Source organism: Acinetobacter sp. YH12045, assembly GCF_013419925.1.
In the GTDB taxonomy this organism is placed as follows: Bacteria; Pseudomonadota; Gammaproteobacteria; order Pseudomonadales; family Moraxellaceae; genus Acinetobacter; species Acinetobacter amyesii.
The window spans coordinates 57,672-115,342 of record NZ_VOZE01000007.1; the positions used below are offsets into that span (position 1 = coordinate 57,672).

At 39.5% G+C, this 57,671-nt stretch carries 49 protein-coding genes, 1 tRNA gene and 1 pseudogene (2 of these 51 cut by a window edge); 18 read left to right on the top strand and 33 right to left on the bottom strand.

Annotated features, from left to right (window positions below):
- A protein-coding gene (locus FTU02_RS11065; RefSeq protein ID WP_180157146.1) for a benzoate/H(+) symporter BenE family transporter crosses the window boundary here: on the top strand, positions 1-240 show its final stretch. 930 nt of this gene lie to the left of the window's left edge; 240 of the gene's 1,170 nt are visible here — the last part of the coding sequence; the start codon falls outside the window, past its left edge; its stop codon occupies positions 238-240.
- A gap of 29 nt (positions 241-269) precedes the next feature.
- On the opposite strand, the gene FTU02_RS11070 is transcribed toward FTU02_RS11065, so the two are convergent.
- The 3 genes from FTU02_RS11070 to FTU02_RS11080 form a co-directional block, all read right to left on the bottom strand.
- Complete coding sequence (locus tag FTU02_RS11070; protein WP_180157148.1) at positions 270-830, bottom strand: TetR/AcrR family transcriptional regulator; 561 nt, start codon at positions 828-830, stop codon at positions 270-272.
- Between the two features lies 1 nt (position 831).
- Positions 832-1,176, bottom strand: a complete 345-nt coding sequence (locus FTU02_RS11075) for an SMR family transporter (RefSeq protein WP_078188613.1) — start codon at positions 1,174-1,176, stop codon at positions 832-834.
- 81 nt (positions 1,177-1,257) lie between these two features.
- Complete coding sequence (locus FTU02_RS11080; protein WP_180157150.1) at positions 1,258-2,265, bottom strand: alpha/beta hydrolase; 1,008 nt, start codon at positions 2,263-2,265, stop codon at positions 1,258-1,260.
- 310 nt (positions 2,266-2,575) lie between these two features.
- Here FTU02_RS11080 and FTU02_RS11085 point away from each other — a divergent pair, with 310 nt between their 5' ends.
- Positions 2,576-3,019, top strand: coding sequence for a universal stress protein (locus FTU02_RS11085; protein ID WP_078191806.1), 444 nt, complete (start codon positions 2,576-2,578; stop codon positions 3,017-3,019).
- Positions 3,020-3,160: 141 nt separating this feature from the next.
- A complete protein-coding gene (locus tag FTU02_RS11090; RefSeq protein WP_078188616.1) occupies positions 3,161-3,607 on the top strand; it encodes a universal stress protein in 447 nt (148 codons plus the stop codon).
- A gap of 49 nt (positions 3,608-3,656) precedes the next feature.
- On the opposite strand, the gene FTU02_RS11095 is transcribed toward FTU02_RS11090, so the two are convergent.
- From FTU02_RS11095 to FTU02_RS11115, 5 genes are all read right to left on the bottom strand, one after another.
- On the bottom strand, positions 3,657-4,685 hold the full coding sequence (locus FTU02_RS11095; protein WP_180157152.1) for a DUF1311 domain-containing protein: 1,029 nt from the start codon (positions 4,683-4,685) through the stop codon (positions 3,657-3,659).
- 121 nt (positions 4,686-4,806) lie between these two features.
- Positions 4,807-6,282, bottom strand: coding sequence for an OmpA family protein (locus FTU02_RS11100; protein WP_180157154.1), 1,476 nt, complete (start codon positions 6,280-6,282; stop codon positions 4,807-4,809).
- 223 nt (positions 6,283-6,505) lie between these two features.
- Complete coding sequence (locus tag FTU02_RS11105) at positions 6,506-7,741, bottom strand: dihydroorotase (protein ID WP_180157155.1); 1,236 nt, start codon at positions 7,739-7,741, stop codon at positions 6,506-6,508.
- A gap of 9 nt (positions 7,742-7,750) precedes the next feature.
- Positions 7,751-8,767, bottom strand: a complete 1,017-nt coding sequence (locus FTU02_RS11110; RefSeq protein WP_180023479.1) for an aspartate carbamoyltransferase catalytic subunit — start codon at positions 8,765-8,767, stop codon at positions 7,751-7,753.
- Positions 8,768-9,135: 368 nt separating this feature from the next.
- Complete coding sequence (locus tag FTU02_RS11115; protein WP_180157157.1) at positions 9,136-9,492, bottom strand: hypothetical protein; 357 nt, start codon at positions 9,490-9,492, stop codon at positions 9,136-9,138.
- Between the two features lie 221 nt (positions 9,493-9,713).
- Between FTU02_RS11115 and rlmKL the strand changes: the two genes are divergently transcribed.
- Positions 9,714-11,918 carry a bifunctional 23S rRNA (guanine(2069)-N(7))-methyltransferase RlmK/23S rRNA (guanine(2445)-N(2))-methyltransferase RlmL gene (rlmKL, locus tag FTU02_RS11120; RefSeq protein WP_180115115.1) on the top strand — a complete coding sequence of 735 codons (2,205 nt, stop codon included), beginning with the start codon at positions 9,714-9,716 and terminating at the stop codon, positions 11,916-11,918.
- 41 nt (positions 11,919-11,959) lie between these two features.
- Here rlmKL and FTU02_RS11125 read toward each other — a convergent pair whose 3' ends face one another.
- The 8 genes and pseudogenes from FTU02_RS11125 to crp form a co-directional block, all read right to left on the bottom strand.
- On the bottom strand, positions 11,960-12,427 hold the full coding sequence (locus FTU02_RS11125; RefSeq protein ID WP_180145388.1) for a hypothetical protein: 468 nt from the start codon (positions 12,425-12,427) through the stop codon (positions 11,960-11,962).
- Between the two features lie 188 nt (positions 12,428-12,615).
- Positions 12,616-13,917, bottom strand: coding sequence for a DUF945 family protein (locus FTU02_RS11130; protein ID WP_180157159.1), 1,302 nt, complete (start codon positions 13,915-13,917; stop codon positions 12,616-12,618).
- A 128-nt stretch (positions 13,918-14,045) separates the two neighbouring features.
- Positions 14,046-15,212: a GNAT family N-acetyltransferase gene (locus tag FTU02_RS11135; RefSeq protein ID WP_180157161.1), complete on the bottom strand. Its 1,167-nt coding sequence runs from the start codon at positions 15,210-15,212 to the stop codon at positions 14,046-14,048.
- 1 nt (position 15,213) lies between these two features.
- The gene (locus FTU02_RS11140) at positions 15,214-16,764 is read right to left on the bottom strand and encodes a GH3 auxin-responsive promoter family protein (RefSeq protein WP_180157163.1); all 1,551 of its coding nucleotides are present in this window, start codon (positions 16,762-16,764) and stop codon (positions 15,214-15,216) included.
- Positions 16,764-17,600 carry a hypothetical protein gene (locus tag FTU02_RS11145; protein WP_306670237.1) on the bottom strand — a complete coding sequence of 279 codons (837 nt, stop codon included), beginning with the start codon at positions 17,598-17,600 and terminating at the stop codon, positions 16,764-16,766. The genes FTU02_RS11140 and FTU02_RS11145 overlap by 1 nt, the downstream gene beginning before the upstream one ends.
- Positions 17,601-17,825: 225 nt before the next feature.
- Positions 17,826-20,405, bottom strand: coding sequence for an ATP-dependent chaperone ClpB (clpB, locus tag FTU02_RS11150; protein ID WP_180023472.1), 2,580 nt, complete (start codon positions 20,403-20,405; stop codon positions 17,826-17,828).
- A gap of 347 nt (positions 20,406-20,752) precedes the next feature.
- Positions 20,753-21,802: pseudogene (locus tag FTU02_RS11155) on the bottom strand (NADP(H)-dependent aldo-keto reductase).
- Positions 21,803-22,005: 203 nt separating this feature from the next.
- Positions 22,006-22,716: a cAMP-activated global transcriptional regulator CRP gene (gene crp / locus FTU02_RS11160; protein WP_078188629.1), complete on the bottom strand. Its 711-nt coding sequence runs from the start codon at positions 22,714-22,716 to the stop codon at positions 22,006-22,008.
- A gap of 147 nt (positions 22,717-22,863) precedes the next feature.
- On the opposite strand from crp, the gene FTU02_RS11165 reads away from it, so the two are divergent.
- The 6 genes from FTU02_RS11165 to FTU02_RS11190 all read left to right on the top strand — a co-directional run bounded on the left by FTU02_RS11165 (position 22,864) and on the right by FTU02_RS11190 (position 29,350).
- Positions 22,864-23,292: an OsmC family protein gene (locus tag FTU02_RS11165; RefSeq protein WP_078191820.1), complete on the top strand. Its 429-nt coding sequence runs from the start codon at positions 22,864-22,866 to the stop codon at positions 23,290-23,292.
- A gap of 644 nt (positions 23,293-23,936) precedes the next feature.
- The gene (locus FTU02_RS11170) at positions 23,937-24,470 is read left to right on the top strand and encodes a fimbrial protein (RefSeq protein ID WP_180157167.1); all 534 of its coding nucleotides are present in this window, start codon (positions 23,937-23,939) and stop codon (positions 24,468-24,470) included.
- A gap of 75 nt (positions 24,471-24,545) precedes the next feature.
- Positions 24,546-25,277, top strand: coding sequence for a molecular chaperone (locus FTU02_RS11175; protein WP_078188631.1), 732 nt, complete (start codon positions 24,546-24,548; stop codon positions 25,275-25,277).
- Positions 25,278-25,342: 65 nt separating this feature from the next.
- The gene (locus FTU02_RS11180; protein ID WP_180157169.1) at positions 25,343-27,922 is read left to right on the top strand and encodes a fimbria/pilus outer membrane usher protein; all 2,580 of its coding nucleotides are present in this window, start codon (positions 25,343-25,345) and stop codon (positions 27,920-27,922) included.
- The gene (locus tag FTU02_RS11185) at positions 27,919-28,941 is read left to right on the top strand and encodes a fimbrial protein (protein ID WP_180084783.1); all 1,023 of its coding nucleotides are present in this window, start codon (positions 27,919-27,921) and stop codon (positions 28,939-28,941) included. Before FTU02_RS11180 ends, FTU02_RS11185 begins: the two co-directional genes overlap by 4 nt.
- Positions 28,942-29,056: 115 nt before the next feature.
- Positions 29,057-29,350, top strand: coding sequence for a hypothetical protein (locus FTU02_RS11190; protein WP_078191824.1), 294 nt, complete (start codon positions 29,057-29,059; stop codon positions 29,348-29,350).
- Positions 29,351-29,779: 429 nt separating this feature from the next.
- Here the strand turns inward: FTU02_RS11190 and FTU02_RS11195 are convergent, their stop codons facing one another.
- The 8 genes from FTU02_RS11195 to efp all read right to left on the bottom strand — a co-directional run bounded on the left by FTU02_RS11195 (position 29,780) and on the right by efp (position 38,374).
- Positions 29,780-30,745: a DUF3644 domain-containing protein gene (locus tag FTU02_RS11195; protein WP_078191825.1), complete on the bottom strand. Its 966-nt coding sequence runs from the start codon at positions 30,743-30,745 to the stop codon at positions 29,780-29,782.
- A gap of 217 nt (positions 30,746-30,962) precedes the next feature.
- Positions 30,963-31,039: transfer RNA gene (locus FTU02_RS11200), tRNA-Val, on the bottom strand.
- A gap of 32 nt (positions 31,040-31,071) precedes the next feature.
- Complete coding sequence (locus tag FTU02_RS11205; protein WP_180157171.1) at positions 31,072-33,084, bottom strand: DUF3488 and transglutaminase-like domain-containing protein; 2,013 nt, start codon at positions 33,082-33,084, stop codon at positions 31,072-31,074.
- Positions 33,085-33,087: 3 nt separating this feature from the next.
- Positions 33,088-33,993: a DUF58 domain-containing protein gene (locus tag FTU02_RS11210; RefSeq protein WP_180157173.1), complete on the bottom strand. Its 906-nt coding sequence runs from the start codon at positions 33,991-33,993 to the stop codon at positions 33,088-33,090.
- A 12-nt stretch (positions 33,994-34,005) separates the two neighbouring features.
- Positions 34,006-34,962: a MoxR family ATPase gene (locus FTU02_RS11215; RefSeq protein WP_180157175.1), complete on the bottom strand. Its 957-nt coding sequence runs from the start codon at positions 34,960-34,962 to the stop codon at positions 34,006-34,008.
- Positions 34,963-35,191: 229 nt separating this feature from the next.
- Entirely contained in the window at positions 35,192-35,494 is a 303-nt protein-coding gene (locus FTU02_RS11220) for a YbdD/YjiX family protein (RefSeq protein ID WP_078190160.1), read from the bottom strand.
- A 13-nt stretch (positions 35,495-35,507) separates the two neighbouring features.
- Complete coding sequence (locus tag FTU02_RS11225; protein WP_078191829.1) at positions 35,508-37,610, bottom strand: carbon starvation CstA family protein; 2,103 nt, start codon at positions 37,608-37,610, stop codon at positions 35,508-35,510.
- Positions 37,611-37,804: 194 nt separating this feature from the next.
- Positions 37,805-38,374, bottom strand: a complete 570-nt coding sequence (efp, locus tag FTU02_RS11230) for an elongation factor P (RefSeq protein ID WP_067762759.1) — start codon at positions 38,372-38,374, stop codon at positions 37,805-37,807.
- 389 nt (positions 38,375-38,763) lie between these two features.
- On the opposite strand from efp, the gene epmB reads away from it, so the two are divergent.
- From epmB to FTU02_RS11245, 3 genes are read left to right on the top strand one after another with little or no spacing between them, the layout of a single operon-like run.
- On the top strand, positions 38,764-39,780 hold the full coding sequence (gene epmB / locus FTU02_RS11235) for an EF-P beta-lysylation protein EpmB (RefSeq protein WP_180152722.1): 1,017 nt from the start codon (positions 38,764-38,766) through the stop codon (positions 39,778-39,780).
- Positions 39,781-39,794: 14 nt separating this feature from the next.
- A complete protein-coding gene (locus FTU02_RS11240) occupies positions 39,795-41,540 on the top strand; it encodes a GTPase (RefSeq protein WP_180157176.1) in 1,746 nt (581 codons plus the stop codon).
- Complete coding sequence (locus FTU02_RS11245) at positions 41,522-43,651, top strand: EAL domain-containing protein (protein ID WP_180157177.1); 2,130 nt, start codon at positions 41,522-41,524, stop codon at positions 43,649-43,651. Before FTU02_RS11240 ends, FTU02_RS11245 begins: the two co-directional genes overlap by 19 nt.
- An 84-nt stretch (positions 43,652-43,735) precedes the next feature.
- Here the strand turns inward: FTU02_RS11245 and rpmE are convergent, their stop codons facing one another.
- The 5 genes from rpmE to FTU02_RS11270 all read right to left on the bottom strand — a co-directional run bounded on the left by rpmE (position 43,736) and on the right by FTU02_RS11270 (position 48,640).
- A complete protein-coding gene (gene rpmE / locus FTU02_RS11250) occupies positions 43,736-43,960 on the bottom strand; it encodes a 50S ribosomal protein L31 (RefSeq protein ID WP_078190165.1) in 225 nt (74 codons plus the stop codon).
- A 217-nt stretch (positions 43,961-44,177) separates the two neighbouring features.
- A complete protein-coding gene (locus FTU02_RS11255) occupies positions 44,178-44,648 on the bottom strand; it encodes a hypothetical protein (protein WP_180157178.1) in 471 nt (156 codons plus the stop codon).
- Between the two features lie 51 nt (positions 44,649-44,699).
- The gene (locus FTU02_RS11260) at positions 44,700-45,674 is read right to left on the bottom strand and encodes a bile acid:sodium symporter family protein (RefSeq protein WP_180084767.1); all 975 of its coding nucleotides are present in this window, start codon (positions 45,672-45,674) and stop codon (positions 44,700-44,702) included.
- 222 nt (positions 45,675-45,896) lie between these two features.
- Entirely contained in the window at positions 45,897-46,298 is a 402-nt protein-coding gene (gene gloA / locus FTU02_RS11265; protein WP_078191833.1) for a lactoylglutathione lyase, read from the bottom strand.
- Positions 46,299-46,495: 197 nt separating this feature from the next.
- Positions 46,496-48,640 carry an MFS transporter gene (locus FTU02_RS11270; RefSeq protein ID WP_180157179.1) on the bottom strand — a complete coding sequence of 715 codons (2,145 nt, stop codon included), beginning with the start codon at positions 48,638-48,640 and terminating at the stop codon, positions 46,496-46,498.
- Positions 48,641-48,824: 184 nt separating this feature from the next.
- Here FTU02_RS11270 and FTU02_RS11275 point away from each other — a divergent pair, with 184 nt between their 5' ends.
- Positions 48,825-51,494, top strand: coding sequence for an ATP-binding protein (locus tag FTU02_RS11275; protein ID WP_180157180.1), 2,670 nt, complete (start codon positions 48,825-48,827; stop codon positions 51,492-51,494).
- Positions 51,495-51,676: 182 nt separating this feature from the next.
- Here FTU02_RS11275 and grxD read toward each other — a convergent pair whose 3' ends face one another.
- Positions 51,677-52,018: a Grx4 family monothiol glutaredoxin gene (grxD, locus tag FTU02_RS11280; protein ID WP_067762767.1), complete on the bottom strand. Its 342-nt coding sequence runs from the start codon at positions 52,016-52,018 to the stop codon at positions 51,677-51,679.
- 198 nt (positions 52,019-52,216) lie between these two features.
- Between grxD and FTU02_RS11285 the strand changes: the two genes are divergently transcribed.
- The gene (locus FTU02_RS11285; RefSeq protein WP_180050531.1) at positions 52,217-53,428 is read left to right on the top strand and encodes an aspartate aminotransferase family protein; all 1,212 of its coding nucleotides are present in this window, start codon (positions 52,217-52,219) and stop codon (positions 53,426-53,428) included.
- A 68-nt stretch (positions 53,429-53,496) separates the two neighbouring features.
- On the opposite strand, the gene FTU02_RS11290 is transcribed toward FTU02_RS11285, so the two are convergent.
- The 3 genes from FTU02_RS11290 to surE form a co-directional block, all read right to left on the bottom strand.
- Complete coding sequence (locus FTU02_RS11290; protein ID WP_180004878.1) at positions 53,497-54,426, bottom strand: LysR family transcriptional regulator; 930 nt, start codon at positions 54,424-54,426, stop codon at positions 53,497-53,499.
- Positions 54,427-54,518: 92 nt separating this feature from the next.
- A complete protein-coding gene (locus FTU02_RS11295; RefSeq protein WP_180040634.1) occupies positions 54,519-55,349 on the bottom strand; it encodes a peptidoglycan DD-metalloendopeptidase family protein in 831 nt (276 codons plus the stop codon).
- Between the two features lie 114 nt (positions 55,350-55,463).
- The gene (gene surE / locus FTU02_RS11300) at positions 55,464-56,237 is read right to left on the bottom strand and encodes a 5'/3'-nucleotidase SurE (protein ID WP_078190173.1); all 774 of its coding nucleotides are present in this window, start codon (positions 56,235-56,237) and stop codon (positions 55,464-55,466) included.
- Positions 56,238-56,353: 116 nt separating this feature from the next.
- Here surE and FTU02_RS11305 point away from each other — a divergent pair, with 116 nt between their 5' ends.
- The 3 genes from FTU02_RS11305 to dacC form a co-directional block, all read left to right on the top strand.
- The gene (locus tag FTU02_RS11305) at positions 56,354-56,728 is read left to right on the top strand and encodes an MCR_0457 family protein (protein WP_078190174.1); all 375 of its coding nucleotides are present in this window, start codon (positions 56,354-56,356) and stop codon (positions 56,726-56,728) included.
- Positions 56,729-56,956: 228 nt separating this feature from the next.
- The gene (locus FTU02_RS11310; RefSeq protein WP_111884221.1) at positions 56,957-57,343 is read left to right on the top strand and encodes an MCR_0457 family protein; all 387 of its coding nucleotides are present in this window, start codon (positions 56,957-56,959) and stop codon (positions 57,341-57,343) included.
- Positions 57,344-57,461: 118 nt separating this feature from the next.
- Positions 57,462-57,671, top strand: partial view of a D-alanyl-D-alanine carboxypeptidase PBP5/6 gene (gene dacC, locus FTU02_RS11315; RefSeq protein ID WP_078191838.1) — the 5' portion only. Its footprint extends 939 nt past the window's final position; only the first 210 of its 1,149 coding nucleotides appear in the window; the start codon lies at positions 57,462-57,464; the stop codon falls past the right edge of the window.

Consider the following 57,671-nt stretch of genomic DNA (forward strand, 5'->3'; position numbering starts at 1 on the left):
GTGAGTTTCTTAACCGCTTTCCCATTGGTATTTATTACCGCTTTAGCAGGCATTGCCCTACTAGGCACCATTGGACACAACATCGTCATTGCTTTCCAAGAAGCGAGTGAACGTGACGCTGCTCTACTCACCTTCTTGTTTAGTGCATCGGGCGTACAATTTTTTGGTATTGGTTCCGCGTTTTGGGGGTTGGTTTTTGGTTTAGTCGTACATGCTATTTTCAAATATAAAAGAAATTAAGCGCACATTTACAAACAGCGTTCTTTAGTCTATTTCGCTCGATACGTTCGGGCGATCAGTTCTTGTTTTAATAATTGGGTTTCGCTTTCGTCTTCCACTTCTGTAAAAGCGGTGAGCCAAATACCATCAGCTGCATAACGTACAATTTTCAGTTCTATATCTGAATCGGTCTGATGATGTCGCTCTAAACGTGATTTCATCCATTCGATCCAAAATTCATTAAAAGTTTTATCGGTCAGCATGGTCATCGAAATCGCTGACCATGACTGTTGCAAACCCATGATTTGTTTTTCTAAGGTAATTTCAATATAGGCTCGGGTAAAACGACCGTATGGCTCAGGGTCTTCGTCAATTAATCGGTCAACGACCTCGTCTAATTGAGCCAAAAGCATCACAATCATGGACTCTAAGAGCTTTTGCTTGTTTGAAAAATGATGAAATACACCACCTTTTGTAACCCCAACTAAATCCGCAACGGCTTGAATCGACACCCCATTAACACCTTTATCAGCAGCAAGAAGGATTGCGTGCTGCAAAATACTTTGGCGTATCAGTTGAGGCTCTTTTTTGCGCTGATGCGGATTATCCATATTAATGTCCAGCTGAAGTTGAAAACAGGTTGATCACGACCACACCTGAAACAATCAGGCCTATCCCTAACATGGCTGGGAGGTCTAAACTTTGACGAAAGATAAAGTAGCCAATTAGTGCAGTTAAAACAATACCAACGCCTGCCCAAATGGCATAAGCAATACCAAGTGGTATGACTTTAATCACCTGAGACAATAAATAAAATGCCAAACAGAATAAAACTGCGACAGCCAATGAAGGCGCAAGTTTGGTAAACCCTTCTGACTTCACCAAAAATGTCGAACCAATTACTTCTGAGATAATCGCCAATGACAGTAAGCCATAGGCCAATGTTACCGAATTCATTAATCATTCCAAAATAAACATACCAACTGGTAGGTATGTTATTAAGTTAAAGATTATTCTGCAAGCCTTTTAAGTCTGTTTTTAATTTTTGACGGTCTGTGTGTGTTGTTGCAAAAATTCTAAAGTACGATCAAAGGTCTGCTGGCTGGCCTTTTTACTCATCATAAATTGATATTCATGTACCAAAAATTCTTTCGAATCTGGATAAAATACCGCTGTCACAGGTACATTATTTGCCTTCAATTTTTCTACAAAAGGCTCAGATTGAGTTTTGGTTAAAAAATCTTTATTACCACCGCTGATAAATACTGGTGGATAATTTGCATTAATATTTGAGGCCGTTGAAATACGCGTTAAAAACTCGGCATCATCTTTTTTGTCTCCGGTATAGGCCTGAACCAAGTTATAGACGCCCCACTCGATCAGTCCAATCTCGTTGGGTGCAGTATTTACAAAGCTGTTTAAATCATAAATACCACAATGCAAAATCAGCCCTTTAAGCTGTGAAGGCTTTAATACAGGTTGAATCTTTGACGCTTGCGCAAAATCTGGATTCGTAACCAAGGCGGCATAATGACTGGCCATATTTGCACCAGCAGAATCCCCTGCCAAATACATATTTTGAGAATCAATGCCATATTGTGCCGCATGTAGATTTAAAAACGTCAGTGCTGCATCTATTTGGTTGAGCTGTGTGGGATAAATGGCTTCAGGTGCAAACTGATATTGAACAGAAACCACATTATAACCTTGGGCTGCGAGCCGTTTAAAATATCCACCTGCATGCTCTTTTGAACCTGAGACCCAACCGCCACCGTGGATCCAAACAATCGTTGGTCTTGGTGCAATCGCCATACTTGTTTCAGGTTGATAGATATCCAAGTTTAAATTTGGATTTTGTAGATATTGAATATTTGACTGCACAATAACATTGTCAGGCGCATGTAAGTTGATAAAGGTCTTTTGGACTTGTGTCGATAAGTTAAATGCGCCTGCAATCACTTTGGTACTGCTTTGCGTGTTTTGACAACCAGACAAATGCAACACTGAACACATGCTGAGTACAACCAACCCTGCTTTATATGACATATCAAACTATCCAATCGCATCAATTTTGTTATAAATCTTAGATTTAAAACTGTATATAGTTTAGGCTTATTTTCATAAAGTTCAAATTGATCTTTTAAGCTCAAAATCCGAGAAAATTGGTCGATTTTATTTTAATATTTTTGAGCAAAGTCCGAGTTTTTTGCTCAGATTTATTTGACGATTTATCGACATTAATTTATGTAATTTTATGAATTTACAATATTTTTTAGATTAATAAATTGAACCATGCGCGACAATGTGTTATCAATAATCTATAGGGTTTAAAAGCAAAATTACAGGAGATTGTTCCATGTCATATCAAAACATTTTAGTACCTGTCGATGGTTCAGAAATCTCGTTTTCTGCAGTTAAAAAAGCTGCAATTATTGCCAAGGCGTTTAACAGCCAACTCACTTTAATCAGCCTTGTTGCTGAAGACCCATTTACCGATGCAGACTTCTATTATTCTTCATCAATCATGAAAGAATATTTCGTACAAGCTTATGCAAATGCAGAATCTGCTTTGAAAGAAGCTGTGCAAATTACAACTGAAGTGGGTGTAGAAGCACAAAGTAAAATCATTAAAGGCCAAGTTTCTGCTGAAGGTGTGGTAGAAGCAGCCAATGAAGTCAAAGCCGATTTGATTGTGATGGGTTCACATGGTCGTAAAGGCTTTAAGAAAATGCTACTCGGCAGCTTCGCACAAGATGTACTCAGTAATACTGAATTACCTGTGTTGGTTGTAAAAGCTTAAGATGACCAAGCCCACATGATGTGGGCTTTTTTCTATTCAGCACACCCTTCCCCCATAGGCTTACCCTTTTGTCTAATTCATACAATATCGTGAATAGAGCAAGATTAGATTGATAACATTTAAAATATTAAGGAAGCAGATATGAGTCAATATCAACAAATTTTAGTCCCTGTGGATGAATCTCCAATTTCATATTCTGCTGTTGAACATGCGCTCAGCTTGGCTAAAAGTCAAAATGCACAAGTGACCATTGTCAGTGTTGTTGCTGTTGATCCATTCGTTGGTGTCGATTTCTATGCTGTTGCACCTGCAATCACTGAATATTTTATGCAAGCTGAAAAAAGTGCTCAGCTGCGTTTAGAAGATATCAAACAAACCTTTGTACGTGATGGTATCGAAGTTAAAACCCGTTTGATTCATGGTGTATCGCCAACCGAAGGGATTTTACAAGTGGCTGATGAAATCTCTGCAGATTTAATCATCATGGGTTCGCATGGACGCACAGGTTTAAAAAAAGCCATGCTGGGCAGCGTAGCACAAAATATTTTAACGCAGTGCCCAATTCCTGTTTTGATCATAAAGCAATAAACTAAGATTCAAAGAAAAGCCCTTCATTGAGGGCTTTTCTTCTTTTAGATCAATTAAACACGTTATTTAAATATACAATTCGTTCTGTAGTTTTCTGATTAAAACATTTGGTATATTGCAACTCTTGATTTTGCGTATTCATCGCATCATCCCAGTATTGCGAATGCTTTTGATAAGTCTCTTTTTCACTTTCATTTAATGAATAAACACTTTTTTGTGCAAGCACTTTACAGTCGATATCACGCTTTTCAAACCAGTCTGCTTGATCTTGCTGTAACTGCGCCTTTTGTTCATCACTAAAACGATCCCAAGTCTGATTGAGACGGTCCACCACTTTGGCATTATCCTGATCTAGCTCTTTCTTACGAATATCCATCGCCTTTTGTGCAAGGCTCATTTGTTGAGATTGACTCTCCATCCCTTGCTGATAGGATTCTTCGTCTCGCTTATTTTGAGCACTATATGCCGCATATAGCACCGCATGACGTGTCACTGTTACAACGCTATCAATTACGTCATTTTGACTTGGGACACTTAAACTTAAACCATCTTTGTCCGTTTTAGTGATGCTATAGCTAAAGTTCCCTTTAAGCTGATCATTGTCCATGCTTAAGCCTGACTCACCATCTTCGAGTGAATCATTCAAAGTATAATTACCACGTTCTTCACAGCCTTCGTTACATGGTCGTTCAGCAAAGGCGTTTTCAGCACGCTTTTGTAATCCTTTCGGGAAAACCACCAACAATTGACTGCTACATTCCAATGTTTTGGCTTTATTAGGGTCTTCAGTTAAAGTCGTGACATTTTGAATGTTAAATTTTAGATTTTTTACAATCAGATCCATGAGTTGCTGATCGGCTTCATAATCTGACTGACGTATTTCTTTGTTTAATTCTTTGAGATATTCTTTTTTTAAATGATCTTGCAATTGGTCAATATTGGCTTGTGCTGTACAACTCCAATCGTCCAAAGCAGGCGCTTCCGTTTTGGCTTCAGTATCTTTTTTATTTTTAAAATTATCACAGCCGGATATCAATGCCGCAGACAACATGAGGCTCGTGATGACTATTTTTTTCATTGTATAAGTACCATTATGATTTTATTCTTCGGGCGTATTTTACTCAAAATTACAGCGCTTTGACGAGAAAAATCCCCGCATGTGCAGGGATTTTTTATATATCATCTCATTTAGTACGGTTTTAATTGGTCTTTTCAGTTACGCCTTCGCTGGTGACATCTCGTACTTTACCATTCTCGGTATTTAAAACTTCAAACTCAATACGACGGTTTTTGAATTGACCTTCTTTGGTGCTGTTTTCTGCTACCGGTTTTTCTTGACCATAACCCACCGCTTGAAGCTGTGCAGGATCAACGCCTTTCGACACCAAGTAATCCACCACAGCTTGTGCACGCTCTTGCGATAAAGCTTTATTCGCTTCCTCATTACCCACAGCATCGGTATGACCTTGTACAGTCAGATGTACTTCTGTAGCGCGCTGCAGCAATGCTGCCGCCTGATCCAAAATCGATTTATTTACGTCAGGAATATCAGATGAACCTGTCGCAAAATTAATAATTTGTAAGTTCAGCGCAGTCGCAACATCTAGCGCACGAACTTGTTCAGGGTTAATGCTCGCTAATGCTTTTTGTGCATCAGTAATACTGTTATCTACTGCTGTTTGTTCGCTCACGCCTTCTTGAACCAATACCGTCATATTTTTTGCTAAAGGCTTAATTTGATTGGCAAGGTTTTGAGCATCCGCAGGATTTTGCGACAAAATCGATAACTGATTTTCTGTCCAGGTTAAAGTGGTATTTGGTACACCTTTAAGTTTTTGCAGAACCGTTGGAATGGTATCTTGATCAATAAATTGCGTATGGTAACTGGCATCAGATGAAGCACCACAACCCGTATTAAAGTTAAAGATCTGTTTGACTTGTTGCTGCAAAATTTCAAGATAATTTGAATCACCAGTTTGAATTTGACAGTTGGTTAACTGCCCATCTGTACCGGTGCTAAATTGCAAATGTGCTGGCTGAGATGCAGCAGGCTGTGCAACCGTTGTTGCAGAGGTGGTTGGTTCTTCTTTATTAGTACAAGACTTAAACCAAAATGCGATCAGACCCAATAATATAAGTAGCGCAATAATTGGCAATAACCAATTCGAGCGTTTTTCTTCAACGATAACAGGTGTTGGTTCAACAACAGGCGCTTGGTGTAATGTACGGCCAGCTGCAGTGTTTACCCCTAAACCTGCGAGTAAAGGCACTGCCCATTGTGGTAGTGCCGCCAAAATGCTATCTGCATGATTATCAAGTAAATGCGTGATTGCGACGGGATCAGATGAACCCGCTTCATTTTCAAGTGCCCCTAAAGTTGGAGCTATAGAGTGGTTTAAGGTTTGCTCTATTTCTGACGTTGGGGCCGTACCGCCACCGAGATGTTGCAAAAATTGATCTTTTAATGTGGGATTTGCCGAGAAAATATCACTAATTCGTGGATTTAACTGTTTTTGAAAGGTGTCAATAAACTCAGGTTTGGATCGAAAAATATTCAACAGGACTGGAATAAACTGGCTAATGGCTGAATTTTTTTCAGTTAAGTGTTGTGTATCACCGTCCAGCACAATCGAGGAGACGTGCTGCTTAATAAGCGCTAATAAATCTATACTCATATTTGTACTCCATGCAGTTGTCATTATTTTCATGTGTACTTCAGTTTATATGCTTATTTTTTGATCAAATGTAATAATTTGTTCGGACTTGTCAACGCTTTAATTTCTTCTTTTATTTTCAATCTATTAATTTCAATCTTCACTAAAAAAGCCAGCCGAAGCTGACTTTTTTATGTCTCATTAAAATACTAAGACTCAACATCTTTCCATGTTGGGCTTCAGCTTAAACGGCATAAAAAGCTTGAAGCACTTTACCTTTAACGGTGTGCTGAATTAATGGTGTGTTCTTACCATTTGACACAATCGTGTCTTTATTGATGGTCCATTCAAGCTCTGGGTCGACTAGTACCCAACCCGCTTCATCTGCCCAACGTTGTTGCATATTGGCTACTTTAGCAGGTGCGAGTGTGACTTTCTCAACCCATTCCAGTGGGCTTAATAGGCCTTCTTGAATCAATTGAATACCAAAAGGTACATAGGTATCAAATGCAGTAAAACCGGGCTGTGTTTCAGCAAATGGCGCCATTTTCGCAGAGCTGCTTAATGGCTCATGATGTGTACAAATTGCATCAATCACACCGTCTTTCACTGCTTGGCGGAGCAAGTCTTTATCTTGCTCAGAACGCAGCGGCGGACGCACATGCGCAAGTGAATTAAAGCCGTCGATCAAATGATCAGTTAAATGCAATTGGTGCATGGCTACATCGCAAGTCACCGGTAAGCCTTTCGCTTTAGCATGTTTAATTAATTCGACAGATGCGCCTGATGACAACAGACCAAAGTGCGCACGCACTTTAGTGGCTTCAATCATCAGTAAGTATTTTGCAATGGCTACGGTTTCCGCCAATGCAGGAATCATCGGCAAACCTTGACGAGATGCAACAAAACCTTCGTGTACACAGCCATCTTTGGCAATCTGCGGTTCTTCGGCATAGAACACAACGGTCATGTTCAGACCCGCAGCATATTCCAAAGTACGAATCACCACATCATCGTCCATAAATGGCGCATTAGCATTCGATACCGCAGTACAGCCACCTTTTTTCAAACCCGCCATATTCGCAGGCTGCTTGCCTAACAAGCCTTGAGTTTGCGCGCCAATCACCTGCAGATAAATGCCGCCATCTAGCATGGCTTTTTCCACCAGACCATGAATCAATGCACCATTGTCTTGCACAATCGGTTTAGAGTCAGGCGGGGTAAACACATGCAAAATACCATTCGCACGCGCAGCCCTACCTTCTGACTTTAAAGTGCCGTGCTGCTGCTGACCCGGCTCTCGTAAACGCGCGCAAAGGTCAACCATACTTGGCATCAGCCATTTGCCTTGTCCATCAATGGTTTCAGCGGTATTGCTTTCGGCAACCAATCGGCCATTTTCAATATAAACCGTCTGTACGCTGTCAGTTTGATTGATTGGATCTAAGACACGTACATTTTCAACTTTAACAATACTCATGACTATCCTTTAAACCGCAATCGCTTCAATTAAACCTTTTTCTTGCAACTGACCTTGCATTGCCAAAGCCAGTACCGCCATACGCACCGCAATACCATTGGTTACCTGATGTAAAATCACTGACTGAGTGCCATCGGCAATACTTGAGTCAATTTCAACACCACGGTTCATTGGTCCCGGATGCATCACGATGCAGTCAGGTTTTGCCAAAGCCAAGCGCTCTTTATTCAAACCGTACATTTTGTAGAATTCGGCTTGAGATGACAGCGCAGGAGAATCAATACGTTCATTTTGAATACGTAAAGTAATAATCACGTCGCAGTCTTGAATGCCGGCTTCCATGTTGTTGAACAGACGAATGCCTTCGCCATAATCATCAAAACCGTAAGGCAGCAAAGTATTTGGCGCAATGACACGAATATCTTTACAGCCCAATGTTTGTAATGCAGCGACATCTGAACGGGCAACACGCGAATGCTTAATATCGCCAATGATGGCAATGGAAATGTCTTCAAAATTCTTTTTGGTTTCACGGCGAATCGTCAACATATCCAACATGGCTTGCGTAGGATGCGCATGACGGCCATCGCCTGCATTGATGATTGCCACATGCGGACATACATCTTTCGCAATAAAGTGTGGCGCACCTGACGATGAATGACGAACCACAAAAATGTCGGTCGCCATCGCTTCTAAATTCCACAAGGTATCGCGCAGTGTCTCGCCTTTTGATGTACTTGAACGTGCAATATCAATGTTCAATACGTTTGCAGACAGACGTTTTGCTGCCGCTTCAAAAGTGGTACGGGTACGTGTTGAATTTTCAAAAAACAGGTTCATTACCGTACGACCTTCTAAAAGGTTATTGGTAATTAGCTGATTTTGGTCATTAAAAAAGGACTGTGCAGTGTCCAATATTTTTGTGAGAGTTTCTTTAGAAAGGCCTTCGATGGTGAGGAAATGTTTTAAGTTACCATCTTGGTTGAGTTGAATCTGGCTCGGTGTATGCAATGCCGCCAAGTGCATGAGAGATTCCTTATCGTTAAGTTAACGCATTATACAGAGAATCTTGGCAAATGGCAGTTGAAGTTTTCAACGTTCAATGCAAACGCATGATGTTATTCAAAATGAATTTTCAAATTCCTATCTATCATTTCAATTAGATAAATTAAACGTTTTAAATTAAACTTCACCTTTCCCCTTTCAAAAAGCCTTCAAACAGAACTTCAATCCACCTTTATTTTTAATTGAATTGGATACTTTCAAAAAATAAAGTTCAGCTGTAAACAGCCGCCTTCTGCGCAGTTCAACAACTCTTGAAATAAGGAAGTTGGTTTATACATCAGGCTGTGCGCAGCAAGAAAAATATACCTACTGCTCACAGCAGGATTGAATTAACGCAATGCGCCGATATAACGATGTGCAACCTGTGCTTTATAGATATCTTCCGCAGTCGGTTCGCTCATTAAAATTTCTGCTGTTTCATGCGATACTGAGTTAACCATTGATTCTTCTGGTACTGAAACTGCAACTTCATGCAAATTCAACTCACTATATAAACGTGCAACTAAACGAGATAATTCAGGATCAGCCGTTTCCAAAGCCAAGTTAGAAACAAAGCGTGCATATTCGACATTTTCAACTACATATAATGCGTCAATAACCCGACCTGACACACGACGTAAACGCGCGTAAATTAAAGTGGCGATTGAAAATGCGTTTGATTGACTATTGATTGCCAGCCCTGTCATAAATACCCCTAATGATATCAATATTATAAAGATCGAATTTTGATCAGGGTTATAGCAATTTTTGTACCATTAAGTGATATTTCTCACAATGTACGCAGAATAAATTTGGTAAAGTCATTCAAATCTACCGATATTTCTCCCGTTTCAGCGCAATATCGTCCGCCCAAATCCACGAAAATACGTTAAAATATGCGATTGCTTTTTTGCCTTTGGAAATTTACATGAATTCGAAACCGCGTCTTTCTACATATTGGGTTACCTGTGCAGATGGACTGGAAACCTTACTCCGCGAGGAAATTGAAGGTTTAGGTGTTCAAAATATTGAACAGTTCCCGGGTCGTCTTGTATTCAAAGGCACACTTGAAGATGCATACCGTATTTGCATGTGGTCACGTTTGGCTTCACGTGTACTCACCCCCATTCATACACATGAATTAGAGTTCACACATGATGCACGTGATGTAGCGGAAGAGCTCTATGAAGGTGCAATAAACTTTGACTGGTCACTTATTTTTGCACCACAAAGTACATTTGCCGTTCGTTTACACATCGAACGTGACATTAAAGTCAATTCTCAGTTCGCAACTTTACGTGTCAAAGATGGTGTGGTCGATTCCTTTATGGAAGCTGTGGGCAAACGTCCAAGCATTGACATTAAGCAACCTGAAATTACGTTGTATGTATTAGCTGGCAAAACTGAACATACTTATTGCTTAGATTTATCAGGTGATTCTCTGCATAAACGCGGCTACCGTCGCTACATGACAGATGCGCCGATTAAAGAAAACTTAGCGGCTGCCATCTTACAGAAAGCAAAACTTAAACAGCATCAACCCGATATTATTTTGGACCCAATGTGTGGTTCAGGGACATTTATCATTGAATCATTAATGATTTTGACTGACCGCGCGCCAGGCCTTGTTCGTCGTTTTGGTTTTAATGGTTGGAATGGTCATGACCATGAACTTTGGATGTCAATTAAAGGCGAAGCGGCTGAGCGTCATAAAGCTGCACTTGAAAATCCTCTCCCACAATTCTATGCATTTGATGCAGACTGGGAAGCGGTAAAAGCGACCAAACAAAATATTATTGCTGCAGGTTTCGAATCTGTACTTGATCAAATTAAAATTGAAGAACGTACACTTGCAGACTGGCCAGAATTCCAAGCAACAGGTAAGAAAAGCTTTGTTGTCACTAATCCTCCATACGGCGAGCGTTTAGGTGATAAAGCCTCTAACCGCGCACTGTATTTAGGTCTATCGGCATTATTACAAAAGAACTTCCCAAATCAGCCTGCTGCAATTATTGCAGCACAAGTTGAACAGGCCGATGTCCTTGCCTTTAATGATCCACAAATTTTGCGTTTGATGAATGGTAAGCTACCAATTTACGTCCGTTTTGGTACAGTCAAACCTGCGGCAGTTCAAAAGCCTTTCCTAGAGCATTGGGAACCGCAACAATTTGAAAAAATTGAAGGTGCAGAAGACTTTACTAACCGTCTGCAAAAAAACATGCAGAATCTTAAAAAATGGGCAGTCAAAGAAAATATTTTCTGCCTACGTTTATATGATGCCGATTTGCCTGACTTTAATGTCGCGGTAGATTTGTATGGTGATCGTTTACACGTACAAGAATATGCACCACCGAAAAAAATTGACCCTGAAAAAGCAAAAAAACGCTTTAACTTAGCACTGCAAGCGATTCGTGCAGTAACAGGCTTAGGTCGTGATGCGATTTTCATTAAAACACGTGCCCGCCAAGAAGGTAAAAATCAGTACACTAAACAAAGTACTGCGTCTAAACGTTTCATCGTTCAAGAAGGCAAAGCTAAGATTTTGGTGAACCTAACAGACTACCTCGATACAGGTCTGTTCCTTGACCATCGTCAAATGCGTCTACGTATTGCCAAGGAAGCCAAAGGTAAACACTTCCTCAACTTATATAGCTACACCTCTACAGCGAGCTTACATGCAGCGCTAGGCGGTGCAGCAAGTACGACCAGTGTCGATTTGTCAAATACATACCTAAACTGGTCTAAAGAGAACTTTGTACTGAATGGTTTGACTGTAGATCATGCAGATGAACAACATCAGTTCTTCTCTAGTGACTGTTTTGAATGGTTAAAAGAAGGTCACGAGCAATATGACCTGATCTTTATTGACCCACCAACCTTCTCAAACTCTAAAAAGTTCTATGGTACTTTTGATGTCCAACGCGACCATATGTCTTTGCTTAAACGTGCCATGAACCGTTTAACCACTGACGGTACGCTTTACTTCTCAAACAACTACCGTGGTTTTGAGATGGACGATGTGATCATGGCAATGTTTGATGTTGAAGAAATCAGCAATGAAACCATTGGTCTAGATTTTAAACGTAACAGCAAAATTCACCGTGCATGGAAAATCACTCATCCACAAATCTAAGGTTTGACTTTAGAAAGTCCTGATCTATGAAATGAAGCACGTCAGTGCTTCATTTCAACCACGACTCCATCTGGATACGTTACTCGAATATTTTCATGTCGCTCTTGCAGCACAATACGGTTAATCGGTGCGACTTCTGGAGATTGTATTAACCCGACCTGATCCGCTGCCCTTTTCTTTTGAAGCAAATAATCACTCATGGTTGAGCCTTCAAGCTGGGTTTCTTGAATGATCTTATTATTACGATTAGATTTATGATTTGAATTTTTCTGCTGCTCTTCTTTGGGTTTAGCTGCCTCACTCTCAATAATATCTAAGGTTTCTTCACTAAACTGTTTTTTACCTTGCGTTTCATTCGACAAACGTTGATCTGAAATTGACGTCCCCGCAAAAGCTATAGACTGAACAGCGATTAAAAAAATGCTACTAACAAGACTGTGTTTTACCCAAGAACATTTAGGCATGGATGAATGAACAAGTTTCCGTCTAAAAAAATAATCGTGTGACATGGTGTCTTTCCTATTGTTATTTTCATTGGCTAGTTGCCCATTGACGCTAGCAACTTTTCAACTATTCAACAATGGCTAGGCCGCTGTGTTCCGATAAAGTGAACATCATGATTCCGCAGCTCAAAATAAAAAACCGCCAATCTATGACGGTTTTATATTTTCAAACTAAACGACTAACCACTTGTTGCTTATTTCTTTTGTATAGCCTGACCAAAAAGCTTTTGACCGAACTTATATTGCATACTCATGACCATGTTATTGCCATCGCGCTTGCCTTGCCCTGATGTTTCAAAACCTGCAAACATGGCTTCGGCTTCCTGTCCTGACAAACTTTTGCCTTGTAATTGCAAAAAGTTATTCATGATTGCAGTCATCATATTTTTATCAAAACTTAAGTCTGCTTGAAAATCTAGTAAGCTCGGCACCATTTTAATAAAAGACTCCATTGAGGCATGGTGACCCGGCATGACTTTCCCCACGACATTTGCAGAGGCTTTACCTCCACCAATACTGATCGAGTTATCTTTAGATTCAAAATCAAAACCTTGGCTTGCGATTGCTAAGAATGCTTGAGTCATTTCTTCACTTGATTCACCCACTGCATCGCATGAATTTTCCACCTGATGCAAAAGTTCACTAAATGCACGAACTTTATCTAGATTAACTTTATGCAATGCCAAATTCAGTGCGAAATCTTTAGTGACCGGTGAACCAGGGAAATCCATTTCATCAGCTTTTAAGTAGCCTTCAAAGTCCACATCATGTTTATTTAGTTCGGTCTCCCAACGCAATTGCATACCACGCATACCGCCTGAGAACTTTTGATCTAAACGTTTGATAGAACCCGCTTGAATTTCAACAAAACTATTTTCAAGATTTTTCTGATTTAAACCTTGATTGGTCTTCATCGAAAAATTTTGCACCATGGTTTGCATTGGACCTTCACTCAACAGAACCACAGGTAAATGGATTGAAAGCTCAGATACCTTAGTGGCTTGCCCCGGTAGACTACTGATCCGAATTTGCAATTGGCTGGCATCAGCTTGTACCGTTGCACCTTGTGCAGTCGTTTTAAATGCAGGAATCTGTAGATCTGTTTTACTTTGACCAATCCAATTGACCAACGTTTTTGCCGTTAAGACCGTACCAAAAAGCTTGGCATATTCGGACGTACTTTGTTGTTGAACAATCTTAAAGTTCGAGTTGATGTTATAACCTTTCAACCCACGTTGAATCTGATCGGTACCCTTCAATACGATCACTTCTTTGGGTTTACACGGGTCTGTTTTCAGCGTTAATACCCAATCGACCGTTCCGCCCATCAAGCCCATTTGATAATTGCTGTACTTCACATCAACATCTTGTACAGCTGCTGACCAATTATTCTGTGTATAAAATTGGGCAAGAGATTTATCTGCATATAAATTTCCTCCCACCACAGCTGCTGAAAGCACCGCTAAACTGCCAATTCCCCACATCAATTTTGACATGTCTTTCTCATTCTGATTATTCTTTGCGCAGTATACTGAAGAACTCAGTTACATAAGTACACAATTAGAATGATATTAAATGATTGATTTGGCAGTTTTAATTGATTTTTTGATGGCTATCACTTCAACTATATACGCCCAGCTTCAAAATAACTAATACGTTTACGATCAAATGCGGCATATGGATTGCCTTTAAAACTATGAAAATAGTGCTTGGCTTTTAACACGTGAGAGGTAGTATTTTTCATCCATCCTATACGCGGGTCCTTCTCTGCCAGAGTGATGCAATAGGTTTCTTTGCCACGTCGCTTGGTCTGTTGCTTGGCATGAAAAACTAAACTTGCAAATACATCCAGATGTTCAGGATGACATAGTGGACTATGCAGCATTAAATAATCGAAAGTTCCCTGAATTTTTGGCAGTGATAATACACCACGCACACTGGCGTAGGCATTATAAAAAGGCTTCATCAACTTTAATGAACGCGAATAGTCGATTACGCGGGTTTGTTTAAAACTCTTTTGATTCCATAATCCATAGAGTCCAACCAACTGATTGTGCTGATCATAAATTAAATAAAAATCGTCCAGATTTAAGCCTGCCCAAAATGGATTTTGACCATCAACCAACGCATTAAAATCATAGCTAGGTAAAAAATTATATTGGTCTTTCATTTTTAAAATGAAATCATTCGCTTCATCTACACGTTCAGCAGTTAGGGTTTTAAATTGATATTGATTGAAAGTTTTTGGTTTCGCTGCTTGTGAAACAGTAAAGGTTCGAATTTCGTCATAAAAATATGGCAACGGAAAACCTGATCTTTCATGATGTAAAATACTAGCAGCAACAGTATTAGCGTTTAAAACTACACTTTCAAAAATCGTATCTTGCGGAATTTCATCGTGGACATAGTCCATTAATAAGCGCATGACTTTAGCACCACGATACGCTGGATTCATTCTTAAATCGGCAACATAACGCATTAGGTCAGGCTGACCATTGATATAACAATAACGCCATCCCAAATTCATCATCGCAATCACAATAGATGGATCATCCACAGGGACAACCACTTTTAAATCTGGTCGATTATACTGTGCATGGCTAGCAGCCAAATAACTCGGGTGACGTTCATAAGATAAGGTAATGCCATTACTTGGCACAGTCTCAGCACTAATTTTCATTAGTTGCTCATCATCTTCGACAGTCGCATTTCGAACCGCAAACTTAGTCTCATTCTTTGAATGATATAGCGCCGTTTCGTCGAACGGTGCATCTAACACATCAATATCCATCTCAATACTCAATTATTTTTGTTTTCATTTTCTTAAGCGGCTCAGGCTTAATATTCCCTTCAATCATGCCATTGTTCATGGCTAATGTTTTGTAGTAGTCCCATGCATCTTGTACATGAACCACTTCAGGTTCATCCAACTGCCCTAGATCTCGTGCCAATTCATAATGAAAATTATGTTTAAGCAAACGGTCTAGTGCTTGAGCGGATGGTTGTTTGTCTACATTGCCTTCACTGAGTAAAATATAGTGCGGTTTTTTAACCGAACATTGTTCGATACCCAAGATACTAATCGGCAAATAATCCGCTTGTTTAAACTCTGCAAGAACTTTAACTGCAGCATTGTGGTCGAGCTTTTCTCCGACCAAATCTACCGTCATTTTTCGACCTAAAAATTTGAAACATGGCACTTGCTGATAAAAGTCGGTGACTTCTAATTCATCATCAATCACATAACGAATTAATCCTGAACCTGTCGTGATCACAGGACTAACAATATCACCTACTTTCAGTTGCCACGATGGCACCACTTTTTGGCTGTCTTGCAAAATAAATTCATAAAAATGTGACTGATAACTTAAGGTAAAACGGTTTGCAAATGGAATCGTCACTACGCCTTCAGTTGCCCATAAACCTTTACCTTCAAATGCCACACATGCAATTCGTTGCTTGAGTTGTACTGCCCACTGCTCTGCGCTCGCAGTATCCCAACTCGAAACCAGACTGAGTTTAGGCCACAATTTTTTCCACGCCGTTGCTTGGGTCAAATCCAAGTCTTGTAAGCGATAGCATTGTTGACAAGATTTAGGAACTTGCAGAAAACTCAATCCCTCACGTTGCCATTGTCCAGTTTTCAAGACCTGCACAATTTCAGCTTGATGTTCTTGAATGATATCCAACAATTGCAAAGCAAATGTAGGACTCCATACCGAAATCATGCCTAAATGCTTATCTGCAACGAGATACACCGCGGTTGCAAACATGGCATCTTCGGCTGAATTCGCCATCGCAATTTCAGTCGGTACCGACTGGGTAATTTTACTCAACACTCGCTTCGACAGATTAAGCAGCGCACTGTCATCATTCAAATTACTATTTTCTAAAAGCTTTCGCTGGCTTTCAGGCAACCATGAAACCGACCAATAATGCGTTGAATTTTTAAGTTGTGGATGAGTTCGGTATAAATTGGTGAGCCATAACCCAATAGCTTCATCCAATTCATCTAAAAAAGCCTGAGTATAGGGAATGAATTTAATTGCTTCACTCGACCCACTGGTGGGTTGAAAACGGACAATTTTTTCAGGCCCCAAACAATTTTTGCCACTTTGTCTGGATTGTTCAATTTGGCTTTTCCAATTACTATAACGCGAAAGCGGATATTTTTTGGAAAATTGCTCATAGCTTAGATTTTGCGAAATGTGCTGCTTTAAAAAATGGCTTAATTTTTTACGTTGCACATTTTCCAGCTGATTTGCCTGCTGTGTATAGCGTTGAAATGCTTTACGGCAGGCAATATTCAAAACTTGATGTGCAGTGGTGAGAAGCAATCCCATTAGGCCACCTTCGAGTCTGAACCTGTCGCAATATGCAATGTACGAGACTTATAACGTAACTTGCTTTCATGTTTACTCACACTGGTGGTCTTGGTTAAGAATCGATTTACATAACGGTATAAATCGCTCCAACGTAATTCACCAATGCACGGTAGTTCAGTTCCATCGACCCACGTTGGGTTCTTATCTTCAAAAAAAGCAATCTTGGTATTGTTTTCGCGCATCTCATGGGTGATTGGCGCAACATCTGCTTTGAGTGGCTGGTAGTCTTCGCCAAAATTCAGAAGACCTGTTTCATGGTTATAGTATTCTGAGAAATATTCTTTACAGTACGATTCGACAAAGTCTTTGAGATGGGAATTTTTCTCACCATAATGTGGATAGTAGCTGTAGTAGTTATTGGCTAAGAGCAGATAAGTTTTAAAGCCTTTAGAGATTAAAATCCAATATACAGGGGTTCTTGGATGACGAAATTTAAAACTAATAATATAACGGAACATTGCTCGAGTTAATGCACGATTCCCCCAATACTCTTTCTCAATAATGGTATCACCACTGAAAAAAGCATGTCGGGCTTTACCATCAACAATAAAGTCACGCTCCATAACCGTCGAGAATCCGACAATTTGATTATTTTTCGGTACAATAATGAAAAAAACACCGGTTTTTTCTAAGAAGTCGCGTTCAAAAATTTCATAACGGGTATTGGCATAATATTTTTGGTAAATACCATACATGCGTTTGAGTTCTTGAACAGTGATATCATCTGTACGTTTATATAAACTATAAGGTTCTTTTTTGATCTGCCTAAGCAGTTTAAATTCCATCATAATCATAATTTCCTGTTGCCATTCATTCATAATGAACGAGCGATATTGTTTTTGTTTTACAGAACACAGTCATCTCGTTGGATGTGTGCGGACGTCATCTTAGTGGGTGAAAATGATGAAATGCAATGAACTTTACGTATTTAAACGAAAATTACGACAAGCGTAAAATTAAAAAACCCGGCCTAAACCGGGTTTCTGTTTTTACAACTGGATGTAGCAGATTTGTGCTTTTTAGTTGAGTTTTAACTTTTCAAAAGTTAGGTGATCTCCTTCCGCTTGAACGACAATCGTATCGCCCGGTTGGAAAGCACCTGATAAGATTTTCTGTGCCAATGTATTTTCAACTTGTTGTTGGATAGCACGTTTCAGAGGACGTGCGCCATACACAGGGTCAAAACCAGCATCGATAAGCAATTCAAAGGCACTATCTTCAACCGCCAAACTCATGTCTTTGTCAGCCAAACGTGAACGTAAGCGATCCAACTGAATATCCGCAATACCACGAATTTGCGCTTTTTGTAAAGAGTGGAAAACCACCAACTCATCAATACGGTTCACAAATTCAGGTCGGAAATGTTCAGATACCGCAGCCATAACCACAGCGCGAACTTCGTCTTTCGACGGGTTTTCACCTAATTCACGAACATCGGTTGAACCTAAGTTCGAGGTCATCACGATCACGGTGTTTTTGAAATCAATCACACGGCCTTGTGAGTCTGTTAATCGACCATCATCCAACACTTGAAGTAAGATGTTAAAGACATCTGGATGTGCTTTTTCAACCTCATCAAACAACACTACACTATAAGGTTTACGACGAACAGCCTCGGTTAACACACCACCTTCTTCATAACCCACATAGCCCGGAGGCGCACCTACTAAACGGCTCACCGAATGCTTTTCCATAAACTCTGACATGTCGATACGAATAATCGCATCATCACTGTCAAATAAGAAATTACCTAAAGCTTTGGTTAACTCAGTTTTACCTACACCTGTAGGCCCAAGGAATAAGAATGAACCACTTGGGCGGTTTGGATCGGATAATCCTGCACGAGAACGACGCACCGCATTCGACACTGCTACGACAGCTTCATCTTGACCAACTACACGGTTATGTAAGAACTCCTCCATGTGTAAGAGTTTTTCACGTTCACCTTGCAGCATTTTCGCAACGGGAATACCTGTAGCCGCACTTACCACTTCAGCGATTTCATTTTCAGTGACTTTGGTACGAATCAGTTTTGGCTCTTCGTTCACCTCGGCAACTTCTTCTTCATTCAAGCGTTTTTGCAACTCAGGAATAACACCATATTGCAAGCGGCTAGCTTCTGCTAAATCACCTTCACGTTGTGCTTTTTCAAAGGCAGTACGTGCTTTATCTAGCTCAATTTGAGCCTGATTCGTGCCGTCAACCAAACGTTTTTCCGCAATCCACACTTCTTCCAAATCACTATATTCTTTTTGAACTTCAGCAATTTGTTTCTCTAGGTGCTCAACTTCAGCTTTTGAGACTGAATCTGCATCTTTTTTCACCGCTTCTAACTGCATTTTCAATTGAATTAGGCGACGATCTAAACGGTCTAATGGCTCAGGTTTTGAGTCAATTTCCATTTTAATTCGTGATGCTGCTTCATCAATCAAATCAATTGCTTTGTCTGGCAACTGACGGTCTGTGATGTAACGATGCGACATTTTTGCCGCAGCAATAATCGCTGAGTCTAAAATTTGCACACCATGATGGGTTGCATATTTGTCTTTTAGACCACGTAAAATCGCAATAGTGTCTTCCACACTCGGTTCATCAACGATCACTTTTTGGAAACGACGCTCTAGAGCCGCATCTTTCTCGATATATTGGCGGTACTCATCTAAAGTGGTTGCACCTACACAGCGTAGCTCACCACGCGCTAATGCAGGTTTAAGCATATTCCCTGCATCCATTGCACCATCACCTTTACCTGCGCCAACAAGCGTATGTAATTCGTCAATGAAAAGAATAATCTCGCCATCATATTTGGCTAAATCTTTTAGAACTGCTTTAAGACGTTCTTCAAATTCACCGCGGTATTTTGCACCTGCAAGCAATGAACCTAGGTCAAGTGAAAGTACACGTTTACCTTTCAGACTTTCAGGAACTTCGCCATTGACGATACGCTGTGCTAAGCCCTCAACGATTGCTGTTTTACCCACACCAGGCTCACCAATCAATACCGGGTTGTTTTTGCTACGACGTGATAAAACCTGAATGGTACGGCGAATCTCTTCATCACGACCAATAACTGGATCTAACTTGCCTTCTAATGCACGTGCATTGAGGTCTAAGGTATATTTGTTGAGTGAATCACGTTGATCTTCGTGGTTATTACTCATGACTTGTTCACCGCCTCGTATTTGTTCAATTGCATTGCGTAATTTATCTGTCGTTACGCCTACACTATTTAATAAGGTTTTGGTTTTACCCGTTTCAGCTAAACCGAGAATCACCCAATCTGTAGAAAGAAACTCATCTCCAGCTTTTTGAGCAAAACTGTCAGCTAAATTCAGCGCCTTGACTGCTTCAGGATTTAGGTTGATGTCCCCTGTCGGCGTAGCAATGGTGGCGGTATCCTGTAGGGCTTGCTGAAGCTTGGTTTTTAACTCAGGAAGATTAGCACCTGCCTGTTGTAACAAGTTTTGGTTCGACGGCTCTTCAAGCAATGTCGAAAGAATATGGATTCCTTCAATGGCTGTATGGTCTTTCCCCATTGCTAAAGATTGGGCATCGGATAATGCTTGCTGCAAACGGTTTGTGAATTTTTCGAATCGCATTCTTGTTATTCCTCACAACAAATTCTGTACTTGAAGCATATATGGGAGTCATATTTAAAATTTCAAATACATTTTTTAAATATTTTTCAATGAGTTAATTTTAAGATATAGATAAATCTCAATTATAATATTGGTATAAATAGAATACTTTTCAAGTCATTTATTGAAGAATTTAGTACTTTATTATGTTATTTAAATACACATGTATTTATAGGCAATTTTCTTGTCAATTCAACTGACTTTCTGACAATAAAATTCAATGATTTTCCACTAGCTTATATCACGTAAATGTCAAAAAAGCCCACATTTACATGCAGGCTTTTGCTTAATCCACTAAAAAGTTCAGCTTAAGGTGCAGGATTTGGCTGTTGGCGATGAATAGCTTCAATCCCTTTTAAAATGTCTTCTGATAAATTCACCTCAAAAGCATCAATATTTTCTTTCAACTGATCTAGATTTGTCGCACCAATAATTGTACTGGTGACAAAAAATTGCTGCTTAATAAATGCTAGTGCTAACTGTGTCAACGTTAAACCATGCTGTTCAGCCAATTGTGCATATTGTTCTGTTGCCCATTCACTCTCCGCATTTGAATAGCGGCTGAAGCGTGAAAATAGTGTCACTCGAGCATTGGCAGGACGCGCACCATGGCGAAATTTACCTGTTAGATAACCAAATGCTAAAGGTGAATATGCCAATAAGCCCACGCCTTCGTAGTGTGCAATTTCAGATAAACCGATTTCATAAGTACGGTTCAATAAACTATATGGATTTTGCACACTGACAATTTTTTCTAAACCATGCTTTTCTGCAAGTTGTAGGAATTTCAACGTTCCCCATGGCGTTTCATTAGATAGTCCAATTGAGCGAATTCGACCTTTTTTCACCTCATGACTTAAAGCAACTAATGTTTCTTCTAAATTGGTAATAGTTTGCGTACTGTTTGCTTCGGCATTGCCATAACCCAATTTACCGAAAAAGTTGGTTGGACGTTGCGGCCAATGCAACTGGTATAAGTCAAGATAATCTGTTTGTAAGCGCTGAAGAGAATGATCCAGTGCAGACTCAATTTCCGAAGCAATAAATTTAGTTTGCCCGTCACGAATATGACTACCGCCTTGTGACGGTCCTGCAATTTTTGAAGCTAAGATTATTTTATCGCGGCCACCGCGAGCTGCAATCCAGTTACCTATAATAGTTTCAGTCGAACCTTGGGTTTCAGGTTTCGGCGGGACAGGATACATTTCTGCAGTATCTCAAAAGTTAAGACCACGCTCTAAAGCATAATCCAGTTGCTCGAAAGCTTCTGCTTGGGTGTTTTGTTCACCAAACGTCATGGTGCCTAAACAAATTTCTGGAACTAATATGCCTGTATGTGCCAATGGTTTAAATTGCATGCCGCAAATTCCCTCTTTATTTTAAATATCAATATATAAGTCACGAAGTAGCTTACATAAGATATCGGCTTTGTTTAAATCATAATTTTCTGTTTATTTGTCAAAAAATGTGAGAAAGGTTGCTTCCGCTATAATAGTGAGAAAAGAATAGACATAAAAAAAGCAAACCCCTGAGTTTGCTTTTTTTAGATTCGGAAGACTGATTATTCTTCGTCGTCGAAATCGTCAGAAGCCAATTGGCTTTTCTCTTCAAGCGATGCATCAAAAATTAGAATCGCTTTACCATCAGTTTCGATCATGCCTTGCTCTTCAAGTGTTTTTAGAACACGACCAACCATTTCACGGGAACAACCCACAATACGACCAATCTCTTGACGAGTAATACGAATCTGACGACCATTTGGCAAAATCATTGCCTCTGGTTGTGAAGATAAATCAATTAAGCAACGTGCAATTCGACCTGATACGTCAATAAACGCAAGGTCGGTTACTTTACGCGTCGTATTTTTAAGACGGCGTACAAGCTGAGCAAATACCGCATAACTTAAGTCTGGGTATTGTTTGCTTAATTCATGAAAGTTTTCATAGGTAATCTCAGCAATTTCACATACATCACGCGTACGCACTTCTGCAGTACGTTGTGCATTTGCTTCGAATAGACCCATTTCCCCAAAAAAGTCACCCGCATTTAAGTACGCAACCACAATTTCACGCTCATCATCTTCGCGTAAAATGATAGATACTGAACCCTTAAGAATTAAATACAAAGATTTAGATTCTGAGCCCGCATCAACGATTGTTGTACGTTTTGGGTAACGATTAATATATGCACGTTTTAATAATGCCTTCACCGACTCAGGTAACTGCCCCGGAGATAGCGCATCTGTGCTAAGTTGTGAAAAGTTTGAAGTCATGCTAACAGTTTCCGAATATGGATAATTTATAGATCGCACAAGACCTAAAGTGAACTTGTCACACGTAAGAGTTGAAATTCCTTATCAACTCAATTTATGTTAGTGTACAGGTACTGCGTAAATTTATAGCTTTTTTAGGGACTTGCAATGCAAACTAGTGTTCATTGGCTAGAGAATGTTGCTTTTGAAGCAAAAACTCAAAGTGGTCACACTGTTATGATGGATGGATCACAAGAATATGGCGGTGAAAACCGTGGTCCGCGCCCAATGGAACTGATTTTAACAGGACTTGGTGGTTGTGCATCTTTCGATATTGTGACGATTTTAAAGAAAGCACGCCAAGACATTACTGATGTTCGTTGTGAATTAAATGCAGAACGTGCCGACACTATTCCTGCTGTATTCACTAAAATTCATTTGCACTTTGTAGTCACTGGTCATGGCGTGAAGGAAAAGCAAGTTGCAAAAGCGGTTGAACTTTCTGCTGAAAAATACTGTTCTGCGAGCAAAATGCTTATGGATGGTGGTGTAGAAATTACCCATGACTTCGAAATTTTAGAAACTGAAGATGCATAATTTATTTGTTCAATTAAGAGCCGCATAGAATGCGGCTTTTTTGTTTCAAATAATCCGCTATAGCATACATTATATAAAGCACTGCTATATATAGTCATAAACGCAGAAATATGAGCCAAAGAAGTTTGGCTTAATCACTTAAACAATCAATATCCAAATTGATGTATTTGCACATAGATGCATTTACATCCAATTCCATCTCATGATGAATTTACGACTCTCCCCCTATGAGTCTATATTAGGCTAAATTACGATTGGAAACGATCGCGGTTAATACCTTTCATATAAGTAGATTTGATTCAACCATATTCTCGATAACACTTTAATTAATTAAAACTTTAATAAATCTGTCATCAATTTGTTGATTTGACCATTCACTCTGTAAATTTACAAAAATATTTAAATTACTTTTCACTTAATTAAACTCTTAATTTTTATTAAAAGGCTTCATAAGCATTTATTTTAAATAATAATAATTTATAAATTAACTAACTATACAACTGTAGTTTAATTCAACAATAAAAACACATAATTTAAATTTAATGTGACGTGGTTTACATTTTTAAAATCAGCGGTTAATCTTCTGTTACCAAAGCGGTACACCACCAATGACAAACAAAGCCTATTTTTTCGGGAAAAGTAAAATGAAAAAGATCGTTCTAATTGCTGCTACAACAATTCTAGGTATCAGCGCTGCAAATGCTGCTGATGGCACTATCACTATCAATGGTTTAGTTACAGATAAAACTTGTGACATCGTTACCCCTCAAGGTAAAGATTTCACTGTAACTTTACCTACTGTGTCTAAGCAAACTCTTGCTAAAGCAGGTGATGTTGCTGGCCGTACTCCGTTCACAATCAACTTAGCAAACTGTTCAGAAGGTAAAGTTGCTACTTATTTTGAACCAGGTGCAACTGTTGATTTTGCTTCAGGCCGCTTAAACAACCAAGATGCTGCTGGCGCGAAAAACGTTCAAGTACAACTTTTAGGTTCAAACAATCTATTCGTTCCAGTTCTTTCAGCTGGTGCTAATGGCGCGCAAACAAACTCACAATGGGTTGACGTTGCTGACCAAGGTTCTGCTGACTTGAACTACTATGCAGAATACTACGCAACTGACGCTTCTACTGCTGGTAAAGTAACAACTTCTGTTCAATACACCATTATTTACCAATAATCGCTATTGCAATTGAGAGCCGATGCAGTTCGCTGCATCGGCTCACTCATTAAATACCCTTTGTGAGAATAAGTTATGCGCTTTAAGCCTTCCCTTTTCAAAACTGCACTTTTAGCTGGGCTGTTCCCCTTTACTGCTGCAAATGCCGAAATTATTATTCACGGCACACGTGTCATTTACCCTTCAGATGCGCGTGAAATTACTTTGCAAGTGAGTAATAATGGCAACAAACCCTCGCTAGTACAGGCTTGGATTGATGAAGGAAATGCTTCAAGTACCCCTGACCAATCACAAGCTCCTTTTATGATTACTCCACCTATTTCACGGGTAGATAGTCAAAAAGGGCAAACTTTACGTATTTCTGCCTTACCTAAAGCAAGCAGCTTAAGTAAAACCCAAGAAACTTTATATTGGTTGAATATTTTAGATATTCCACCAAAACCGACTGCAAAAAATGTAAATGATGTACCAGAAAACTTTTTACAACTGGCAATCCGTTCACGTATCAAGTTCTTTTACCGTCCGAGTGAGCTGAAAGATGATGTAAGCACTGCGCCATCTAAGCTTCAATGGTCTGTACAAGGTAATCAGCTAAATGTGAAAAATCCGACACCATTTCATATTACGCTGACCTCAATTAATCAAGACAATGCAGGTAAACGTATTGACTTAATTAATGAAGGCTTGATGCTTAAACCTTTTTCTGAAGACCATGTAGCACTAAAAACAGCGAATACTTCAAAAATGGTTTTCACCAGTATTAATGACTACGGTGGACGTGTGGAATTACCAATTAAAGTGCAATAGCTTCAAATAAACAAAAGTAAATTCATTTAAAAGCACCTATTTCCAATGAATAGGCGGACAGTTTCATGCAAAAAAAACAACAAAGTCTAAAATGGGTTAAACGTCACATCAGCTATTATATTGCTTGCGGCGTTATTACACTCAGCATGCCTGCTCTTGTTCATGCAGCTGAAACCGAAGTAAAGCCAACTGTTGCTGAAGAAGCAGAGTTTGACTCAGCTTTTTTAATTGGCGACGCAAAAAAAATCGATGTTGAGCGTTTTAAATTTGGCAATCCAATTTTGCCTGGCGAATATAATCTTGATGTCTATGTCAATGGAAACTGGTTTGGCAAGCATCGTATCGTATTTAAAGCCTTAGATAATAAAGAAAATGCCTTTACCTGTTTCTCTGAAAATAGCCTGATTCAATATGGCGTAAAGCCTGATGCTTTAAAAAAAACAGCTGATGCACTTCCGAATGTAGCGCCATGTCAAAAAATTGAGCAATGGATTGATGATGCCTATTATGAATATGACAGTTCTCGCCTGCGTATTGATATTTCAATTCCACAAATTGCCATGCAAAAAAATGCGCAAGGTTATGTAGATCCAAGTGTATGGGATCGTGGAATCAATGCTGCTTTTCTTTCATACAATGCCAGCGCTTACAAAACATTTGACCGCATGCAAGGCCGTCAAGAACGCACAAATGCGTTTACCTCTATAAATGCAGGCGCCAATCTTGCAGGTTGGCAATTTCGACATAACGGACAATGGCAATGGCAGGATGGCGACCAAAGTAACAATGAAAATCCATCCGAAAGCCAAAGCAGTTATGATGCTGTCAGCACTTATGTACAGCGCGCATTTCCTAAATATAGAGCCGTACTGACTTTAGGTGACAGCTATACCGATGGCGAAATTTTCGATTCATTCGGTTATCGCGGTGTAGATATCTCCAGTGATGACCGTATGCTGCCAAACAGCATGATTGGCTATGCACCGCGTATTCGAGGCAATGCAAAAACCAATGCAAAAGTGGAAGTACGCCAGCAAGGTCAGCTGATTTACCAAACAACTGTAGCGCCGGGCAACTTTGAAATTAATGACCTCTACCCTACAGGTTTTGGCGGTGAACTTGAAGTTGCTATCTTGGAAGCTAGCGGTGAAATTCAGCGTTTTAACGTTCCTTATGCATCTGTTGTACAAATGCTGCGCCCGGGCATGAGCCGTTATTCGATCACTGCTGGTCAATTCCGTGATAAAGACATTGATCTTGATCCTTGGATTGTGCAGGCAAAATATCAGCGGGGTTTACACAACTACATTACGGCTTTCACTGGTGTACAAAGTGCAGAAGACTATACTGCTCTGACCTTGGGCAGTGCCTTCGCTACACCTGTTGGTGCAATATCACTGGACGTGACCCATTCTCAAGCTGATTTCAAAAAACGTGATAGCGAAAGTGGGCAAAGTTACCGTTTAAGTTACAGTAAACTTATTACGCCAACGAATACCAACTTAACTTTAGCCGCTTACCGCTACTCGACTGAAAACTTTTATAAACTGCGCGATGCTTTAATGATCCAAGATTTGGACGATAAAAGTATCAGTTCAAGTCATGTTGGTAAGCAGCGAAGTGAATTTCAAATTACTTTAAACCAAGGCTTGCCAGACAAATGGGGCAACGTTTATGCCACTGGCTCTTGGGTAGACTATTGGAACCGTCAGGAAACAACTCGCCAATACCAAATTGGCTACAGCAATACTTATAGCAGTTTAACTTATGGCTTATCTGCGATTAAACGTGTGGTCGAAGATACAGCAACTAAGCGCACCACCAATGATACAGAGTATATGTTGACGCTGTCCTTGCCTTGGACATTTAAGAAAAATTCAGTCAATTTCAACTCAATTACCACACAAGACAGCACAACTATTGGCATGAGCGGTACGGTCGGTGACAGATTCAATTACGGTACTTCTGTTTCAGATACTTATGGTAGTAATCCGAGCATGAACGTCAACGCTCAGTACCGCACTAACTTTGCTACTGTGGGTGGTTCATACAGTGTTTCTGATCAGTATCAGCAAGCAATGCTTTCTGCACGCGGTAATGTAGTTGCACATTCTAAAGGTGTACTGTTTGGCCCAGACCAAGGGCAAACCATGGTCTTGGTTTACGCACCTGAAGCAGCAGGTGCTAAAGTAAATAACGCAACAGGATTAAGTATCAATAAATCAGGCTATGCAGTTATTCCATATGTAACACCATACCGTTTAAATGACATTACGCTTGATCCACAAAATATGTCGACCAATGTAGAATTAGAAGAAACCAGCCAACGTATCGCGCCGTATGCTGGTGCAATTTCACAAGTTAGCTTTGCAACAAAATCCGGTAAAGCCATTTATATTCATGGTTTAACCTCAGAAGGAAAAACCCTTCCATTTGCAGCTGAAGCATATAGCTCACAAGGTGAAAATGTCGGCATGGTTGCACAAGGTAGCATGGTTTATTTGCGTACCAACCAAACAGCAGATACTGTCACCATCAAATGGGGCGATGACGCTACTGAGCAATGCCGCATTCAATACGATGTGACAAAACAAGCAGAAGATAAAAATCTCACCATGATCACGACAGAAGGTGTATGCCAATGAAAATGAAAATTGTTAATACCCTATTGCTGCTCGCTGGAATGGCTGGTCTGTCTGAAGCTTATGCTGCGTGTACACCACAATCTGGATTCAGATCGCAAGACGTCAGTATGTCTGTCGGCCGTGTGGTTGTTCGTCCAAGTGATGCGGTGGGTACAATATTAAGAAAAGCCACGTTTCCAATATCTTCAAATGGATCTACCATCCGATGTGATAACGGTACTCCATCTACAATCCATGCGGTGTTAAGTCAGGGCTTTTCACTCAGTCCATCTGGCAACTCTATTTACAATACCAATATTCCCGGTATTGGCATTCGGCTTTATCGTGAAGCTGAAGGTGCTTCAGGATTTTCAGGCTATTATCCGTATTCACGCGCTTTGTCTAGAAATACTACTTACAACTTAGCTAACGGCTATTTCGTGGTCGAGATTGTTAAAACTGCACCTACAACTGGTTCTGGCACATTAGTCCCGGGTCAATACAGCAGCTATTATGTTAACGGTTACACAAACAAGCCCCTGCTCACCAGTACAGTTTATGGTAATGCGATTACCATTGCCTCTTCTTCATGTGAAATTCAAGGCAATATTAATAAGGTTGTCCAATTGCCTACCGTTAATAAAGCTGATTTCAAAGGTGTAGGCTCCACTCAAGGTGAGCAAGCATTTGACTTAAATATTCTCTGCAATGGCGGTAAAAACCCAACTGGTTACGAAGAAAGTAATAAAATTAGTTTAAGTTTTGACTACAATGCAGCAGCAAATAGCAATAATAAAGTAATTAATAATGATGCCCCTGCGAGCACAAAAGCTAAAGGCGTAGGTACACAAATCCTTTGGAATTACCAGAATCAAAATAAAGTGGTTTCTAAGGGGGACAAACTGGAACTCGGAACATTAACATCTAACCAGACATTACAATATAATGTGCCAATGAAGGCACGTTATTACCAAACTGAGCCAACTGTTTCACCTGGAACAGTACGAGGAATGGCAACAGTCACAATTGAATATGATTAATTTGACACACCTCACAATTTATAATTTTTTTTTATGAATACGCTGAATTAATCTTGTTTTTCATAATATAGACGTGTATTTATCTAACTAAACATCTCAATAATGGGGAAAAGAGATGAAGTTAAATAAATATATAACTTTAATTGGTTCAATTGTATTTTGTGGCGTTGGGCCGCTTTGCCATGCTGAGCAAATCAATTTTAACGGAACAATTTCAGAATTTACCTGTGCACAGCAGTCGACAGAACAGGCTTGTTTAGATTTGAATAAGGCAATTATAAAACTGAAGATTCAACAAGATTCTAGTGCGAATTCTGCATTGAACAAACAAACATCCAAGACTGCGGATATTTCTATTGAGAACACAGAAAATCAAAACCGTAAAGTAATGGTTATTAATTATCATTGATCAGATTCAATTTAATTCGCAAAGTCTGAATAATTGATTTGGGCTTTGCAATATCTATTCCAATCTTTTGAATTAAAATAATTAACAATTTTATAATATATATAAAAATCACTTTAAATTTTATTTTTTCATTTTATAGTGCTCTGACATGTTAATTGGCTTAATTAATTTAATAAGATATATCATAAGTATTTAAGGCTATCTAACAAAAAAAATACTTAAACTCAGTATCCCCTTCTATTAGAACTAACGATAAATTTTAATATTTATTTAATGTGTAAAAAGCTTACAAACGTCTACTTTATTGTAAGAATTTGAATATACTTATAAATACGAGCAGACTCGAACTGCTGACCTCTACGATGTCAAAGTCAGATTTAACTGATTTATATCAATATTTTAATATCAATTTGACGCCTACTTGTCGCATTATAGATTAGCACTTAACTCTGTTCGTACTAATTGAATCCATTTCTCATAATAATGCCAGTGCTTGTCAGCAACCATTGTACCAAAGCCATTTGCTGGGTTTTTTGCATCAAATTTTTTAACAAGCTGAGTATGGCTATGCATTGTGAAATTATCAAAACCTTCTTCTTTCATCTTACAGACCACTTGGCTGGGTAGAAACTTTGCCTTTTCTGTTTCTTTAATAACGGCATACTCTTTATTAAGACCAACTGCTAATGGAGAATCTGATTTAACGAATTCAATCACTTTATCGGCCTGACCACGACGATTCGCTGTTTTAGGAATAAAAAGTATCCTATATGCATATCTAGGATTCGCATACTCATCATCATTTAAAGATTTATCGAAATCCATAATATAAGAAGCAATATTTTTTGGTAGCCCATCTTGATCCATTAACATTTCTTTTTGCTCTGTATCAATTGATGAAAATTGCAAACTAAATGAAAGATGGTTTTCTATACCCAACTCTCTGCCAAAAAAGTCTTTAAGATATTCATTATAATTTAAACAACAAGCCTGAAATCTAGCACTAAGCAGATCATCAATTTTATTAGTCATTTGATGTTCAATTTCATGTCTCAATCCAATTAAGAACCTAAGGTTATTTGCTGTATCTTGATCGATTGGATTCTCGGTACAATTTAAGCATCTTTCCAACTCCCAGTATTTATAAGCGCCTTTATTGGTTCTATGAAATCTTTTTCTGCCCCTAGCATTATCAAAATAACGATATTCAATTTTATTGGCTCTGAAATATGCGTGTAATAAGTAAGTCCATGCAATATTCATTAACACTATGTAAGACTCTGCCTTAAAAGACATACTAGGATTATTGAATATTTGTACCGCGGCTAAAGCGGCTTCTCTTGATTTCTTAACTAATTCCCCTTTTACAGAGGCTATTTGTCTTAATCTTGTCATAACTCTCTAAATATTTAAAATTATTCAATCTTTCTAATTTAAACACTAGTTCAAAAACTAATCCAACAAATTGTTATTTTGACGTTTTTTTGACGCATTTCTTTGGGAAATTGGCGTTTTTGGAGGTTTTTCCCAATTTTAAGTTATAAGTTTAGTAAGAAACAGGCATAAAAAAAGACCTATAAGCATCTGATTTACTTATAAGTCCTTGATATCTTGGTAGGTTTAACCAGATTCGAACTGGTGACCTCTACGATGTCAACGTAGCGCTCTAACCAACTGAGCTATAAACCTAGAATGCGTAGAATCATATTCATTTTTATTTTTTATGACAAGCCCTTTTCTGACTTTTTTAAACTTTGCGTACAAGTTTTAAGCAAAGCCTTAAAATATTGAATATCATGAGAACTTAGCGCGGTACCTACATAAATTTCCTGCTCAAATAACGTAATAACTTGTTCAAATGCCGCCCTTTCCTGTTCAGGTACATTTTCAGCCAAACGTTGTAACCAATGCCTAAAACTTTCAGAAGTCAATTTTTGCTGGCTCAAGGGTATATTCTTAGCAAACTTGGCAATTTCTCTTTCCAGAGAGCTTAGGCTTTTTCTTTTTTTCCACAAAATCCATATAAAATATATTGCAACAACTCCACCAATACTCAATATAAGAATTAAACCACCTGCATAAGCAGAATTTACCCCGAGCTTTTTAAACCATTGTTGCTGTGATTCTGCATTGTAACCCACCACTTTACTCTGCCATTGGTAACTCGCATAATCACTCCATACACGGACTTTATTCAACATCGAAAATTGTTGATAGGCCCAAGTCGACTCCTGGCTCCCAAAAATTGTCCGATCTTGTTCCATATAATCCTGCATCCCCCCATCGATACGCTGCGGTGCGATCATGGCCGTCGGATCAATACGACGCCAATGTTGATTGACATAAACCTCTGTCCACGCATGTGCATCAAGTTGACGAACTTCCCAACTTTTTCCATCTGGTGCTAATTGACCACCTTGATATCCCACAACAATACGCGATGGAACACCCACATAGCGCATCAACATTGCAAAACTCGATGCAAAATGTTCGCAAAAGCCCTGTCTTGATCCAAATAAAAAATCATCTATCCGATTTTGCCCCAATACGCCTGGGTTTAAGGTATATGCAAAGCTATTTTGTTTATACCATTGCAAAACTTCTGCAATATAACGCTCAGGATTTTGATGACTTTGCTGCCATAAAGTTTGGGCCAATTGCTGTGATTGAACATCCAAGTTTTCAACATAGCGAGTGTTTAATTTTTCAAGTAAAGCTACATTTTTTATTTGTGGCGGTTCTGCACTTCCTAACCATTTCAGTTGAATCGGCTCTGTACGTGCTGTTAATCGGTAGGGTGTAATTCGACCATCTTGACCTAAAGCAAAACGTGCTTCGTTGGGAACGGATTGCTCCAACGACATAATCCACATCACAGTTGGGTCGGCAGCCAAATATTGATAATTCAACGCCCGCTTGGGTTTTAAATCGTCTGGATTCAGCTGTATAACGTTCTGGTTAAAAAAATGACTTGTCCATTTAGAACCATCATATTCATCTAAAGCCATCGCTCGCCAATACAGCTCTGTACGAGGTGGCAAGGCTTGAATATCTCCGATTATACGAAATGCCAAGCTACTCGACTGTGATAACTCAGCAATATCGCCCGGAGACATGCTGTCACTGATTCCCGTTGTGGCTTTATTTTCAGGAATAGGAATATGCCATAGCGGCGGCAGGCGTGGAAAAAAGAGAAACAGTAAAATAAAAAATGGAACAGCTAAGCCAATAAATTTACCCACATGCCCTATATCTTGTTTAATCGCCTGTATTTCACCGCCTGAGTTTTGGCTAAAACCAACGGTCTGTAAACGGTACAACCCAATAAAACAGCTCAACAGTGCCAATAAAATAACCAGTGCCATGGCAAAAGACTGGCTAAACAAAAAACTACTGGCAATCACAAACATCGCAAAGTTAAATAAAATAATTACATCACGACGTGTTTTTGTTTCTAAAGATTTAGCAAATAAAAATGTACTAAGTACTGTAACCCCTGCATCAACACCAATAAAGGTTTTATGACTTATGTAAATGCTGAATAAAGCTATCAATGTCAGCACATAGGTTAAAATTTTAGAAAATGGTTTTTTACTGGCGCGGGTATTGTGTAATAAAATAAGCCAAATGACTAAAAATACTAATGATGTCACCACTGGTATATAAAGCATTTGCGCAATGAGCACCAAAGCTAAAGTGAGTAGTATGGAGCGGCGTATGGTATTTTCAATCATAAATCAAGCCTGCGCCAATAACCGTTTAGCTTCGGAAAAATGCAGTGCTCCAGTGCCTGATGCTAACTCAGCATTAGGTAAATACAGTGCATATTGATCGTGATTTTGCTCAGCCTGCTCGACCAAACCCATCATAAGGCTAAGTTTTTCTTCATGACTTTGAGCTGGCATATAGTGATAATGAATCTCCAATTTCTTTAGATCTTCATATTGTTCAAAGACTTTCACATATAAGCCTTGTCCTCGTGCTGCTTGTTTCCAAGACACCGCATGAAGTGAATCCCCCGTCTGAAAACTCCGTAATTCGCGAAATTCATCAAGATCAGGTTCAAAATTTTGCCGTAGTTGCTTATTTTCAACGGAATGCCAACTGGCTTGAGGTGCAACCCACGCTGGTTGCTGTACGTACAAATACGTCCAGGCCCGCACTAAACCAAAGGGATAGACACTATAAAGTTGTATGGGTGGAATCTGAAAAACACCGCGTTGGCTGGTTATAAAATTTAATTGAAAGCAATGCTGTTGCGTATTGAACAATAATTTATGTAGCTGATTTTCAGTTTTAATCCACAAATATCTAGCCTGTTCAGCATCTTGTTTAAAGTAAATATCGACCGAAAGTAATTCACCTACTTGCGGGGTATCAACAACATTTATTTGAATCTGCAACGCATGAAGCTGTTTAAAAGTAATATAGAAACTAATACACAATACGGCGCTAATTAAAAAGCAAAATCCTAAAATCAAGTTATTGGCATAATTCACACCTGCAATAAAGGTGATGAAAATTAACACCAAATACAAGTAGCCTTGCTGATAGATAAAGATCAAGACGTCTTTTTGAGTCAGCTGCTTGTGCTGATCAATTTTAAATCGACGTTCAATCCATTGCTGCCACATTGAAGCCAAGGTTCAACTCCTTTATTGAATCGAAACTTGTTCTACAAGCTTAAAGGCTTCAAGATCTGACAGCCCAATTCGATGAGACACTACCGCTGTAAACACCGCTTGCACATCGTCAGGATTCACATAATTTCGCTGCTCAATCAGCGCATAGGCTTGCGCAGCTTTCTTTAAGGCTAAAACACCACGCGTAGAGAGACCATGTCTCCCTTTACGTGTTTCAGCAGCAAGATCCAAAATGTAATCCATTAAACGATCACTCAGATGTATCTGCTCGACAAAGCCTTGTAGTTGTAAAATTTCTGCTTCATTAAAGATATGTGCTAATGCCGCAATCAGATCATGGCGTGAAGTTTGTTGGAGCAATAATTTCTCTGCCTGACGCGATGGATAACCTAAAGACAAACGCATTAAAAACCGGTCCAACTGGGACTCAGGTAAGGCATAAGTACCACTTTGAAATAAAGGGTTTTGTGTCGCAATCACCCAAAATGGTTGAGGCAAAGCATATCGCATACCATCAACCGTCACATACCCCTCTTCCATCGCTTCCAATAAAGCACTTTGGGTCTTTGGACTACAACGGTTGATTTCATCTGCCAATAATATTTGGGTAAATATCGGCCCTGATTTAAACTCAAAATGATGTTCTTTTTGATTAAACATATTTACCCCTATCACATCGCTAGCCAGCATGTCATTGGTAAATTGAATCCGTTGAAACTTTAATCCCGCCAAATGTGACAAGGCGCTAGATAATGTCGTTTTTCCTAAACCAGGTAAGTCTTCAAATAACACATGCCCACCTGCCAATAGACAAGCTAAAGCCAATTTGGTTTGCTGATTTTTATCCAGAATAATTTGGTTAATTTGTTCGAGGAAAGTATTTATTTTCGGGTATAAAGGCGCAAGGCTCTGCTCACTTAAAAGCGTCGATGTATTATTTTGTTGGCTTTTCTCTGATCCCCAAAACACCTTTTATTCCCCAATAAAAAAGTTAAATGAATGACTAACATACAGGGTTTTATTTAAAAATACAGTGTTTATCTCCAAGCAATACCCAGTTCCATACTTTAAATAGATACTCTTGATATTTATTGAATATACAAAAGGGTTGTTTTCGCTTCGACTGATCACAAATCAGCAATAAAAAAAGCGTCCCGAAGAACGCTTTTTTCTTAGATTTTTAGCTCGAGTCACTGCATTAGCAAGGACACTTCTTCATGTCACCACCAGCTGATGGATAACGTGCATCTACACAGTGACGATAAAATGTTTTTGCATCCATCGCTTCCAAATCAGGATGATGTTTTGCCATATGTTCCAAATAGTTTTGGTAATCTGGCACACCCACCATCAGGCGGAAACTTTGCTGTAAACGTTGCCACAACGTCGCAATACGTGACCAATTTTTCGGGTTCAGAATTAAATCCTTCTGCGACATAATGGTCATTTTAATGATTTTATAAATCACCGTTTTTCCACTTTTTGCAAACTTCAGGTTCATTCATATTCCCCTATTAATGTGCTGAATTTGACGGATTAATTTCAGCTGGGTCACGGTAAATTGCTTCTGCTTCGTTCACCGATGGATTTGGATTTGCCAAGGCACGACGCACCACACCAATCGCTGCAAATAACATCACAAATGCCACGATCATAAAGAATGCACAAAGACCGGCATTGATTTGATTCGACAATGCCACCGTATGCATTTCAGCCATGGTTTTCGCAGGTGCCAACAATTCATTTTTCGCAATGGCTGCATTAAAACGATCTGCCTGAGCCAAGAAACCAATCTTTGGATTTTCGTGGAAAATCTTCTGCCAACCAGCGGTCATTGAAGTAATAAACAAGAATAATGTTGGGATAATTGTCACCCAAACATACTTTTGTTTTTTCATCTTGAATAAAATCACTGTACCCAAGATCAATGCCATCGCAGCAAGAATTTGGTTACCAATACCAAATAGCGGCCATAAGCTATTAATACCGCCGAGTGGATCAACCACGCCTTGGTAAACGAAGAAGCCCCAACCTGCAACAGCCACCGCTGTACCTAACAGATTTCCGAAGAAGTTATGTGAGTTTTTTACCGCAGGAATCACGATACCCACAGTATCTTGCACCATGAAACGACATGCACGTGTACCCGCATCCACAGCTGTTAAAATGAAAAGTGCTTCGAATAAAATCGCAAAGTGATACCAGAACGCCATCATTGAACGGTTATTAAAAATTTCCGTAATGATATGCGCCATACCAATCGCAAATGTTGGTGCACCACCTGTACGAGACAGAATCGAATTTTCACCCACTTCTTGTGCAAGTAAGGTCAATGCTTCAGGTGTGACCACGAAGCCTAATGTACGAACTGCTTCTGCAGCGGACTCAACCGTTGTACCAATCACAGCTGCTGGCGCATTAATCGCAAAATACACACCAGGCTCAAGAATCGTTGCACAGACCAAAGCCATAATCGCAACAAAAGACTCCATCAACATGCCGCCATAACCGATCATGCGAATATCTTTTTCATTATTCACAAGTTTCGGTGTCGTTCCTGAAGAAACGAGCGCATGGAAACCTGAAATTGCACCACAGGCAATGGTAATAAACAAGAATGGGAACATTGAGCCTGCAAATACAGGACCTGTACCATCAATAAAATGCGTTACCGCTGGCATTTTCATCTCAGGTAAAGCAAACATGATCCCGATTGCTAAACCTGCAATAACACCAATTTTCAAGAAGGTAGATAGGTAATCACGTGGTGCAAGCAGTAACCAAACAGGTAATACTGATGCCACGAAACCATAACCAATCAACCACCAAGTCAGTTCAGTACCTGAAAGTGTAAAGAATGGCCCCCAGTACGGATGCTGTGCAATGTCGCCACCATAGATAATCCCAGCCATCATCAGTACAAAACCAATGATCGACACTTCTGCAATTTTACCCGGACGGATAAAGCGCATGTAGATACCCATGAAAATCGCAATCGGTACAGTGGCCGCGATACTGAAAACACCCCACGGACTGTTGGTCAACGCTTTTACAACTACCAATGCCAGCACCGCTAGAATGATGATCATCACGCCAAGTGCGCCAAGCATCACGATGATTCCGGCAAATGAGCCAAGTTCTTGTTTTGCCATTTCACCGAGTGAACGACCATCACGACGCGTCGAGATGAATAAGACTAAAAAGTCTTGAACCGCACCCGCAAGAACGACACCCACTAAGAGCCAAATTGTTCCCGGCAAATAACCCATTTGCGCAGCAAGAATCGGACCGACTAAAGGACCTGCGCCTGCAATCGCGGCAAAGTGGTGACCAAATAGAACACTTTTATTGGTCGGCACATAATCCAAACCGTCAGCTAAGCGATGAGCAGGCGTTAAACGTCGCTCATTCAGTTCAAAGACTTTATTGGCAATAAATAAACTATAAAAACGATATGCAATGCTATACACACAGATTGCTGCAAGGATCAGCCAAACTGCATTGACATGCTCGCCTCGACTGAGTGCTAGTATGCCGAATGAAACGGCACCTAGAATGGCTACAAACAGCCAGATAATCTTCGAAGCCATTCCTGACTTCGGTTGAATGTTTTCCATCTCAATCCCTCATAAATGTTGAAATAAATCAGCTTGATTTTTCTTGTTCGAGGTACTGCTGTTTCTTCCCTTGAAACTCTACTCCTGTTATAGGTTTTTTCATCTAATACTTTGGAATAAAAATTTAAACCAATAGGTATAAAAAAAGGGATGAATCACTTCATCCCTTTCGATAATAGTCTATTTTTAAACCATTATGCACGTTCTAAATAGTCACCAGTACGAGTGTCTACACGAACGCTTTCTTCTTGCTGTACGAATAATGGAACACGTACAACTGCACCAGTTTCAAGCTTAGCCGGTTTACCGCCACCGCCTGAAGTATCACCACGTACACCTGGATCAGTTTCAACGATTTTTAATACAACGAAGTTGGGCGCGCTCACAGTTAAAGGAACACCGTTCCAAAGCATGATTGTGCAAAGTTCATTTGAGTCATCTTTCAACCATTTAGCCGCGTCGCCCATAGCAACTTTATCAGCAGCGATTTGTTCGAAAGATTCTGGATCCATGAAGTTCCACATTTCACCGTCGTTATACAAGTAGTTCATTTCAACTTCTTGGATGTCAGCAGCTTCTAGTGAATCACCAGATTTGAAAGTTTTTTCTAAAACTTTACCAGTTTTAAGGTTACGTAATTTTACGCGGTTAAAAGCTTGGCCTTTACCTGGTTTTACGTATTCGTTTTCCATGATTGAACATGGGTTACCGTCAAGCATGACCTTAAGGCCTGACTTGAAATCATTCGTAGAATAATAGGCCATGACTGGCTCACTCCAAACTTACTAACTTTAATCTATAGATGCTATGGGCTGTAACATGTCATTTAGCAAGTACTGACTGTAACATTGGCTGCCACATGCACATTAATGTGATATTGCGTATTCTAAATGACCAATGCACCATGTCGCAACGAAAAAATCCCCATTAAAGGGGTCAAGCTGCTTAACTTACACTCAGACATTAAAGAACTTTGTTTATACAATGCCCACAAACAGGTAAAATTGCTGTTTACTGAAACTTAATAAATGTTTCGTAGGCTTCATCAGGTGTAAGCTTTTTCGGAATTATTTCAGCTTACACTTCAAAGTTCGACGCATTAATTTCAGCAATATTCCCCCACTCACCTTTCTGCATTTTTTAAACAATCGGCATGATAAACTATTTATTTCAAGAGCAAAACTGGCAAACTCAATTGAGTGATTTGATTACAAATCCTCAAGAATTACTCGATGTATTAGAACTTTCGCATGATCAGTTATTATCGGGTGCTCAGTTCGCAGCAGATGAGTTTCGCCTACGCGTGCCGCGCGCTTTTGTCGAAAAAATGCAAAAAGGTAATCCGCTCGATCCGCTTTTACTCCAAGTCCTACCGCATCATTTGGAACTTGAAGAGCACGCCGGTTTTGTTACCGACCCATTAGGTGAAGAGCAGGCTAACCAACAGCCAGGGGTATTACATAAGTACAAGTCTCGTTTTTTACTGACTTTAACCGGTGCCTGCGCGGTCCATTGCCGTTATTGTTTCCGCCGTCATTTTCCATACCAAGAAAACCTGCCTAAAAATGACGATTGGCCAAACATTAAAGAATATATTGAACAACAACCCGATATTAATGAAGTGATTTTAAGTGGTGGAGACCCGCTCACACTATCAAATCGTAAACTTCAAGTGTGGATTGAACGTTTATCGACTTTACCACAAATTAAATTTTTGAGAATTCATTCACGAGTTCCTATCGTAATCCCCAACCGTGTCGATGAAGAGCTGGTTTCTATTTTAAAAAACAGTAGGCTACGCATTATTCTAGTGGTACACTCAAATCATCCATCAGAGCTAGATGACTTCACGTGCAGCCAGCTTCAACAGCTTGTCAAACAAGGAATCACCGTGCTGAACCAAGCAGTCTTATTAAAAGGGGTTAATGATTCTGCAGAAGTATTGGTCGATTTGAGTTACCGCTTATTCGACGCAGGTGTAATGCCATATTATTTGCATGTTCTGGATAAAGTAAAAGGTGCTCATCATTTTGATACACCAGCTCAGGATATTGATTTAATTTATAAAAAAGTTTTAGAGAACCTACCTGGTTATTTGGTTCCTAAACTTGTACGGGAAATTGCGGGCGAAAAAAACAAGACACCGCTTTTTGGGGCTTCAACTTTTTGAGTTAAATAATAAAGATGACCACGCATACTTCAGATACGTTTTACAATCCGACTGAATTAAAGCTGGATAAATTAAGCTTTTGTCCGACCAATGCTAAAGGTCTGCAAGAGTGGTTAAACGGTATTTCAATTTTACAATTGGGTACCTCATCTAAAGCTTTATTCAATGCCTTACTTGAAATCTCCGAGCTGAAATGCCAAGAGATGTTACGTTTTGATTTGGTTCAAATTTTACATCCGACTATGGAAAGTGTGCTCACAAGCTTAGAAAAACACTTTACCAATCAAAGCCTCATTACCACGGATCGTAATGACCAAATCATTGAATTGGCGATGCTTTTACGCAGTCACTTTGCCAAAATCTATATTGATATTGCCAAACGATGTAATCAGCAGCTTAATCAACAAAAGTTTTCGATTTTTTCATTCGGCCATAAAAAAAGCTTACAAACCGCTCGAATTGCATCAATCTACTATGCGTTGCAACAACTGACACTGTTGTTGTATCAACAACATATGTTGTATGCCACACCGACTGCAGGTCAATGGATTGCGGCACATCAACTGATTGAATGTGCCATTGAACACAATTTCTATCAAAGTAATGTCAATCAGTTACTGGGTACTCAACATCAAATTGCAAATATTGCTCAAGCTTATGCACAATTAATCTTATTAGATATTTTCAATAATCATCAGATTCGCCCTGCTGAAATCCAAGGTTTGTATTTATGTAGCTTTGACTGGGCAAAATTGGTTCAAATCCTACCGAAAGAAACCACGCTTTCACGCTATGTTGTAGACACGAAAAAAGATCACCCACCGATTTATAACTCAAAACAAGATCGGTCTTATCAAGCCAATGTATACATTTCAACGCAAAACTTGCTCGATCATTTGACCGAAACGCAAACTAGAAATGCCAATTATTTATCTAAAAATGAAAAGTTATTTTTAACTCCAGCGCTATATTTCCATATTCATAATATTTTGACCAACAACACTGAACGTCGTCATGAGCGTTATGAATATTCTGCGCAAATTAATATTTGCTTTAGCTTAATGGTGGCGCATTTCTATCTCTCTAAAGGTAAAAACTTCCACGAAACTTTAGATTTAGAAGGCAATTATCAATTCCACAATGAAGCCTCTTTTGTCAATTCGCCTGATTCAAATATGCCAACAGGCATGACTAATGCGAAAGCGCTAGATCGTGAAGCAAAACAGATTCATACCGCTGACGTATTAGATATTAGTGTGAATGGTTATCGCATTAAATGGACTGGCCCTACCCCTGCTAATTTAAAAACCGGCGAATTTATTTTGATCCAAGAAAATGCTCAAAGCCAATGGCGTGGCGGTGTTGTTCGCTGGATCAAACAATCGACAGAAAAAAGTTTGGAATTGGGTCTCGAAGTACTGGCTCAAGATTTGTATCCATGTTCAGCCCATATCCGTACCGACCGCAATACAACAAATCATCAACCTGCTTTATTGGTACAGACCACACAACTTGATCAAGTGTCTACGACCTTAATTTTACCTGGGGCAAATCTCTTCCGAGAGAAACAAACGATCCACCTTCGCTTAGGCAAAGAAGACATCAAAGTCTATCTCACCAAAGCGCAGTTGGTGACGCAAAGCTTTATTCGCTTTGAATATGAATTATTGAATGAAGAGCAAGAAAATGTCGTTAAAGACTATATTGCGAAACAGAGCAATGAGATCAAAAATAACGACTTATGGGAAGCATTAAAGTGAGAAATCCATTACTATCCAAAAAACTAAAACGTACGGAAACTCGATTACTCATTATTGATGATAATCAAATACGTTTTAACCAGATACGTGATTTATTGACAGACAGCGAACATCAAGTTCATGCCATATTACTTGATGATTTACAAAATTTCGAAAAACAGCTGAATCTCAATTGGGACTTGATCATTTTTGGACGTGCTTATGATTTAAAATATGAACAAGCTTTGAGTTTAGTTCAACTATCGAGCCAACCGAATTTACCGATTATTTTACTTAAACCCGAAGACTATCAAGCTAAACAATATGCAAGTTTAGTCAAAAAAGGGATTTATGACATTGTCGATATTGCTGAACCTGAGAGTTTCTATTTTGGTTTAATCCGTGCTTTATCCTTTAGTCGCCTACAACAATCGCAGCAACATTTAATGGAAGAGCTCGAAACAGCTCAAATCCAAACCCAGTCTTTAGTTGAAGATAGTCGTAAAGCGGTTGCCGTGATTCAAGAAGGCATTCATATTCAAGCCAATGCTGAATATCTCACTTTGTTTGGTCTAAAAAATGAAGATGATGTAATTGGTCTGCCTTTACTCGATCTATTACAACCTACTGACCTCAACGACTTTAAGCAACGCTTTAAAAAAATCAGCCAAGGACAGCTCGATTTAGGACGTTTTGATCTTGTTTCGCAAAATATCGCAGTGGCTGGGCAAAACCCACTAAAACTCGAATTTATTGCCGCGGCTGAAGAAGATGCTTTACAGCTCGCAATTGAAATTGGCAGTCAAAGCAGCAATGCTGTAAGCAACGCTCCAGTTGAAGCTAGCCCACAAAAACCAAAAGTATTTCAACAACTCAACCGCACCATTGGCCAGCAACCTGCTAATGTAAATGCATTAGTTCTATTTACATTGGCTTCTTGTTCTGATGCGATTTTTCAAAAAGATTGGAATACTTATAAGAGCTATTTCACCAATATTAAAGACTTCTTGAAAGATCAGACTCATGCTCCATTATTTAGTTTAGATAATGGTGCAATCGTTGCCTTATTCCAAGCGGATAATCAGCTCAAACTTGAGTCTAAGTTGATTGGTCTTAACACCCTGAGCAAACCTCAATTACTCAGTGTAAACAATGAAACTTATCCATTAAATTTACGCATAGGATACAGTGTTTTAGACAGCGATATTCGTGATGAAGCACATTTTGATACCTTTATTGCGAAAGCCTTTAATACTGCGCTACCAACCAACCAACAAGCACCTGAAATCGATTTAACTATTCCATTAGAAATTGACATACCAAGTTTGAATTTCGGTACACCAGAAGCACAAATTGCGCCGATTGTCGTTAGTGATGAAGCTCCTGTTATCAAGGCCCTTCGCAACTGCTTAGAACGCGGTGAAATTCATCTTAAATATCAGCAACTGTATGATAAAGAAGATTCTCATCTTTATACTTATGAAGTAACCAGCGGCTTTATTTTTGAAAATAAATGGAAAGATATCGCCCAACTACGTGAGTTGGCTGAAGACTCTGAGCTTTCCATTAAATTGGATCGTTGGATCTTGGTTGAATCGTGTAAACAGCTACACAACTTCATCACTCAGTTCCCTGAAGCTAAATTAATCGTTAACCTGAACAAGGAAGTGCTATATAACGACCGCACCTTCCCTGAGTTTATTTCAAAACTCATTACGATTATTCGTAGTAAATTGAAGAATCCACTGATTTTACAATTTGCAGAAGAAGACATTCAGCTCAATATTGATGCCGCTCAAAAAGCATTTGTTGAACTTCGTAAAAATGGTGCCGAACTGGCTTTACGTAATTTTGGTCATTCGATGTTTAGTGAATCATTATTACGTCAAATGGATGTTCACTGCTTAACACTAGATTCAAGTTTGACCCAAATGCTTGCAAACGACAAGTCATGCCAAGAGCTGCAAGAAAAAATTACCACTTATCATGAAATCAAAACTGTTGAAATCATGCTACGTGAATTAAATGACATGACACTGTTTGCCAATGCTTGGAATGTAGAAGCTCGTTTTATTCAAGGTGATTATTTTCAGAAGAAACTCGACCATCTCATCGATGTTCAGGACCAATAAGGTTCTGAACATTGCCGATTTAAGGTTTATCTTTTTATCGGCACAAAAAAAACGGGCATAAAGCCCGTTTTTTCGTTTTGGATATTAACGTTTGATAGAACGTGACATACCAGCAAAACGTTGTTTGAATTTGTCGATACGACCGCCAGTGTCAACGCTTTTCTGTTTACCAGTGTAGAATGGGTGGCAAGCAGAACATACGTCTAGGTAAATAGTTTCTTTACCAAGAGCTGAACGAGTTTCAATTACGTTACCGCATGAACATGTAGCAACTAAAGTTTCATATTTTGGGTGAATATCGGCGCGCATCGTCGATTACTCCTAAGATTTAAGAAGGTTTAACTGTCATCGCAATTGATCACTCTTGCATCGCTACAAGGAAGGCTTAAAAAAGCAGACCAACACCATAACAGACCATTCTTTTGGCCCACCGAGACGGATACCGTCAGAGCTAAGCACAACAAGTTGGTGCAAATTATAGCTGATTTTTTATTGTTAATAAATAGATATTCAAGGCTGAATCGCTCTACTCTTTAGGTTGAGCTTGTTCTAAATATTTTTGATATTGTAATTCGACTGTACGCTGAAATTGGGCTTGATCAAAATGTTTTAATTTTTCAATAAATGCAGGACAAAACGTCGTAGCATTTACTGACTGTAATGATCTGCTCATACCCTCTAAAATGCTTTGAAACTGCTGTTTAAATTGTGCATCGACGGGCTGATCAACATCTTTTGCTTTTAATGGCTCTACACCATTAAAACGGACAGCCTGAACCGCAGCAATTAATTTAAGCTTTGCAGCTTGATAAGCCTGATCTAATTCCGTATTCATCTGTGGTTGTCGATCACGACAAAAATCCAACATGGGCTGCAGGCTGATGAGGGGCATTTTTTCAATGACATCACGGTTACTATTTACGGATAAATCCTCTTGGGCATGAACGACTGTGTTCAGACCCAAGAATAAAATGAAGAAGCTTGTTTTAATTTTCATGATTTTTTTCATCTATATAAGGTATTTTAAAAGGACGTATTCATCTCGTCCTTATTCTTGCCCACGGCTTTGTTTTGCCCAAAGGTTGGCAATCACACCACAGACCATCAACTGAATTTGGTGAAAGATCATAATTGGTAAAACTATCATTCCCATCGGCTGACCAATAAAGAGAATTTGTGCCATGGGCACACCGCTCGCCAAGGTTTTTTTAGAGCCACAAAAGAAAATCGTCTTTTGATCAGCTCGGCTAAAGCCCAACCAACGTGGCACATATAACGCCAATAACATAATAATCGTTAATAGAACTGAGCACGCCACAATCAATAGGAATAAGGTCATACCACTCACTTGATGCCATAGTCCTGCCACAACCGCACTACTGAATGCACCATAGACCACCATCAAAATTGAGCCCTGATCAAATACCTTCACAATTTTTGGTACCCTCTTCATATAAGGAAACACCCAAGGACGGAGGAGCTGCCCTAAAATGAAGGGAATGAGTAATAACAGCGTAATTTGAATAATAGATGCAGTCGGATCGTAGTTATGTTGTGACTGGCCGAGAATAAAATATGCCACCATCACTGGGGTAATAAACATACCAATAATATTTGAAAATGATGCACTACAGACTGCGCCAGCAACATTACCCTGTGCTACCGAAGTAAATGCAATGGAAGACTGTACTGTCGAGGGTAAAAAGCACATAAACAAAAAGCCCCAATACAACTCTTGCCCTAACATCGGCACGAGAATTGGTTTCGCCATTAAACCCAATAATGGAAATAATGCAAAGGTAAAAGCAAAAACTAAAGCATGTAACTTCCAGTGCATTATGCCTTCAACCACAGCCTCACGAGATAACTTTGCACCATGGAGGAAAAATAAAATGGCAATTGCAGCCGTGGTAATATAGCCAAAGATTTCTGCAGCTTGACCACTAACAGGCAAAAAAGTCGCAAGTATGACCATTACAAAAAGTAGAATGGTAAAACGATCCAAAGCCAACATTTTCAGCATAACAACATCCTGTACAAATTTCCCTTTAAACGCATCGACAAAAAAATGCCCAATAAGCTAAATTTACCATTGAGTAAATTTAATCTTACTGGGCCATGTAAATAAAGCCAGCTTTTCTCCGATATATTCATTATTTTAAACGTTGATAGTGAGCTCAACGCAAAAAAAATTATAAATAAGAATATTCAGCATTACATATGACTTTAAATGAATAAGTGCAGATTAATTATTTCGTGCATTTGAGTCTTGTTGGATCAACTCAATTTTATAGCCATCTGGATCTTCAACAAAGGCAATGACGGTCACACCACCTTTCATTGGTCCTGCTTCACGTACCACGTTTCCGCCACGTGCTTTAATTTCTTCACAAGCCTTGTAGGCATCATCTACTGCAATAGCAATATGCCCATAAGCGTTACCCAATTCATAACTCTCCGTATCCCAGTTATGCGTTAACTCAAGTACAGTATGATTTTCTTCATCACCATAGCCCACAAATGCCAAAGTAAAACGACCTTCTTCATAATCACGCTTACGAAGCAAAGTCATACCGAGTACTTCAGTATAGAACGCCAATGAACGCTCTAAATTGCCTACACGTAACATGGTATGCAGCATGCGCATAATCGAGTTTCCTAAATCTATCATTATGTTTGAATACTATAGGGATTTAACATGCAAAGTTCAATTTAACTCTAGAACGCATATACCCGCTTATTTCAAATATCCTAGTCCAAAACCGCAGATATGCTTAGGCTATTTAGTAGCTTAGAATAAAAAAGCCCACTCAAACTGAATAGGCTTTTTTAATTCAAATTGAATTATAAACTAGATTTCTGTTCATGCTCTTTTAATAATTTAGCCACCCAAACTACTAAAATTAAAATCGGAATACCAATTAAAGTCGTCATCAAGAAAAATTTCGGATAACCGATATTGGTCACAATCGTACCAGAATAACCGCCTAAAATTTTAGGGGTTAAGGTCATTAATGAACTAAAGATGGCATATTGAACGGCTGTGAAAGAAACACTGGTTAAACTCGATAAAAATGCGATAAACGCCGCGCCTGCAAGTCCTGACGCCAAATTATCAACAATAATCGCGAAATATAACCACAGCGAACTATAAGGCTTAATGACCTTTCCTTTGATGTCCACATTCTGTTCAGCACTTGCCAAATTAATCGGTTGAATATCAACACCAAGTACACCCGCCATATTGGCTGATGTATTCACTTGATATGTTAAATCGACACTCTTTTTCACTACATCATTTTCTAGCAGTTGAGCCGTTAATGTTTTTTGCTTTGCTGTTTCGAGCGCTTGCCCTGGAATTGCAGCACTAAAAACACCAGTTTTATCAAGCTTCGCATCGAACGGTTTAGCATCCAAAATAATTTGAATTTTTTGATTTTCTTTTAACTCGCCTGCCAAGTATTGTCCACGGACCACGATACTATTTGCAGTCTCTTGAGCTGAAATCGTGTTATCTGAAGTTACTGGCAGCAACATCATTGCTGAGTTTGAAAAAGCATTATTCAGATACGGCAAACTCACCTGTACTGGATGTTGATTCTTCGACTGATAATCCGCAGTGACTTTAATATTTTGATCTCCAGCCAAGACTGCTTTTGGAATTTGAACTGCCCAAGCTCCCGTGTCATCCGGCGTCGCTGTATATTGCTGCCCTGCTACATTTACAGTGACATCGCTCAATGGCTGACCTGATTTGACTAGGCCGATAAAAATCAAGTTTGTTGAACTTGCTAATATCGCACCGACAAACATTAATTTCATAATGTTCATGCGCTGCGCTAGCAAACCACCAAGGAAGCCACCAACCAAGCTGAAAATCACACCATAGACTTTTACAGCTTCAGCAATCTGCTCTTTGGTGAAGTTTAAATCTTGATAAAACACATTAGAAATGACGCCGGCGATAATATCGGAAATACGGTAAAAACCAATAAGTAACAACAACACTAAAGCCAGTTTTAGACCATAACGCTTAAAGAAATCTGCAACTGGATTAACCCAAGTTTCAAATGCCATCTGCTTATTTACAGCACCTGATTTCACTAAAACTGAACCGATACCAAAAGCAACCACAGCTGAACCAATAAAGCGCACAGCCTCTAAACAGAACAAGGTAAATGAATCTGAAATTTGCCACTGCTCTTTCAAGCTTTCAACCGCTACACCTGAATAGATATAACTCAAGACAAAGGCAACCACCGCAGCAAAGAATACCGCGACTAAACGATAATAGTCGGTCCGTTTATAATGCTTTTGTACACGGTCAACTTGCGGCTCACGTATCGATAAAGTTGTAATAATACCAATAACCATCACAGCAGCCATTGCAAGATAAGTATATTTCCAAGCTTCATAAATATAGTTACCTTTGGCCGTGCCTAAATATGCCGCCAAAAATAACGCCCCTGCACCTGCCACGATCATGCCGATACGATAACCTGCATTATAAGTCGAAGCTAAAACGGTCTGCATTTCAGTTTCTGCCAACTCAATACGATAAGCATCAATCACAATGTCTTGCGTTGCGGCAGAAAAACCTAGCAATACAGCGCCAGCGGCCATTTGGTAAATATAGCTTTGTCCTAAAGCAGGATCTGAAAATGCCATGATACAAATTGCACAGATAATGAGAACCTGAGCGATCAATAACCATGCACGGCGACGTCCGAGTTGTTTGGTTAAAAATGGCACAGGTAACTCATCAATTAATGGCGCCCAAACAAACTTAAACGAATAGCCAAGCGCTGCCCAACTAAAAAAAGTCACTGCACTTTTATCAATTCCTGCTTCACCTAACCAAAGCGATAAACTGGAAAAGATCAGTAAAATTGGGATACCGGCCGAAAAGCCAAGAAAAAGCATAATCAGCGCACGTCGGTCTAAAAATGCAGTAAAAGCAGATTTCCATCCTGAAGCTTGTGTTGTCATGACTCAGTTATTTTTGTCAAAATCGAATGTTGCTATTCAAGCGCTTAATGACAACGGTTTCAACAACATTTATGAAATCATTGTTTTATTTTATCGATATTTCGCATGCTGTTGCTTGATCTTTGGCATTAAACCTGTATACCTTAATTACATATCTCTATTCTTTAGTTTTTTGGATTCAACAGTGACCCAGCGACTTGAACAAATTCACTCTTCTTTATCAACTACCATTAATGAAGCCAACACAAAAAACTTAGCAGAAACAGTAACGACACTAAAGAGCGCTTTTGATCAACCCGAAATACAGAATACTTTAACTAAAACCCAGTTGCAGCCACTTCAGCTGACGCATACACCTGAGCTAAAAAAAATACCAACGTCTACCAAGCGGATCAAACCACTTAATGACTTTTTAGGACAAGATCGTGCCCGAGCTTCGGTCGAGGCTGGCATTGCATTACCCTATTCAGGCTATAACATTTTTGCTGTAGGTACCGCAGGCTTAGGTAAGCGCACCATGATTAAACGCTTATTACAACAACACGCTAAAAATATGCCAACGCCTTCAGATTGGGTCTATGTCAATAATTTTAAGTTTCCGCGTGAACCAATTGCGCTAAAACTTCCTTCTGGTCAAGCGACAAAATTCCAAGCGTTATTACATCAAAGTTGGCAAACCATATTAAAACAGCTTGAACGTCGCTTCACCGCAGAAACCTATCACAATCGCATTGAAATGATTCGCCAACATGCTGGTGATGAACAACATCTTGCTTTAGTTGAATTAACCCGAGAAGGTGAAGAGCTCGATCTTAAACTGATTTCTCAGGATGATGATCATTGTTTCGTTCCCGTGCATTTGGTCGATAACAAATACCAAGAAATGTCCAAAGAAGACATCAATGCACTAAGCAGTAAACAACGAGCTGAAATTGCGTCAAACGTCCGTTATATGGATAAAAAACTTGAACGCCTTGGTCTACATCTTGGTGATCTTGAAGATGACGCACGCGATAAAGTTCAGGTTTTAAACCGTGAAATTGCTAAACAAGTCGTCATGCCGCGTATTGATCTAATTCAAAATAAATTCAGCATGGTTGAAGGCTTGGAAGATTATCTGAAGCAATATGCAGATGACATCATTCAAAATGTTGAGTTTGTGCTTGAGCAAGAAGAAGATGACTTTACACCTGGCCTATTTAACCGCGTGCCATCTCGCTACCAAGCTAACATCATCGCCACACACAAACCAAATGCTGGTGCGCCCGTTATTTTTGAAGATTTCCCAACCCATTACAATTTGCTAGGTCATGTCGAACAACTGACCCAAAATGGCACCATCACCACAGACTTTACGTTAATCCGTCCTGGTGCATTGCATAAGGCCAATGGTGGATTCCTCATCTTGGAAGCTGAACAACTTTTAGAGCAGCCTTATGCATGGCAAGGTCTAAAACGTGCATTAAAGTCAGGACATTTAAAGCTGTCTTCACTTGAACATATGCTTACATTGACAGGCAGTATTTCGATTGAGCCTGAAGCTATTGATTTAAATATCAAAGTGATCCTACTTGCTGAACCTGATATTTATTACGATATTTTAGAACTCGAACCTGAGCTGGGCAGTGTCTTTAAAATTCGTGCCGATTTTACCGATACATTACAACGTAATGACATTAATGAGCAGGCATATATGCAGCTAATTGCTGATTATGTGCAAACAGACAAACTTCTGCCGTTTGACCGTACAGCACTTGCTGCACTGTTAACTGATTCAAGTCGTCAAGCTGAAGATCAAAGCTCTTTGTCATTACATGCCCTCACCTTAGGTGATTTGATTCGTGAAGCACATCATCATGCAGCACTTGCTGGCGATAAAATGGTGACAGAAACACATATCAACACCGCTCTTGATCATCGTAAATACCGTCTAGGCTACTTACGTGAATTATATTGGCAAGATCTCACTCGCGGTACACAGTTAATCGAAACCAAAGGTCATCGATTCGGGCAGATTAACGCCCTCTCTGTGATTCAATATGCTGATGTTGAATTTGGTTTACCGTCACGTTTAACGGCTTCGGTTTATCAAGGTGGCGGCGATATTTTAGATATCGAGCGTAGTGTAGAACTCGGTGGTTCTTTACATGCCAAAGGCGTCCTGCTGATGTCGAGTTTCTTAAAGGCACACTTTGGTCGTGAACAAATTTTACATTTTTCTGCTGCCCTTGCCTTTGAGCAAAGCTATGGCCAAGTAGATGGCGACAGCGCAACTGTTGCAGAGCTTTCAGCTCTTATTTCCGCTATTAGCCAATTACCGATCGATCAATCATGGGCAATCACTGGCTCAATGAACCAATTGGGTCAAGTTCAACCGATTGGTGGTGTAAATGCCAAGATTGAAGGCTTCTATGATGCATGTAAATTACAAGGGCTAACAGGCAAGCAAGGTGTGATTATTCCACGCCAAAATATGCAGCACTTAATGTTACGCAAAGATGTGATTGAAGCTGTGCAACAAGGTCAATTCCATATTCACGCCATAGATACCATTGACCAAGCTCTAGAAATTTTGATGGCGCGTCCAGTAGGCACTCTTGATAAAAAAGGTCGTTATAGCAAAGGCTCAATCTACGCTGCTGTCATGGAGCAACTTGAATACTGGCAAGCGATTGAAGATGGTGCTGAGTTTGAGGAAGAAGAGCCAAAGAAAAAGAAAAAAAAGAAGAAGTCAAAAAAGGACAAAGATAAAAAGGCAAAGAAGTCTGAAGCTCAAGACAGTACTGCTAAAAATGGGACTACTGAAAACGAGCAACGTGTTGAAGAAAGTCCGACTGAAGACAATCCGTCATAAATCTTCGATGAGTTTATTCATTTGTTGATTTTTCCACCATTCATTACACTTTAAATGCCTTTGAAATGGTGGAAAAACGCATAACCTCAGACTTTTTAGATAATTAAGTCATAAAAAAAGCGCCTTAAAGGCGCTATTTTTTATTTGTATCCAATGATTAAAATCATCAAATACATATCCAATTAAGCTTCCGGAGCTGGGCTATATTGTTCAACTAAAGGTTGTAATTCACCTTTTTGGAACATATCAAGCATAATGTCGCTACCACCGATCAACTCACCATTGATCCATAATTGTGGGAAAGTCGGCCAGTTTGCAATTTGTGGAAGAGTTGCGCGAATATCTTGATTTTCAAGAATATTTACATAAGCAAACGGACGACCAATTTGACTGAGCGCTTCTACTGCACGCGCAGAGAAACCACACTGTGGAAACTGTGGAGTGCCTTTCATGTAAAGTAGAACTGCGTGTTTAGCAATTTGGTCACGAATTAACGCTTCTGTATCGCGTGCTTGTTCAGTCATTGATATATCCTCAATAAATCTGCTTCGCATTATACCCAAAACTGAGTAAAACAATATGACTAAAGCAATATTTCACGTTTTATTTACATTTCAGCTTTTCAAGTGAGTCATATTTTGCTTATATAGACCTCTTGATGCTCATATATATATGGCGTCTCCTCTATATTATTTCAATCACCTGACAAATTAGAGTTAGTCATGAATAACATTACCCTTGCCCCAGTACAAACTGATCAACCATCGCACTTGATGCCAGTCTTTGGCCGCCAACCGATCAGCTTTGTCCGAGGTCAAGGTGCTCACCTGTATACTGCAGATGGCACAGAATACTTAGACGCACTGACAGGGATCGCTGTTTGTGGTTTAGGTCACTCACATCCTGCAATTACAGCAGCAATTGCTGAACAGGCAGCGACCCTCATTCACACCAGTAACTTATTTGAAGTGCCTTGGCAAACGGCTGCTGCGCAAAAATTAGCAGAAGTTGCGGGTATGGAAGAGGTTTTCTTCTCAAATAGTGGTGCAGAATCAAATGAAGGTGCAATCAAAATTGCACGTAAATTTGGTCATATGCAAGGTGTCGCAACACCAAAAATTATCGTTGCTGATCATTCTTTCCATGGTCGTACCATGGCAACCTTATCTGCAACAGGTAACAAAAAAGTTCAAGAAGGCTTTGGCCCATTGGTTGAAGGTTTTATCCGTGTACCTTTCGGTGATATCGAAGCGATTGAGGAAGCGGCGATTCACCACCCTGACATCGTAGCGATTTTGGTTGAGCCGATCCAAGGTGAAGGTGGTGTAAATACTGCACCTCAGGGTTTTAGCTACCTAGAAGAAATTCGTCAAATCTGTAATCAGCACAACTGGTTAATGATGCTTGATGAAGTGCAAACAGGTAATGGTCGTACAGGTAAATACTTTGCGTATCAACACACTAATATTGTTCCTGATGTGCTAACTACAGCTAAAGGTCTGGGTAATGGCTTCCCTATCGGCGCAGTCATGACTCAAGGTCGTGGTGTTGGCGTTTTAACAGCGGGTAACCACGGTTCAACTTATAGCGGTACAGCATTAGGTTCACGTGTGGTTTATACCGTGATTGATACCATTCAAAAAGAAAACCTTGTTGAAAATGCTGCAAATATGGGTGCGTATCTTGTTGAGCAATTCACAGAGCAACTTGCAGAGCAAAACGTGACTGTTCGTGGTTTTGGTTTAATGGTCGGCATTGAATTACCTAAAGCATGTGGCGAACTTGTGAATATTGCACGTGATGAGCATCACTTGATTATTAACGTAACAGCAGGCTCTGTGATTCGTTTATTACCTACGCTGAACATCAATAAAAAACAAGCGGATATCTTGATTGAACGCATTGTTAAAATGGTGAAAAACTTTCTAGCGTAATATGTGCCGAAAGTAAAAAAAGCCGCTAATTGCGGCTTTTTTTATATCTTCTTCAAATTTTTTTGTTTTTATGAGGCTTCTTGGTATACACGTCCGCCTGGTAATTGACTGAAATACAATTTTAATGCATCTAGGCAACGATGAATTTTAGTAGGCTGTTGATCACGTTTAGACATCACCGCATATAGAGTAAATGATGGTAAACGCCATTCTGGTAAAACTTCAACAAGAGAACCGTTTAATAAGTCTTTTTGCGTATCTAGATATAATATTCTTGCAATGCCATGTCCTTGTTGACACATTGCTTTTGCAGCAAATACATTATTTGTTGTAAATCGGGAGTGCACATCCAATGCAACCTGCTCTTTAGTCACTGCATTTTCAAATGCAAAATGCTGAAAGTTTTTAACCAAATTTATTTGAACCATATCATGATTTTGTAAATCTTCTGGTCGTGTAATTAAACTGGTTTGGTTGATATAGCTTGGTGCTGCAACGAGAACTTGTTCAACATGTGCCAATGGCACCACATGAAACTGTTGATCATCAATTTTTGAACTCATTCGTAACGCAATATCAATGCGGCCATCAATTAAGTCGATATATTGATTATCTGCTTCTAGATGAACGGATAAACCGCGATGTGCCGACATCCAATGTGACAATGCAGGAATCACATGATTCGCACAAATTTCTGGTGTCGATGCAATACGTAATTCACCGACTAAGTCGTCACGAAGTTCATTGATACGAATTTTGCCGCGCTCTGCGGCAGATAGCATCTCTTGGCAACTATGAAAAAAAGCTTGTCCAGCTTCTGTCAAACTTAACTTACGTGTTGAACGATGTAAAAGAATGACTTCCATATCCTGCTCTAGTGAGCGGATTTGCTGACTCACGGCACTCGTGGTAATACCTAACTCACGAGCAGCACCGCTAAACGAATTTTTTTCCACAACGCAAGCAAAGACACCCATTGCTCGAAGTTGATCTAACATAAATTTCCCTCATAAACTTATGAGAAGCTTCATCTTTCGATAAAAGCAACTCATTGTATTATACGGGGATATTTTGCTTTTGCATTATATATTTAATTATTTGGTAAAACTGCAGTTGGATTGATTGGTTTACCATCTAAACGCACCTGAAACTCAAGCATCGTACGGTTTGTACCCGATGAACCCATCTCACCAATTTGCTGCCCTGCTTTCACAGTATCACCACTTTTGACATTCATTTTACTGTTATGTGCATATGCGGTGATATAGCCATTAATGTGCTTCACCAAAATTAAATTGCCGTACTCTTTAAGACCATCGGCTGCATAGACCACTTGACCATCAGCTGCTGCAAAAATAGCGTCACCCGTATTGCCTGCGTAACGTGTTCCTTTCACATTCGATGCTAAGTTATAACCTTGTAATACCGTAGGACGTGATACTGGACTCACCCAACGTAAACTTGAAGAACTGACCACTGGCGTTGGAACTGTAGTTCGCGTCACTGTCGACGGTGTGGTTGAAGCTTGTGTCACGGGTGCTGTTTGCGTTGGCATTGCAATCGTTTGGCGTTGAATTGGTGCCGCTTGAGTCATGGCTTGCGTAGACGTTGTACGACGTGAGCCGCCATTTTTAAGGCGAATGGATTGTCCAACATAGATGCGATAAGGCTGCGCAATATCGTTCATTTCTGCAATGCTGACATAGCTCAAACCATAGCGAGCGGCAATGCCACTTAAAGTATCTCCCGAACGAACTGTATAATAATCCGGAGCAGTCGCATAACGGGTCGCATTATTAATTTGTGGTTTTGACGCACAGCCAGTCATGACCAAAGTCGTAACAACCGCAGCAGATAAAACAAGGGTCTTAAATAATGCTGCAGGAGCGGCAATAACGCGATATTGTGACACCAGGGACATCATCTTCCTCACTAATAATTCAAATATAGTCATTATGAATGGGCTAAGATTAGCAAAAATCCACTCTAAAAAAGTTGCGGCATAACCATTTTCACAAAGTTATAACATTAATACTTAAGATTTAGATAACTCTGAGTGCAAGTTATTCAAAATCTCATAGTTTGTAGCATCCATTTGTATAGGCGTTACACTGACATAACCATTTGCAACTGCAAAGAAGTCTGATTCGATATGCGTTAAGCCTTTCTTAGGCTCTGCCACTGCCTCGCCTGCCAATCCAATCCAATAGACTTGACGACCACGCGGGTCTACATGACTGGTAATCGGTTTGGACTGTAAACGTCTTCCTTGATAGGTCACTTTGGTGCCTTGAAGTTCAGCAACATCTGGAATATTAATATTAAAAATATGTCGTGCAGGTAGCGCGGGTAGTCCATTGGCAATAAAATCATGCACCCATTGCGCGGCGACTGCATAATCTTCTGGGTTATTATAACTACGCACATTTGGCCCAGCCAAAGACACGGCTAGCGCAGGTTGTTTCATTAAACGGCCTTCAAATGCCGCACCCACTGTCCCTGAATACAGCACATCATCGCCCAGATTTGCGCCACTATTGATTCCACTCACCACCAGATCAAATTCGAAGTCGAACAAGCCATTCATTGATAAATACACACAGTCCGCAGGTGTACCATTTACCGCCCACATATTCGGTGCAATTTCGACAGGTCGTAATGGTCGATCTAAAGTTAAAGCACTTGAAAAACCGCTGCGTTCGCTTTCAGGCGCCACGATCACCACACGACCGAGAGGACGCAATGCATGTGCTAAAGCTTGGATACCGGGAGCAAAAACGCCATCATCATTGGCAATTAAAATATTCACAACTAAATTTCCATTACTAAAAAATTAAAAATGACTTGCAAGAACATTTTATTGAAATATATGAATAATTATATATATTTACATTTCAACATCCAGCATAAATGTGTGTGTACAAAATGAATAAAACCGTAGCACTTCGTGGTTTATTGGGCTTTGCTCTAGCAGCTTGCATGACTCAAACTGTGGTCGCAGACAATGACTTCACTCAAGAAGAAGCCAATACCATCGTAAAAGAAGATATTGCATCTGCACAAGTCATGTTAGAAGTATGCCCTGCGATTATTGGTCAAAATGCAAAATTTGATGCCAACATTCAAGCACTCACTAAAACATATCTTGCTGATTATTCTGATAAATCAATGACATTAGAAAAACTACAGTCTGACAGCGAATATAAATCAGTTCTTGAAGAAGCGCGCCAAGCTGCTAAAGAAACTGATAAAGCTGAGCAAAAATCAGTTTGTGATGACGTTTTAAGTTATGAAGGTTAATTGATCATTCAGCTTTGGACGTCCTCTAAATAGGTTAGTCCTTATTGCATCAAACCTGCCGAAAAAAGGATGAAGCCTTATAGCCTCATCCTTTTTTCTTTCACAATGTATTGATTTTTAAACAGCTTCAATACAATTTTCTACTGATCTCTACCAGAAATACGATTAAGCTAAGCAAATAAATTTTAGCTATTTGATATCTTTTAGGTTATTTAACAGGTTATTTAAATGAAAAACTCCTTTGTAAAATCTCTTTGTGCCCTTAGCCTTTCTGCTTTTGCTTTCACTACCATGTCTGCACATGCCGCAGATGAAAAAATTGAAGTTACCCCTACACCTCAAGTGACCAGTCAAGAACTTGCAGCTATCTATGTACTATCTGAAGTCTGCCCAAAATTGGTGAATGACAAAGATCAACCAAAGTTTGAAGCGGGTTATGCAAAATTAGCTAAAGAATATATGCCGAATGAAAAGAACCCAGTAAATGCTTTACAGCAACTCAGCAAACAAAAAAGTTTTAAAGACGCTTTAAAAGAAGCGCAGTCTGATGCGAAGAAAGCTGGCGATAAGAAAAATGGTGCGATTTGCAAAGAATTGACTGCTTACAGCAAATAATACCAATTGGTTACAATACTTTTAAAATAAGCGCTTGCACCCCATAGCAGTCCGCCTAGCTTTGTCCTAAAATGCTAGGCTCTTTGTGCTTATACCTAAGTTATTGGAACCACCCAGAATGACCCGAAAAACCGCCCTTGCCGCATTACTACTTGCACCTAGTTTTTCATTCGCGGCAACTGTCCTTTCTGCACCACCTGAATTAAATAATAAATCTTATGTGCTGATGGACTATGAGACAGGGCAAATCCTTGCTTCTAAAAATGAAAACGAAAAATTAGCTCCTGCTTCAATGACAAAAATGATGACCAGTTACATCATTGAGCAA

Coding starts and splice junctions, on each gene's coding strand:
- FTU02_RS11070 (WP_180157148.1), bottom strand. CDS start 830: ATGGATAATCCGCATCAGCGCAAAAAAGAGCCTCAACTGATACGCCAA.
- FTU02_RS11075 (WP_078188613.1), bottom strand. CDS start 1,176: ATGAATTCGGTAACATTGGCCTATGGCTTACTGTCATTGGCGATTATC.
- FTU02_RS11080 (WP_180157150.1), bottom strand. CDS start 2,265: ATGTCATATAAAGCAGGGTTGGTTGTACTCAGCATGTGTTCAGTGTTG.
- FTU02_RS11085 (WP_078191806.1), top strand. CDS start 2,576: ATGTCATATCAAAACATTTTAGTACCTGTCGATGGTTCAGAAATCTCG.
- FTU02_RS11090 (WP_078188616.1), top strand. CDS start 3,161: ATGAGTCAATATCAACAAATTTTAGTCCCTGTGGATGAATCTCCAATT.
- FTU02_RS11095 (WP_180157152.1), bottom strand. CDS start 4,685: ATGAAAAAAATAGTCATCACGAGCCTCATGTTGTCTGCGGCATTGATA.
- FTU02_RS11100 (WP_180157154.1), bottom strand. CDS start 6,282: ATGAGTATAGATTTATTAGCGCTTATTAAGCAGCACGTCTCCTCGATT.
- FTU02_RS11105 (WP_180157155.1), bottom strand. CDS start 7,741: ATGAGTATTGTTAAAGTTGAAAATGTACGTGTCTTAGATCCAATCAAT.
- FTU02_RS11110 (WP_180023479.1), bottom strand. CDS start 8,767: ATGCACTTGGCGGCATTGCATACACCGAGCCAGATTCAACTCAACCAA.
- FTU02_RS11115 (WP_180157157.1), bottom strand. CDS start 9,492: ATGACAGGGCTGGCAATCAATAGTCAATCAAACGCATTTTCAATCGCC.
- rlmKL (WP_180115115.1), top strand. CDS start 9,714: ATGAATTCGAAACCGCGTCTTTCTACATATTGGGTTACCTGTGCAGAT.
- FTU02_RS11125 (WP_180145388.1), bottom strand. CDS start 12,427: ATGTCACACGATTATTTTTTTAGACGGAAACTTGTTCATTCATCCATG.
- FTU02_RS11130 (WP_180157159.1), bottom strand. CDS start 13,917: ATGTCAAAATTGATGTGGGGAATTGGCAGTTTAGCGGTGCTTTCAGCA.
- FTU02_RS11135 (WP_180157161.1), bottom strand. CDS start 15,212: ATGGATATTGATGTGTTAGATGCACCGTTCGACGAAACGGCGCTATAT.
- FTU02_RS11140 (WP_180157163.1), bottom strand. CDS start 16,764: ATGGGATTGCTTCTCACCACTGCACATCAAGTTTTGAATATTGCCTGC.
- FTU02_RS11145 (WP_306670237.1), bottom strand. CDS start 17,600: ATGATTATGATGGAATTTAAACTGCTTAGGCAGATCAAAAAAGAACCT.
- clpB (WP_180023472.1), bottom strand. CDS start 20,405: ATGCGATTCGAAAAATTCACAAACCGTTTGCAGCAAGCATTATCCGAT.
- crp (WP_078188629.1), bottom strand. CDS start 22,716: ATGACTTCAAACTTTTCACAACTTAGCACAGATGCGCTATCTCCGGGG.
- FTU02_RS11165 (WP_078191820.1), top strand. CDS start 22,864: ATGCAAACTAGTGTTCATTGGCTAGAGAATGTTGCTTTTGAAGCAAAA.
- FTU02_RS11170 (WP_180157167.1), top strand. CDS start 23,937: ATGAAAAAGATCGTTCTAATTGCTGCTACAACAATTCTAGGTATCAGC.
- FTU02_RS11175 (WP_078188631.1), top strand. CDS start 24,546: ATGCGCTTTAAGCCTTCCCTTTTCAAAACTGCACTTTTAGCTGGGCTG.
- FTU02_RS11180 (WP_180157169.1), top strand. CDS start 25,343: ATGCAAAAAAAACAACAAAGTCTAAAATGGGTTAAACGTCACATCAGC.
- FTU02_RS11185 (WP_180084783.1), top strand. CDS start 27,919: ATGAAAATGAAAATTGTTAATACCCTATTGCTGCTCGCTGGAATGGCT.
- FTU02_RS11190 (WP_078191824.1), top strand. CDS start 29,057: ATGAAGTTAAATAAATATATAACTTTAATTGGTTCAATTGTATTTTGT.
- FTU02_RS11195 (WP_078191825.1), bottom strand. CDS start 30,745: ATGACAAGATTAAGACAAATAGCCTCTGTAAAAGGGGAATTAGTTAAG.
- FTU02_RS11205 (WP_180157171.1), bottom strand. CDS start 33,084: ATGATTGAAAATACCATACGCCGCTCCATACTACTCACTTTAGCTTTG.
- FTU02_RS11220 (WP_078190160.1), bottom strand. CDS start 35,494: ATGAACCTGAAGTTTGCAAAAAGTGGAAAAACGGTGATTTATAAAATC.
- FTU02_RS11225 (WP_078191829.1), bottom strand. CDS start 37,610: ATGGAAAACATTCAACCGAAGTCAGGAATGGCTTCGAAGATTATCTGG.
- efp (WP_067762759.1), bottom strand. CDS start 38,374: ATGGCCTATTATTCTACGAATGATTTCAAGTCAGGCCTTAAGGTCATG.
- epmB (WP_180152722.1), top strand. CDS start 38,764: ATGATAAACTATTTATTTCAAGAGCAAAACTGGCAAACTCAATTGAGT.
- FTU02_RS11240 (WP_180157176.1), top strand. CDS start 39,795: ATGACCACGCATACTTCAGATACGTTTTACAATCCGACTGAATTAAAG.
- FTU02_RS11245 (WP_180157177.1), top strand. CDS start 41,522: ATGGGAAGCATTAAAGTGAGAAATCCATTACTATCCAAAAAACTAAAA.
- rpmE (WP_078190165.1), bottom strand. CDS start 43,960: ATGCGCGCCGATATTCACCCAAAATATGAAACTTTAGTTGCTACATGT.
- FTU02_RS11255 (WP_180157178.1), bottom strand. CDS start 44,648: ATGAAAATTAAAACAAGCTTCTTCATTTTATTCTTGGGTCTGAACACA.
- FTU02_RS11260 (WP_180084767.1), bottom strand. CDS start 45,674: ATGCTGAAAATGTTGGCTTTGGATCGTTTTACCATTCTACTTTTTGTA.
- gloA (WP_078191833.1), bottom strand. CDS start 46,298: ATGCGCATGCTGCATACCATGTTACGTGTAGGCAATTTAGAGCGTTCA.
- FTU02_RS11270 (WP_180157179.1), bottom strand. CDS start 48,640: ATGACAACACAAGCTTCAGGATGGAAATCTGCTTTTACTGCATTTTTA.
- grxD (WP_067762767.1), bottom strand. CDS start 52,018: ATGACTGAACAAGCACGCGATACAGAAGCGTTAATTCGTGACCAAATT.
- FTU02_RS11285 (WP_180050531.1), top strand. CDS start 52,217: ATGAATAACATTACCCTTGCCCCAGTACAAACTGATCAACCATCGCAC.
- FTU02_RS11290 (WP_180004878.1), bottom strand. CDS start 54,426: ATGTTAGATCAACTTCGAGCAATGGGTGTCTTTGCTTGCGTTGTGGAA.
- FTU02_RS11295 (WP_180040634.1), bottom strand. CDS start 55,349: ATGTCCCTGGTGTCACAATATCGCGTTATTGCCGCTCCTGCAGCATTA.
- FTU02_RS11305 (WP_078190174.1), top strand. CDS start 56,354: ATGAATAAAACCGTAGCACTTCGTGGTTTATTGGGCTTTGCTCTAGCA.
- FTU02_RS11310 (WP_111884221.1), top strand. CDS start 56,957: ATGAAAAACTCCTTTGTAAAATCTCTTTGTGCCCTTAGCCTTTCTGCT.